At 59.9% G+C, this 57,671-nt stretch carries 50 protein-coding genes (2 of these 50 running past the window's edge); 26 read left to right on the plus strand and 24 right to left on the minus strand.

Annotated features, from left to right (window positions below):
• The 5 genes from uca to A6U86_RS14785 form a co-directional block, all read left to right on the plus strand.
• Positions 1 to 1,730 carry the final stretch of an urea carboxylase gene (gene uca / locus A6U86_RS14765; protein ID WP_068392401.1) on the plus strand. It extends 1,807 nt beyond the left edge of the window, so the window shows 1,730 of its 3,537 coding nt (coding positions 1,808–3,537); its start codon lies off the left edge, out of view; it ends in the stop codon at positions 1,728 to 1,730.
• On the plus strand, positions 1,730 to 3,541 hold the full coding sequence (atzF, locus tag A6U86_RS14770) for an allophanate hydrolase (protein WP_068392402.1): 1,812 nt from the start codon (positions 1,730 to 1,732) through the stop codon (positions 3,539 to 3,541). Before uca ends, atzF begins: the two co-directional genes overlap by 1 nt.
• Before the next feature lie 503 nt (positions 3,542 to 4,044).
• Positions 4,045 to 5,457, plus strand: a complete 1,413-nt coding sequence (locus tag A6U86_RS14775) for a cytosine permease (RefSeq protein ID WP_068393948.1) — start codon at positions 4,045 to 4,047, stop codon at positions 5,455 to 5,457.
• Between the two features lie 174 nt (positions 5,458 to 5,631).
• On the plus strand, positions 5,632 to 6,240 hold the full coding sequence (locus A6U86_RS14780) for a DUF2026 family protein (RefSeq protein WP_068392403.1): 609 nt from the start codon (positions 5,632 to 5,634) through the stop codon (positions 6,238 to 6,240).
• Positions 6,241 to 6,496: 256 nt separating this feature from the next.
• The gene (locus A6U86_RS14785) at positions 6,497 to 6,829 is read left to right on the plus strand and encodes a hypothetical protein (protein WP_141683709.1); all 333 of its coding nucleotides are present in this window, start codon (positions 6,497 to 6,499) and stop codon (positions 6,827 to 6,829) included.
• A gap of 37 nt (positions 6,830 to 6,866) precedes the next feature.
• Here A6U86_RS14785 and A6U86_RS14790 read toward each other — a convergent pair whose 3' ends face one another.
• Positions 6,867 to 7,514 (minus strand): TetR/AcrR family transcriptional regulator, encoded by a 648-nt coding sequence (locus A6U86_RS14790; RefSeq protein WP_068392406.1) that lies wholly within the window; start codon positions 7,512 to 7,514, stop codon positions 6,867 to 6,869.
• A 126-nt stretch (positions 7,515 to 7,640) separates the two neighbouring features.
• On the opposite strand from A6U86_RS14790, the gene A6U86_RS14795 reads away from it, so the two are divergent.
• Together A6U86_RS14795 and A6U86_RS14800 are read left to right on the plus strand one after the other, a co-directional pair.
• Positions 7,641 to 8,828: an HlyD family secretion protein gene (locus A6U86_RS14795; protein ID WP_068392408.1), complete on the plus strand. Its 1,188-nt coding sequence runs from the start codon at positions 7,641 to 7,643 to the stop codon at positions 8,826 to 8,828.
• Between the two features lie 27 nt (positions 8,829 to 8,855).
• Positions 8,856 to 10,439: a DHA2 family efflux MFS transporter permease subunit gene (locus A6U86_RS14800; protein ID WP_068392409.1), complete on the plus strand. Its 1,584-nt coding sequence runs from the start codon at positions 8,856 to 8,858 to the stop codon at positions 10,437 to 10,439.
• Positions 10,440 to 10,519: 80 nt separating this feature from the next.
• Here the strand turns inward: A6U86_RS14800 and A6U86_RS14805 are convergent, their stop codons facing one another.
• The 5 genes from A6U86_RS14805 to A6U86_RS14825 form a co-directional block, all read right to left on the minus strand.
• Positions 10,520 to 11,833: a hemolysin family protein gene (locus A6U86_RS14805; protein ID WP_068392410.1), complete on the minus strand. Its 1,314-nt coding sequence runs from the start codon at positions 11,831 to 11,833 to the stop codon at positions 10,520 to 10,522.
• 98 nt (positions 11,834 to 11,931) lie between these two features.
• Positions 11,932 to 12,840 carry a TIGR03571 family LLM class oxidoreductase gene (locus tag A6U86_RS14810; RefSeq protein ID WP_244509940.1) on the minus strand — a complete coding sequence of 303 codons (909 nt, stop codon included), beginning with the start codon at positions 12,838 to 12,840 and terminating at the stop codon, positions 11,932 to 11,934.
• A 184-nt stretch (positions 12,841 to 13,024) separates the two neighbouring features.
• Positions 13,025 to 13,393 carry a PsiF family protein gene (locus A6U86_RS14815; RefSeq protein WP_068392416.1) on the minus strand — a complete coding sequence of 123 codons (369 nt, stop codon included), beginning with the start codon at positions 13,391 to 13,393 and terminating at the stop codon, positions 13,025 to 13,027.
• Positions 13,394 to 13,548: 155 nt separating this feature from the next.
• Positions 13,549 to 14,382: a sugar phosphate isomerase/epimerase gene (locus tag A6U86_RS14820; RefSeq protein WP_068392417.1), complete on the minus strand. Its 834-nt coding sequence runs from the start codon at positions 14,380 to 14,382 to the stop codon at positions 13,549 to 13,551.
• 365 nt (positions 14,383 to 14,747) lie between these two features.
• Positions 14,748 to 15,782: a LacI family DNA-binding transcriptional regulator gene (locus A6U86_RS14825; protein WP_068392419.1), complete on the minus strand. Its 1,035-nt coding sequence runs from the start codon at positions 15,780 to 15,782 to the stop codon at positions 14,748 to 14,750.
• Between the two features lie 246 nt (positions 15,783 to 16,028).
• Here A6U86_RS14825 and A6U86_RS14830 point away from each other — a divergent pair, with 246 nt between their 5' ends.
• Both A6U86_RS14830 and A6U86_RS14835 read left to right on the plus strand, forming a co-directional pair.
• Entirely contained in the window at positions 16,029 to 16,982 is a 954-nt protein-coding gene (locus A6U86_RS14830) for a sugar kinase (protein ID WP_068392420.1), read from the plus strand.
• A 23-nt stretch (positions 16,983 to 17,005) separates the two neighbouring features.
• Entirely contained in the window at positions 17,006 to 18,274 is a 1,269-nt protein-coding gene (locus tag A6U86_RS14835; RefSeq protein WP_174074742.1) for a D-tagatose-bisphosphate aldolase, class II, non-catalytic subunit, read from the plus strand.
• 13 nt (positions 18,275 to 18,287) lie between these two features.
• Here A6U86_RS14835 and A6U86_RS14840 read toward each other — a convergent pair whose 3' ends face one another.
• Positions 18,288 to 18,950, minus strand: coding sequence for an HAD-IA family hydrolase (locus tag A6U86_RS14840; RefSeq protein WP_068392430.1), 663 nt, complete (start codon positions 18,948 to 18,950; stop codon positions 18,288 to 18,290).
• On the minus strand, positions 18,950 to 19,870 hold the full coding sequence (locus A6U86_RS14845) for a sugar-binding transcriptional regulator (RefSeq protein WP_174074414.1): 921 nt from the start codon (positions 19,868 to 19,870) through the stop codon (positions 18,950 to 18,952). The genes A6U86_RS14840 and A6U86_RS14845 overlap by 1 nt, the downstream gene beginning before the upstream one ends.
• A gap of 229 nt (positions 19,871 to 20,099) precedes the next feature.
• Between A6U86_RS14845 and A6U86_RS14850 the strand changes: the two genes are divergently transcribed.
• From A6U86_RS14850 to A6U86_RS14885, 8 genes are all read left to right on the plus strand, one after another.
• Positions 20,100 to 21,041, plus strand: a complete 942-nt coding sequence (locus A6U86_RS14850) for a tagatose-bisphosphate aldolase (RefSeq protein WP_068392431.1) — start codon at positions 20,100 to 20,102, stop codon at positions 21,039 to 21,041.
• Positions 21,034 to 22,446 carry an ROK family protein gene (locus tag A6U86_RS14855; RefSeq protein WP_068392432.1) on the plus strand — a complete coding sequence of 471 codons (1,413 nt, stop codon included), beginning with the start codon at positions 21,034 to 21,036 and terminating at the stop codon, positions 22,444 to 22,446. The genes A6U86_RS14850 and A6U86_RS14855 overlap by 8 nt, the downstream gene beginning before the upstream one ends.
• Positions 22,447 to 22,676: 230 nt before the next feature.
• Positions 22,677 to 23,666, plus strand: coding sequence for a substrate-binding domain-containing protein (locus A6U86_RS14860; protein WP_068392434.1), 990 nt, complete (start codon positions 22,677 to 22,679; stop codon positions 23,664 to 23,666).
• Between the two features lie 105 nt (positions 23,667 to 23,771).
• Positions 23,772 to 24,836, plus strand: a complete 1,065-nt coding sequence (locus tag A6U86_RS14865; protein ID WP_068392436.1) for a ribose ABC transporter — start codon at positions 23,772 to 23,774, stop codon at positions 24,834 to 24,836.
• Positions 24,829 to 25,575, plus strand: a complete 747-nt coding sequence (locus A6U86_RS14870) for an ATP-binding cassette domain-containing protein (protein WP_068392439.1) — start codon at positions 24,829 to 24,831, stop codon at positions 25,573 to 25,575. The genes A6U86_RS14865 and A6U86_RS14870 overlap by 8 nt, the downstream gene beginning before the upstream one ends.
• Positions 25,576 to 25,867: 292 nt before the next feature.
• A complete protein-coding gene (gene hutH / locus A6U86_RS14875; RefSeq protein WP_068392441.1) occupies positions 25,868 to 27,394 on the plus strand; it encodes a histidine ammonia-lyase in 1,527 nt (508 codons plus the stop codon).
• A gap of 123 nt (positions 27,395 to 27,517) precedes the next feature.
• On the plus strand, positions 27,518 to 28,522 hold the full coding sequence (locus A6U86_RS14880; protein WP_068392443.1) for an ornithine cyclodeaminase family protein: 1,005 nt from the start codon (positions 27,518 to 27,520) through the stop codon (positions 28,520 to 28,522).
• Between the two features lie 5 nt (positions 28,523 to 28,527).
• The gene (locus tag A6U86_RS14885; RefSeq protein WP_244509941.1) at positions 28,528 to 29,337 is read left to right on the plus strand and encodes a phosphate/phosphite/phosphonate ABC transporter substrate-binding protein; all 810 of its coding nucleotides are present in this window, start codon (positions 28,528 to 28,530) and stop codon (positions 29,335 to 29,337) included.
• A gap of 83 nt (positions 29,338 to 29,420) precedes the next feature.
• On the opposite strand, the gene A6U86_RS14890 is transcribed toward A6U86_RS14885, so the two are convergent.
• Positions 29,421 to 31,205 (minus strand): APC family permease, encoded by a 1,785-nt coding sequence (locus tag A6U86_RS14890; RefSeq protein WP_068392454.1) that lies wholly within the window; start codon positions 31,203 to 31,205, stop codon positions 29,421 to 29,423.
• A 244-nt stretch (positions 31,206 to 31,449) separates the two neighbouring features.
• Here A6U86_RS14890 and A6U86_RS14895 point away from each other — a divergent pair, with 244 nt between their 5' ends.
• Entirely contained in the window at positions 31,450 to 33,819 is a 2,370-nt protein-coding gene (locus tag A6U86_RS14895; protein ID WP_068392457.1) for a DUF1989 domain-containing protein, read from the plus strand.
• A gap of 256 nt (positions 33,820 to 34,075) precedes the next feature.
• Complete coding sequence (locus tag A6U86_RS14900; protein WP_068392459.1) at positions 34,076 to 34,399, plus strand: hypothetical protein; 324 nt, start codon at positions 34,076 to 34,078, stop codon at positions 34,397 to 34,399.
• A 173-nt stretch (positions 34,400 to 34,572) separates the two neighbouring features.
• On the opposite strand, the gene A6U86_RS36020 is transcribed toward A6U86_RS14900, so the two are convergent.
• The 14 genes from A6U86_RS36020 to A6U86_RS14970 form a co-directional block, all read right to left on the minus strand.
• The gene (locus A6U86_RS36020; protein ID WP_068392461.1) at positions 34,573 to 35,172 is read right to left on the minus strand and encodes a PAS domain-containing protein; all 600 of its coding nucleotides are present in this window, start codon (positions 35,170 to 35,172) and stop codon (positions 34,573 to 34,575) included.
• A gap of 116 nt (positions 35,173 to 35,288) precedes the next feature.
• On the minus strand, positions 35,289 to 36,626 hold the full coding sequence (locus tag A6U86_RS14910; protein ID WP_068392462.1) for an NAD(P)-binding domain-containing protein: 1,338 nt from the start codon (positions 36,624 to 36,626) through the stop codon (positions 35,289 to 35,291).
• 68 nt (positions 36,627 to 36,694) lie between these two features.
• Positions 36,695 to 37,735 (minus strand): DUF3445 domain-containing protein, encoded by a 1,041-nt coding sequence (locus A6U86_RS14915; protein ID WP_068392467.1) that lies wholly within the window; start codon positions 37,733 to 37,735, stop codon positions 36,695 to 36,697.
• Positions 37,736 to 37,764: 29 nt separating this feature from the next.
• A complete protein-coding gene (locus tag A6U86_RS14920; protein ID WP_068392469.1) occupies positions 37,765 to 38,730 on the minus strand; it encodes a PDR/VanB family oxidoreductase in 966 nt (321 codons plus the stop codon).
• Entirely contained in the window at positions 38,727 to 39,332 is a 606-nt protein-coding gene (locus A6U86_RS14925; RefSeq protein WP_068392478.1) for a dimethylamine monooxygenase subunit DmmA family protein, read from the minus strand. Before A6U86_RS14925 ends, A6U86_RS14920 begins: the two co-directional genes overlap by 4 nt.
• A 10-nt stretch (positions 39,333 to 39,342) precedes the next feature.
• Positions 39,343 to 40,476 carry an aminomethyltransferase family protein gene (locus A6U86_RS14930; protein ID WP_068392481.1) on the minus strand — a complete coding sequence of 378 codons (1,134 nt, stop codon included), beginning with the start codon at positions 40,474 to 40,476 and terminating at the stop codon, positions 39,343 to 39,345.
• A gap of 112 nt (positions 40,477 to 40,588) precedes the next feature.
• Entirely contained in the window at positions 40,589 to 41,494 is a 906-nt protein-coding gene (folD, locus tag A6U86_RS14935; RefSeq protein ID WP_068392483.1) for a bifunctional methylenetetrahydrofolate dehydrogenase/methenyltetrahydrofolate cyclohydrolase FolD, read from the minus strand.
• Positions 41,495 to 41,497: 3 nt separating this feature from the next.
• Complete coding sequence (gene purU / locus A6U86_RS14940; protein ID WP_068392487.1) at positions 41,498 to 42,382, minus strand: formyltetrahydrofolate deformylase; 885 nt, start codon at positions 42,380 to 42,382, stop codon at positions 41,498 to 41,500.
• Between the two features lie 97 nt (positions 42,383 to 42,479).
• On the minus strand, positions 42,480 to 43,787 hold the full coding sequence (gene glnT, locus A6U86_RS14945) for a type III glutamate--ammonia ligase (RefSeq protein WP_068392489.1): 1,308 nt from the start codon (positions 43,785 to 43,787) through the stop codon (positions 42,480 to 42,482).
• A gap of 88 nt (positions 43,788 to 43,875) precedes the next feature.
• Entirely contained in the window at positions 43,876 to 45,204 is a 1,329-nt protein-coding gene (locus A6U86_RS14950) for an FMN-binding glutamate synthase family protein (protein ID WP_068392493.1), read from the minus strand.
• A gap of 15 nt (positions 45,205 to 45,219) precedes the next feature.
• Complete coding sequence (locus A6U86_RS14955; RefSeq protein ID WP_068392495.1) at positions 45,220 to 45,906, minus strand: GXGXG domain-containing protein; 687 nt, start codon at positions 45,904 to 45,906, stop codon at positions 45,220 to 45,222.
• 32 nt (positions 45,907 to 45,938) lie between these two features.
• Positions 45,939 to 46,847 (minus strand): glutamine amidotransferase family protein, encoded by a 909-nt coding sequence (locus tag A6U86_RS14960; protein WP_068393951.1) that lies wholly within the window; start codon positions 46,845 to 46,847, stop codon positions 45,939 to 45,941.
• A 91-nt stretch (positions 46,848 to 46,938) separates the two neighbouring features.
• Complete coding sequence (locus A6U86_RS14965; protein ID WP_068392499.1) at positions 46,939 to 47,622, minus strand: helix-turn-helix domain-containing protein; 684 nt, start codon at positions 47,620 to 47,622, stop codon at positions 46,939 to 46,941.
• Between the two features lie 75 nt (positions 47,623 to 47,697).
• Entirely contained in the window at positions 47,698 to 48,657 is a 960-nt protein-coding gene (locus A6U86_RS14970) for a GlxA family transcriptional regulator (protein WP_068392502.1), read from the minus strand.
• A gap of 88 nt (positions 48,658 to 48,745) precedes the next feature.
• On the opposite strand from A6U86_RS14970, the gene A6U86_RS14975 reads away from it, so the two are divergent.
• From A6U86_RS14975 to A6U86_RS14990, 4 genes are read left to right on the plus strand one after another with little or no spacing between them, the layout of a single operon-like run.
• A complete protein-coding gene (locus A6U86_RS14975) occupies positions 48,746 to 49,996 on the plus strand; it encodes a sarcosine oxidase subunit beta family protein (RefSeq protein WP_068392504.1) in 1,251 nt (416 codons plus the stop codon).
• A 12-nt stretch (positions 49,997 to 50,008) separates the two neighbouring features.
• On the plus strand, positions 50,009 to 50,287 hold the full coding sequence (locus A6U86_RS14980; protein WP_068392507.1) for a sarcosine oxidase subunit delta: 279 nt from the start codon (positions 50,009 to 50,011) through the stop codon (positions 50,285 to 50,287).
• A complete protein-coding gene (locus A6U86_RS14985; RefSeq protein ID WP_068392510.1) occupies positions 50,284 to 53,217 on the plus strand; it encodes a sarcosine oxidase subunit alpha family protein in 2,934 nt (977 codons plus the stop codon). The genes A6U86_RS14980 and A6U86_RS14985 overlap by 4 nt, the downstream gene beginning before the upstream one ends.
• Positions 53,210 to 53,755 (plus strand): sarcosine oxidase subunit gamma, encoded by a 546-nt coding sequence (locus tag A6U86_RS14990; RefSeq protein WP_068392515.1) that lies wholly within the window; start codon positions 53,210 to 53,212, stop codon positions 53,753 to 53,755. The genes A6U86_RS14985 and A6U86_RS14990 overlap by 8 nt, the downstream gene beginning before the upstream one ends.
• Before the next feature lie 39 nt (positions 53,756 to 53,794).
• Here A6U86_RS14990 and A6U86_RS14995 read toward each other — a convergent pair whose 3' ends face one another.
• Positions 53,795 to 54,325: a nucleoside 2-deoxyribosyltransferase gene (locus A6U86_RS14995; RefSeq protein WP_234906403.1), complete on the minus strand. Its 531-nt coding sequence runs from the start codon at positions 54,323 to 54,325 to the stop codon at positions 53,795 to 53,797.
• Between the two features lie 278 nt (positions 54,326 to 54,603).
• Here A6U86_RS14995 and A6U86_RS15000 point away from each other — a divergent pair, with 278 nt between their 5' ends.
• From A6U86_RS15000 to pepT, 3 genes are all read left to right on the plus strand, one after another.
• Complete coding sequence (locus A6U86_RS15000; RefSeq protein WP_068392521.1) at positions 54,604 to 55,851, plus strand: adenylate/guanylate cyclase domain-containing protein; 1,248 nt, start codon at positions 54,604 to 54,606, stop codon at positions 55,849 to 55,851.
• A gap of 251 nt (positions 55,852 to 56,102) precedes the next feature.
• A complete protein-coding gene (locus A6U86_RS15005; protein WP_068392522.1) occupies positions 56,103 to 56,624 on the plus strand; it encodes a DUF992 domain-containing protein in 522 nt (173 codons plus the stop codon).
• Between the two features lie 212 nt (positions 56,625 to 56,836).
• A protein-coding gene (pepT, locus tag A6U86_RS15010) for a peptidase T (protein WP_068392523.1) crosses the window boundary here: on the plus strand, positions 56,837 to 57,671 show its 5' portion. 398 nt of this gene lie beyond the right edge of the window; only the first 835 of its 1,233 coding nucleotides appear in the window; its start codon is at positions 56,837 to 56,839; its stop codon lies beyond the right edge, outside the window.

Below are 57,671 nucleotides of genomic sequence, written 5' to 3' on the forward strand. Positions count from 1 at the left end.
GCGCTCCGCAACTGCGGGCCAAGGCGGCCGCTTCCCCAGCACCGCTGAGCCGAAGCTGGCAGGTCGGCGTTCTCTACGGTCCGCATGGCGCGCCTGATTTCTTTCTGGAAGATGATATCGAGGCGCTGTTCTCGACGGAATACGAGGTGCATTTCAACAGTGCCCGCACCGGCGTACGCCTGATCGGCCCCGCGCCCAAATGGGCGCGCAGCGATGGCGGCGAAGCCGGCCTTCATCCCTCCAATCTTCACGACAACGCCTATGCTGTGGGAGCCATCGACTTTACCGGCGACATGCCGATCATTCTTGGCCCGGATGGCCCAAGCCTTGGCGGCTTCGTCTGCCCTGCCGTCATTGCGCGCGACGAGCAATGGAAGATGGGGCAGTTCAAGCCCGGCGACAAAATCCGCTTTCATCCGGCCGCACGTGCGCAAGATCCCATTGCCGGTCCGGTGGTGCAGCGCATCGGCGATGAAGCGGGATCGGCAGTCATCGGCCAGAGCGAGAGCGGCCCGGTACCCGTCGTCTATCGACGCCAGGGCGATGACAATCTGCTGGTCGAATATGGCGTGATGACCCTCGATATTGCGCTGCGCCTGCGGGTGCACCTGCTGATGCAGGCGATCATCGAGGCCCGTTTACCCGGCATTATCGACCTGACACCCGGCATCCGATCGCTGCAGATCCATTATGACGGCACCGCGCTCACGCGAATGCGTCTGCTGGGTCTGCTGGCCGAGATCGAGGCAAGCCTGCCGGCCGCGCAGCAGGTCAAGGTCCCGAGCCGCATCGTTCATCTGCCGCTCTCCTGGAATGATCCGGACGCCGAGCTCGCAATGCGCAAATATCAGGAACTCGTGCGCCCGAACGCGCCCTGGTGCCCGTCCAATATCGAGTTCATTCGCCGCATCAACGGCTTGCCCGATGAGCAGGCCGTTCGCGACATCGTCTTCGATGCCAGCTATCTGGTGCTCGGCCTCGGGGATGTCTATCTCGGCGCGCCGGTCGCAACCCCGGTCGATCCGCGCCATCGACTGGTGACGACGAAGTACAATCCGGCCCGCACATGGACGCCGGAAAACGCCGTCGGCATCGGCGGCGCCTATATGTGCATCTATGGCATGGAGGGACCGGGCGGCTACCAGCTTTTCGGCCGCACCATCCAGGTCTGGAACAGCTGGCGGCAGACGCCGGTCTTTTCAGAGGGCAAACCGTGGCTGCTGAACTTCTTCGATCAGGTTCGTTTCTTTCCTGTCACTCATGAGGAGCTGACCGAGGCCCGTGCCGCCTTCCCGCATGGCGGCTATCCGGTTAAAATCGAGGAGACGGAATTTTCCTACGGTGCCTATGAAGCAGGGCTTGCCCGCGACGCGGCTACCATCGGCGCTTTCAAGTCCAGGCAGCAGGCGGCCTTCGAAGCGGAACGCCAGCGCTGGAAGGAACTCGGCCTCGACAGCTTCACCGTTGACGAAGGTGGCGGCCCCGGATTGGGCGGCGACATACCCGAAGGCTGCTTCGGTATCGAAAGTGCCGTGCCCGGCAATGTCTGGAAAATACTCGTCGAAGAGGGCCAGCCGGTTGCGGCCGGCGATACATTGGCCATCATCGAATCCATGAAAATGGAAATCAACGTCACAGCACACGCCGCCGGGCGCGTTCGCGATCTGCGCGCCGGCCCAGGACACAATATCAAAGCTGGCGATGTGCTCGTCATACTGGAGGAAATCTGATGCTTCCCACCATTCTCGACCTCGCTTCGCTGAAAGCTGCCTATGCGGCAGGTCTGTCGCCCCTCGACCTGGTGGAGGAGATCATCGCCAGGCGCAAGGCATCGGACGATCCGGCGATTTTCATCACCATGACACCGGACGGTGATCTGCGCGCGGCAGCCCGCGAGCTTTTGGCAAAAGCTCCGGTACCGAACAGCCTGCCGCTTTGGGGCGTTCCTTTCGCGGTGAAGGACAATATCGACGTCGCCGGACTGCCGACAACAGCCGGCTGCCCGGCCTTCGCCTACCATTCTGAAGAGGACGCAACGGTGGTCGCACGGCTGAAGGCGGCGGGTGCTGTCGTTATCGGCAAGACCAACCTCGATCAATTCGCAACCGGCCTCAACGGCACGCGCTCGCCGCATGGTGCACCGCGCTCGGTATTCGACCGCAACTATGTCTCCGGCGGCTCCAGCTCCGGTTCGGCCGTTGCCGTTGCGAGCGGATTGGCAAGCTTCTCCCTCGGCACCGACACGGCGGGCTCGGGCCGTGTGCCGGCGGCGTTCAACAATCTCGTCGGCATCAAGCCGACGCCGGGGCTGGTGCCGAACGTCGGCGTGGTGCCGGCCTGCCGCAGCGTCGATGTCGTCACCGTCTTTGCCGCGACTGTCGGGGACGGCATTGCCGTGCGTCGGATCATGGAAGGCTATGACGTCCGGGATCCATTCTCGCGGCAAGCCGTGCCGGCAAGCCTGCCATCGTCAGGCCCACGCATCGGCGTGCTCGTTGGCGCTGAACGGGAGTTCTACGGCAACAAGCAAGTCGAGGCTCTCTATGACGCCGGCATCGAGCGGGCGAAGTCGCTGGGTGCGGTTATCGTACCCTTCGACTATGCGCCTTTCAGGCAGGCGGCCGAATTGCTCTATAACGGCCCGTGGGTCGCCGAGCGGCTGGCGGCGGTGAAGGATTTTCTGGCGGCGAATGCCGGCGATTTCGACCCGACGGTGCGGACCATCATCGAAGGGGCAAAGGCCTATGACGCCGTCGCCGCCTTCGAGGGGCGCTACAGGCTTGAAGCCCTGCGGCAGAGGACGAAGGTGGAATGGGAGAAGGTGGACTTCCTGATGCTGCCGACCTCCCCCACTACCTACACCGTCGAGGAGATGCGAGCCGATCCGATCGTCAAGAATGGCCATTTCGGCCGCTATACCAATTTCGCCAATCTGCTCGACTGCGCGGCGATCGCCATACCCGCCGGCTTTGATGCCAACGGTCATCTGCCCGCCGGCGTGATGCTTGTCGGCCCCGCTTTCACCGATGAGGCATTGGCTCCCTTCGCCGACGCCATGCACCGCGCCTTGAATGCGGGCATGGGCAAGGACCGCACCGCCGCGCTGCCCGAGTCAAGCCGTGTAGCGCCGGCGGGTGACGACTTCGCGCCGATCGTTGTCGTCGGCGCGCATCTCACGGACATGCCGCTCAACCACCAACTGACCGGACCGGGCGGATATCGGGTGAAGACTTGCCGGACGGATGGTAGCTATCGTCTCTTCGCGCTTCCGGACACCACCCCACCCAAGCCGGGTCTGGTGCGTGATCCTGGTTTTGCGGGCAAGGGCGTGGAGGTCGAGGTCTGGGCCCTACCCCCTGCGGCATTCGCTCGTTTCGTCCAGAATATTCCGGCACCCCTCGGCGTGGGCAAAATCACGCTCGACGATGGAAGTAGCATTTCCGGCTTTCTCTGCGAGGTCCATGCCATCACCGGCGCGCGGGAGATTACCGAATTCGGCGGGTGGCGGAACTACGTTCACGCCGCCAATCCGACAGCCTGAGTTGAGGAGAGAGCGGCATGCGGAAATTGTTGACAAGGACGAAGCAGCTTATCTGCCAAGGGCTGATCGCCAGGACTTCCGCGATCGGCGCATGGCGATCCGCCGCGATCATCAAGCGCAAATGATGCGCGTAGCAGATCTTCGCTGATAGCCGCCTTTGGCTGACAATCGTGTTGAAGCTATTCGAGCCGGCGACACCCGTGTGTGGCCGGCTCTTGCTTTGCGACTGCTGTGTTTTATGAGCATGCACAGGAGTATTTCCGCAACCTTGAATTGTCTAGAATCGCGTTGACCTCAACCCAGCTCAACCGTGCGACAAGAAAATGTGGTAACAGTCGCGATGGTCCATATGCTGGCGCCGTTGGAACGAAACCTCTCGAAGAACATGTACAGAGCGAGCCAAGATTGAGGGCGCCTGCCCAGGCAAAATGTATATACAAAATGTCTTCTTCATTTATATAAAACGGGTTGTGAGTTTCGAATTCCCCCAGGAGGAGCGCATAATGAGTGGTGTCAAAACGAGCGATGGGCTCGCTGAACGCAGAACAATCGACAGAATACCGGAGGCCGAGCGGCATGGTTCTCCGCGGGACCAGTTTACGCTCTGGTTCGGAGCAAACCTGCAGATCACGGCGGTACTCGATGGCGCATTGGCTGTCGTCTTCGGAGCGGAGGCGATGACTGCAATCATCGGGCTGGCCATCGGCAATATCCTTGGCGGGATCGTGATGGCGCTTCACTCGGCGCAGGGTCCTCGTCTTGGGCTGCCTCAGATGATCAGCAGCCGAGCGCAGTTCGGCGTCAAAGGCGCGACCCTCCCCCTGCTTCTGGTCATCCTGATGTATCTGGGCTTTGCCGCAACGGGCACCGTCCTTGCTGGCCAAGCCCTGAATCTTCTGCTTGGCTCATCCAATCCGGCCGTCGGCATGATCGTCTTCGGGGTGCTCACCTGCGTGATCGCGCTCGTCGGCTACAAGGTCATCCATATAATGGGACGGATCGCCACGGTCATCAGCATCATCGGTTTTGCCTATCTGGCCTACCAGCTGTTTCATCAGTACGACATTCACTCGGCCTTCGGGCAAAAACCCGCAACGGTCGCGACCTTCCTGCTCGCCGTTTCGCTGTCTGCCGGATGGCAGCTTACCTATGCGCCCTATGTTGCCGATTACTCCCGCTATCTTCCGTCCTCAACGGCTGATGGCAAAGCGTTTTTCTATACGCTGTTCGGCTCGGCGCTCGCCTCGCAACTTGCCATGACGTTTGGCGTGCTTGTCGCTGCTCTCGGCGCGAAATTCCTGTCAAACCAGGTCGGTTTCCTTGGAACGCTGGCGGGCCAAGGCGCAATTCTCGTCTACCTCGTCATTGTCTGCGGAAAGCTCACGATCAATTGCCTGAACGCCTATGGCGGGTTCATGGCGATCCTCACGACCTTCACCTCGTTCAGCAATCAGACCCGTATCTCCAAGGGCGCCAGGGCGGCCTATATCATCGGTTTCGTTGTTTTGTCGGTGCTGATCGCGGTGCTGGCAAGCTCGGATTTTCTCTCGGCATTCAAGAACTTCGTCCTGATGCTGCTGGCGGTGTTCGTCCCGTGGAGCGCGATCAATCTCGTCGACTACTATCTCATCTCGAAGGAGAAGGTGGATATTCCCGCCCTCTACGATCCAAACGGCCGTTACGGTGCGTATAATTGGACTGCTCTGGGATGCTACATCCTGGGTGTGGTGGTTCAGATACCGCTTCTCAATCAGCCGCTCTATGAGGGGCCGATTGCAATCATGCTCAACGACGCCGACATTTCATGGGCCGTCGGCCTCCTCGTGACTGCGGTGGCTTATTACCTCCTGCAGCGCAACGCGAAAATCGCGCCGAGCGAAATGATCTTGGACGCTGCTGCTACAGCCCAGAAGTAATCCTCAAACGGTTGTGGCCGCCCGTCAAACATGGGCGGCCATCCTGGCCCGGAAAAACCGACTGCTACTAGCCTGTGAGACGACATGGCATGTATCCATCCGCGGTGCGTCGTTTACATCGCGGCCGCCATCACTTACGGGATGGCATAAGTCATGGGTTTAGGGTGAAGGATCATGTTGATCACGCAAAGCGACTACCATCGGATCTACCGGGTCATCAATAGCCTGCTGATCAACGAGAACGCCAATCCCGCCACGGCTTCGATGTATTTCAGCACCTTCGGCGCCTTCATTCTCGAACATCATTTCAAGGTCAAGGCAAAGCCGAAAGGCGGCCTTGCGGCCTATAATCTTGACGGAAAGCACATCCTTTTTGCGGACCAGCGCGAAGATGGCCATGTCTCCGGCGCTGGTGAAAATTTCCATTGCTGGATTGAAGCGGATGATTGGGCAATTGACTTCATGGCCCCGGCATTTTCGGAGAGTGCGCCGGGTTTGCTGATACCGTCTAAGATGTTTCAGCGTCCGCTCTCCGCAATGGCCGCGTCCATCAACGATCTCGCTCAGAGCGGCGATTTCTTCTATCATCCCGAGCCTGACGCGACGAGCCGGCGTTTCGCGGACTGGCGCAAGCATCCGATGATCGGAGATCTCGCGATTGTCGCAACGAACTGGTTTCGGAAGTCTCCGAAGAAAATACAGGCGTCGATCACCGTTCAAGATCGCGGCGGTAAAACCAACCTTGTGCCGCTCATCGGCAATTCCCTCGCTGGCGCGTGGTAGCAATAGAGCATTTTCGCTTTTCTTCGAATCTCGAAAAAGCTCTATCCTCTTGTTTTTACGCATTTCCGGACGGAAAACCGCTGTGCACTTTTCCTGGAAATGCTCTGGATCCCCAGGAACACGCCGCCTCCCCCCGGCCGATCACGTTTTCCGCGTTCGACTTTCGCGCAAGGGATCGTATGATCGGGCAAACCGCTGCTGAAAGAGAAATCTTCAATCAGTGGCGTCAGCGGGTCACGGGATGGAGGGATGGATCTTGATAGCCAGGGCGATAGTCGCGATTGCATTTCTCGCGATTTCAAGCACAGCAAATGCAGCGCAGGTTATCTGCTTCCTGGAAGTGGATGGCCAGATTTACCTTCAGGGCCGCTGTACCTACGTGCCAGACCCCAATGGCTCGTTTTCCATCGGGACCGATGACCCCGCCGGGAAGTATTTCGCCTATTTGGCGACCAGTGCTCCCAATGAGGCGACCGGTTTTTGGAATGGGACCGCGGGCGGGACGCATGCACACGAAGATCTGGGCAAGCTTCATAGAAATGGCGGATGCTGGGTCAACGACACGGCAAAGATCTGCGCCTGGCGTTGAACGGTGAAACGCACGGCTTCGCCAGACGCGCGCTCGCTCAGACCTGACAGCCCCTCAGGAAGATATCGGCGCAAATCCGGGCACGCTGGGTGATCTCCTCGATGCCCGGTGGCTTCTCCTGCCGCAGGATGGCGGCGCGCTGAGGCTCCATGATCATCATGCCGCGCAGCATGCCGGAGGCTAAATGCGGGTCCTCAAGCCTGATCAGCCCGCGCTCGACCTGCCTTGTCAGCCATTTCTCCATGACGGCATTGGAGCCGATGATAGCGGTCTGGTAAAAGTCCTTGGCGATCTCGGGAAAACGGTCTGATTCTGCAATGATGAGACGCATCATGTCGATCGTGTCCGGCGACATCGTCAGCATGCCGTAGGCCGTCAGCAACCGCTCCAGCCCTTCCCGCAGCTCCATTGTAGCGAGCGTAGATTGGTCGAGAGCCAGAAAAAACCGATTGATTCGATCGGAGATGATGCTCGAAAGCAGATCCTCCTTGGCGGGGAACAGCCGGTAAAGCGTCTTCGTCGACACCCCGGCCGCCTGTGCGATCACGTTGATGCTCGTGGCCGCATAGCCATTTTCCCGGAACTGCACATCCGCAGCCTCGATGATCAGGCCTTTCGTATCGTCGTCGCAACGGATTTGGGGGCGGCCCCTCGACCTCTTCTCAATTAATTGAATTTCGACCATTTCAATTTTCCAAATTTTTGTTGACTTCCATTTTATAGTGCATATTTTGGAAAATATCAAGTTTCCTAAATAGCAGGCCGAATTTTTTCGCATCCCAAAGCGATCGGCTCATCAGGAGAAGCAACAGTGGAAAACAAGGTTCATGTATTGAACGCCAACAAGCAGGCGCCATCAGCTGAAGCGCCGGCCCCGACCATGGATGCCGGCAAGCCGGGCATAGCGGTGGAACCGGCAGCCGTTGCGGCCGAGGAAAAGCCTGCACCGAAGCGCGGCAAGTCGTTCCTGCTCGGAGCCACCGCGCTCGTGGTCATTGCTGCCGCCGCCTATTACGGCCATAACTACTGGACGGTCGGCCGCTTTCAGGTCTCCACGGATGATGCCTATGTGCAAGCCGACAACAGCGCCATCGCGCCGAAGATTTCCGGCTACATCACCAATGTCCTCGTCAACGACAACCAGACGGTCAAGGCTGGCCAGGTGCTCGCCCGCATCGATGATCGCGATTTCAAGACGGCGCTGGACCAGGCCAAGGCCGATGTTGCTGCCGCGCAGGCCGACGTCGAAGCCAAGCAGGCCTCTCTTGAGATGCAGCAATCGCTGATCCTGGCTGCCCAGGCGACCGTCGATGTCGACAAGGCCAACGAGACTTTTGCCGAGCAGAACGACAAGCGTTATGCCAGCCTTTCGGTCAACGGCTATGCCGCCGTGCAAACGGCACAGCAGGCCGCCTCGCAGATCGCTGCCGCCCGCGCCGCAATCGACCGCGATACGGCATCGCTCGCCGCCACCACCAAGCAGGTTGACCTGCTGAAGGCGCAACTGGCGCAGGCCAGGGCAACGCTTGCCCATGACCAGGCCGTCCAGAGCCAGGCGGAACTCAACCTCTCCTACACGGCGATCGTAGCGCCACTCGACGGCGTCGTCGGCAACCGCACGCTGCGCGTCGGCCAGTATGTGCAGGCGGGCACGCAGCTGATGTCTGTCGTGCCGACATCGGCTGCCTATATCATCGCCAATTACAAGGAGACCCAGTTGACCGACGTGCATGCCGGTCAGCCTGTCGACATCGAGGTCGACATGTTCCCCGGTCGGGTCTATCACGGCCATGTCGATAGTCTCGCGCCCGCCAGCGGTCAGGAATTCGCTCTGCTGCCGCCGGATAACGCCACGGGCAATTTCACCAAGGTCGTGCAGCGCATCCCCGTGAAGATCGTTCTCGATGGCGATAGCGCCACATCAGGCGACCTGCGCCCGGGCATGTCGGTACAGCCGAGCATCGACATCAAGACGGCCGATCAGGGCCCTGGGGCCTGACCGGTGGGGGATGAGGAGTATTGAGCCATGTCCACCATCGCAGCCACCGCCGTGCCGCAGTCGAGCGCCAAGGCCAGCACCAGAGAATGGATCGCCGTACTCGCCGGCATGATCGGCGCCTTCATGGCGATCCTCAACATTCAGATCACCAATGCCTCGCTTCTCGATATTGAAGGCGGCATCGGCACGGGCGTCGACAACGGCGCCTGGATTTCGACCTCCTATCTGATCGGCGAGATCGTCGTCATTCCACTGACGGCTTTCTTCAGCAACGTCTTCTCGTTTCGTCGCTATATCCTCGTGAATTCGATCCTGTTTCCACTCTTTTCGATCGCCTGCGCCTTCGCGCATGATCTCGGAACGATGATCGTACTGCGCGGATTACAGGGCTTTGCCGGCGGCGTGCTGATCCCGATGGCTTTCACCATGATCCTTACCAAGCTGCCGAAGTCGCAGCAGCCGACCGGGCTGGCGCTCTTCGCGCTTTCGGTCACGGTCGCTCCGGCGATCGGCCCGACTATCGGTGGCTATCTTACGGAAAACTACGGCTGGCAGACGATCTTCTTCATCAACGCATTGCCGAGCGCCATCATGGCGATCGCCCTTGCGCTGACGCTCGAAAAAGGCCCGATGCGGCTTGGTCTTCTCAAGGAAGGTGACTGGGCGGGGATTGCGACGATGGCGATCGGACTTTCGGCGCTGCAGACCGTGCTTGAGGAAGGCAACAAGGACGACTGGTTCTCGTCGCCCTTCATCCTGAAGCTCAGTGCCATTGCCGTCATCTCGCTCAGCGCCTTCATCTGGATAGAGCTGACGGTCAAGAACCCGCTGGTGAAGCTGCGGCTGCTGACGCAGCGCAATTTCGGCATCGGTGTTCTCGTCAACGTCCTGGTCGGCTTCGCCCTGTTCGGCTCGGTCTATATCTTGCCGCAATATCTCGGTCAGGTGCAGCGCTACAATGCCGAGCAGATCGGCAACGTGCTTGCGTGGACAGGTCTGCCGCAGCTCATCCTCATCCCGCTGGTGCCGATGATGATGAAGCGCTTCGACGTCCGCTATATCGGGTTTCTCGGTATCGCCATCTTCGCGATCAGCTGCTTCATGAACGTGACGCTTTCAGCCGATACCGCCGGCGACCAGTTCTGGATCCCGAATATCGTGCGCGCCATTGGCCAGGCCATGGTCATCACGCCGATCACTGCCATCACGACAGCGGGCATCGCTGCCGCCGATGCCGCCGCCGCGTCGGGTCTCACCAACATGCTGCGAAATCTCGGAGGCGCTGTCGGGACTGCAACGCTCGGCACGGTGCTCACCAAACGCGAGCAGTTCCATTCCAATATCATTGGACAGTCGGTGACCCTATCCCGTGACGAGGTGCGCGAGCGGTTGACGCAGGTGACAAATTACTTCGTGTCGCATGGCGTCTCGGATCACGCCCTTGCCACCCAGAAAGCAACGGTTGCTCTCGGCAACATCATCAAGCGGCAGGCGCTGATCATGGGCTTTAGCGATACCTTTGCCGTGATCGGCATTCTGCTGGCAACAGCGGCGGTCGCCGTCCTCTTCGCGCGCAAGCCCGCACCTGGTGGCGGAGCCGGCGCTCACTAGGCCGACTTGGCCAAGTTAACCGGGTTGAAGGGCGCAGATGGTGAAAACTCGGGGCAAGACCAGAGGTCTTGCCCCATTTATCAGTCCGGATTCCGTGCGCGAACGCTGCTTGCTTCATCCGCTGTCACCAGCAGCTTGTCGATCCTGCGCCCGTCGAGGTCGACGACCTCGAACTGCCAGCCGTTTTTGGAAAAGCATTCCCCCACTTCCGGAAGGTGACGCAATTCCTGGAGGACGAAGCCTGCGACGGTCTGATAGTCGCGATCGTCCTCGACAGGGAAGCTCATGAAATCAGAGAATTCGTCGATGGGCATCCAGCCGGAGACGAGATAGCTGCCATCGTGTCGCCGAACGATCGCCTGTTCGCCAGCGGAATCGGGTTCGTCCTGAACGGCTCCCAGGATCGCATCCAGAATATCGCCTGATGTTATGACGCCTTCGAAGTGGCCATATTCATCATAGACGAGAACCATGTGCGACAGAGATTTGCGCAATGCCTTGACGACATCCAGCGCGCTCGACAGATCGGAAACGATCGGCACCTGTTTCGCCAGCGCCAGAATATCGACTTCGCGGCCCGACGCTACTGCATCGAAGAAATCCCTCGTCACCAGCACGCCGACAATCTCGTCAGAACTGTCCTTGCGCAGCGGTAAACGTGCTTTTTCACTGCGGCGTAGCTGGTCGCGGACTTCTTCGAAGCTGTCTTCTATATCGATGACTTCCACATCGCGGCGCGGGGTCATCAGCGCCCTGGCATTTCGATCGGCCAGACGCATGACGCCTGAAATCATGGCGGACTCTTCGTTTGCAATAACGCCCGCACTCTGGGCCTCCGCCAGGATCGTCTTGATCTCCTCGTCGCTGACGCCATCGGCCGTTTTCCCGGATTGGCCTAGCGCACGAAGCACAAATCGTCCCGAGAAATCCAGAAGCCAGACCAGCGGCGCCGCCACGCGGGAGAGAAACACCATGGCGGGAGCAACCTTGCTCGCCACGGCTTCCGGCGCGCGCAGAGCGACCTGCTTCGGTACCAGCTCGCCGATGATCAACGAGAGATAGGTGATGGCGACGACGACCGAGCCGACGCCGATGGCGTCAGCGGCTGCAATGGACAAGCCCTTGGTGGCGAGCCAGCCCGATAATCTTGCGCCAAGCGTTGCTCCGGAAAAGGCGCCCGAGAGAACGCCGACGAGCGTGATGCCGATCTGCACTGTCGAGAGGAAGCGGCCCGGTTCTTCGGCGAGCCGGATTGCCATTGCGGCCCCTCGGCTTCCCTGATCGGAGAGAACCTTCAGGCGCGCGGGTCGTGACGACACGATCGCCAGTTCCGACATGGCAAGAACGCCGTTGAGAATGGTGAGAACGATGACGATTGAAATTTCGAGAAGCAAAGCCGGCCCTTTTTGTGTTGAGCACAAAGATAGGTTGCAAGAACAGTAAAAGCCAGCTTCTCCCCGTGATTTCCGCCGATGTCTCCTCAGGTCCCGCCTTATTCGACCGCCGGTATTACGTCGTGAGCAATCTCCTCCATCACGTCGCGGGTTGGCCTGCCCGCCGACATAAGGTTGAAGGCGACGTGATGGATGCCAGCTTCGCGCATTGCCGATAGCGCACCGATCAGGCCTCGCCTGCCCGTCCTTCCGCCGAGATTTATTTCTTCATACGGCGCGTCTGGATTGTCGAGCAAATCCAAAACCATGGATTGGCCGAAGCCCCGGAACTCCGTGGTCACTTTCGTTTGCGCATTGTGCCAAAGCGCCAGACGGTCCTTTTGAACGGAGAGTGGGCGGTAATAGGTCATCCAGGCCGACGCATGTCGGGCGATCCACTCGAGCGATTGCGATGAAGAGCCGACAGCTATCATCGGAATGCTGGGCTGTCGCAGTGCCGGCCTTATGGCGAACTCGGTTCGCGCATCACCGCTGTCGTCGATGATCTTCTGATCCGGGGCAAGTGCGGCGGCAAGACGTTCCCACTCCGCCTGAAAGAGCGCCTTCCGGTTCTCGACATCTCGTCCGAAGACCTCATATTCCGTCGGCCTGTCGCCGGAACCCAGACCCAGCACGAACCGCCCTTTCGACAGCGCCGTTACCGAAAGCGCCGCCTTGGCTATATGGAGAGGATGCCTCAGGGGAAGAACGATCGCGCCTGTCGCCAGGGCGATATTGGACGTGGATGCGGCCAGCGCCCCGAGGAAAACCCACGGATCGGCATGGCCGATCGGGTCGGGATAGCTCTCGCTGTTTAGGGGAACGTCCCTCACCCACAACGCATCGAAACCCAGCTCGTCGGCATGTCTGGTGATGCTCAACTGAGCATCAAAATCCACGTCGGCATGGGTTCTTGTTTGCGCCGGCAGGACTATGCCGAATGAAAGTCGATCTGGATGGAAAAACACGTCGCGTCCCGGAACATATTGCCTTGGCAAGGAGATAAGGACGATTGCGCCCGGGAAAAAGGGCTGGTCTGCGGCTTGTGGGTGGTCATGCCATTCACACCGAGTGAGCATAGCCCGCGCTCAATGGAGGCGGGCTATATTGCCTGAAGGATGATAACCCCTTCAGGCCGCTTGTTTCACCGGGTCAACCCGCCGCGATGCACTGTTTGACGAAGGCATGAAGCGCCTTCTTCTCCAGGCCCTTGGCTGTTCCCTGATCATGGCAGGTCTGCCGTTTTGCGAGGACGGGATATTTCTGCTGCAGGCAGGTTTTGACAGAGTCTTTGCGTGCCTGGCCTTTCAGTCCCTGCCCGGTCGCGTCCTGCTGGCAGGCTTGCCGCGCAGTCTTGATGTCGGCTTTCGATGGCATTGCCGCAGATGGCGCGGAGGCTGAAGGAGTGGTGGCAGCGGCCGGTGTCGTCGTCGAAGGTGCTGCCGCTTGCGCGAAGACAGCGGTGGTCGAACACAGGGTCAATAGGGCGGCTGCAGCCACACTCAGAAGCTTACTGGTCATTGGCATATCCTCTTGCCTGAAAGGCTCTTCATGTTCGTGCCATCGGGCGTTTTCGATGCTCGACGGTCTACTTGAACGGTCGGCTTGAGCTTATCCGTCGTTTGGGAGGCCAATAAATTTTGTAGGGTCACCCATCGCCTGGGGTCGCTGGATTGTCAGCCTGCGGCTCTGTCCCAAAGATCACGTACTTCCTGCCGTAACAGCAGGGACTCTTCCCAGCGATCCGTGGAATCTTCGCCATCCCTCCCGGTGATCGCATAGGGCTTCGGCCCCAGCTCGCAAGTGAAAGCGAGAGTGGCATCTGCGCCGGCGCGCTTTCGCCAGCTCTTGAATCCATACTCCCACCACTCCAGAAAGAGATCGAGCCAGGGGCGATGATGCGGGAAGGAAATTTCGATCTGGACCTGCTCACGCGAGGCAACCCGGCCGTGGAAGGCCCATGAACTATCGAGTATCCGGTGCATGAGCGCATGATTTTCGTCGGATACCGGCCAGGCGAATTCACGCCCGACGAGAAAATGCGAGATGTCGCCGAGCAGCCTCAGATCCGGCAGGCGATCGAGCAGGTCGAGCGTGAAGAATAGATCGGTTGTCATGCGGTCCCGATGCGTCTCGATCAACACATCGATGCCTGCCTCCTCCGCCAGGGCTTGCCAGCCTTCTAGCAAGGGAATGCAGTCCTCCAGGCGGCGCGGCCTCACATCAGGCTGAAGGCAGATGTGGTGGACATTGTATTCAGCGGCGATTTCCAGCACGGGCTTAAGATCGTCGACGGTCTTGGGAAAACACTGCCCTTCCGCCTTTAGACCATGATGCTTGAGCAAGACTGCGACCCGTCGAACAGCGTCGCGATCATGCCAATGCGTGCTGACGCCATCGAAGCCGGCCGCTGCGATTTTTTTGACATTCTCCTCGAGCGTGAGCTCCGGATATCTCGCGCTGCGCCGCTCCATGGCCCAGAGCGATTGAAAGATGAGCATATTTTGCATAGTGCCTCCCGTACCGCTGCGAAGGTCTCACCATGAATTCCGTGCTATTGCCAGCGGATATGCCGACGACTTGTGTGCACCGGGCTATTTCATTGCAAGGCGGATGTATTCATGCAGGCTGCGCCGCAGATGTGAGGGTTTTTCATCAAAATCACCCCACAGGCAATGCTCTGAGCCGTCTCTTGTCAAAGGCGTATCGCGCTCCATATGCCTTATTTGGTTCTCCCCCCGCCGCCGGCCTTAACTGGTTGTTGATGGCGGGAAATGCCGGAGCCTGCGGGCCCTCCTTCCGCAGGCTCCGGCGTTACCATTTCCAAAGCCACCAAAGAGCCTCTGATCTTTTCGGATCTTCGCCTGGAGAAGTGTCAGGCCGATTGCCGCATGACCAGCGTGCCATGCGGGCGAATGATGGAGGCGATCGTTCTGTCCGATGTATCAACGTCACCCAATAGTGACATCAGCGCCTCGACACTCCTAGCCGTCATGGCGCCGAAATCCTGGGCCATCGTTGTCAATGGCGGGCACGCGTAGCGGCTGAGCGGATGGTCGTCATGTGCGGCGATCCGCAGATCATCGCCACTCTTGCGACCGACCTTCAGCCCATGCGCGAAAGCAGCCGCCATGACACCGAAGGCTAGGCGATCGTTGGCGCAAAGGATCGTCTGGCGCGGCAGAGTATTCGTCTTCAGCATATCGTCCATCTGCTCGTAGCCGACACGCTCGAATTCCCACGTATAGGGCGATATTGTCTTGATCACCAAAGGTTCGTGACCCGAAGCTTCCATGGTGGCGACATAACTCGCCAGTCTTTCCGGCGAGTTGTGATTGACATGCGGTCCATCGAGATAGGCGGGTGCCTCGCCGGACCGGCAGAGATATTCGACCATCGTCGCGACGCTCTGGCTGTTATCGTTGCCGATGAAGGGCGTATTCCCCTCGATATAAGTGTCGAAGCACACGACCGGCACATTCTGAGCCAGCCGCCCGAACGCCTTTGGATCGGATATCTGCCCCAATGGCGCGACAAGCGCGCCGGCGACTTTGAGGGAGAGAATGGTATTGATCGCGTCCGCCTCGAGTTCAGGCAGGCCATGCGAGGAAAACACGATCGGCCAGTAGCCCTCGTTGCGCAGCCGCAGCTCCAGGCGATTGACAATTTCCGCGTAGAATGGATCCGTCAGGGTTGGAACGAGGATGCCGATATTACGCGTGCGCTTGCGATTGAGATTCCGGGCATAAATGTTCGGCTGATAATCCGAGGAGCGCAGGGCTGCCTCGATCAATGAGCGAGTCGCCGGCTTTACGCTTGTGGGGTCATCGAAATACTTCGAAAGCGTCGGTCGGGAAACGCCGCAGGACCTGGCAAAATCCTCCATTGTTTTGTGCGTCATTTTTTCCATCGAAACCGACCATTCTCGCTGCGCAATTATCTGCCATCTGCCTTATGCGAATTCGTGAGAAGAAGTGCAAGCGATGACAAAATTCCCGTAAAAATTTTCCGAGTTTTATGACACTTAAAATATTACGTGCGATAACTTATTAGTTGACGTGAAAAAGAGCAATCCATAGAACGAAGCTGATTGCAGCGAGCTCGCCGATTGAGCGGTAAGCTGCCAGGTTCAATTCGAGGAGTAAGCTCAACCGCCATGAAGAAGCTCGTCAGCGCCGGAGAGATCGTCGTCGAAATCATGGCGGATCGCGTCGATCAAAGCCTTGCGGAACCCGGACTGTTGCACGGCCCCTTCCCGTCCGGAGCGCCGGCGATTTTCATCGCGCAGGCCGCTCGCCTTGGGCAGCTGGCTGGCCTCATCAGTGCTGTGGGTGATGACGATTTCGGCCATCTCAACATTAATCGATTGCGGGATTGGGGCGCGGATGTCTCGGCCATTGCCGTGCACAAGGAGCAGGCAACGGGCTCCGCCTTCGTTTCATATCGTGCCGACGGAAGCCGCCATTTCGTCTTCAATATAAAGAACAGCGCGGCCGGGTCGATCGAGATGGATCAACGGGCCGCCACACTTCTGGATGGCGCCGATCATTTTCACGTCATGGGTTCCTCGCTGTTTTCCGAGCGGGCCACATCCGTCATTCTTGCGGCTATCGAGAAGGTCAAGCGCAAGGGCGGTACGATCTCCTTCGATCCCAACATCCGCAAGGAGATGATCGACCTGCCTGGCATGCGGGAGGCGCTGACCAAAGTCCTGACGCTGACGGATATTTTCCTGCCGAGCGGCGAGGAGCTATTCATCTTCACCGAGGCTACCGATGAGGCCGTGGCCGTAGCTGAAATGCTCGGGCGAGGCATGTCCGCCGTGATCGTCAAGAAAGGCGCCGCAGGTGCTGCCTACTACGACAGGCACGGCCAGACGACGGTCGGCGGCTTTCCTGTGATGGAGGTTGATCCAACCGGCGCAGGTGATTGTTTTGGCGCGGGATTTGTTTCTCTTTGGCTTCGTGGAGAGCGGCCGGACGATGCGCTTCGGATTGCCTGTGCATGCGGCGCTCTAGCCGTCACACGCAAGGGGCCGATGGAAGGGATTGCGGCACTTGCCGAAGTGCAGGCGTTTCTTGCTCGTGCTCCGCAAGAGGTGGCATCGTGAGCGCGGCGCAACGCCTTGCCGCCATGCCGCAGAACAGGGCCAGAGGATTGCCATCCGGCATCACCTCCGTGTGTTCGGCGCATCCGCTTGTTATCGAGGCAGCGTTGAGGCATGGCAAAGCCAGGGATGCCGATGTGCTCATCGAGGCAACCTGCAATCAGGTCAATCAGGATGGCGGCTACACCGGAATGACGCCCGCCGATTTCCGGCGTTTCGTCGAAGCGATTGCCACGAAGGTTGGCTTCCATCGAGATAGGCTCATTCTGGGTGGCGACCATCTCGGCCCGAACCCTTGGAAACATCTGCCTGCCGACGAGGCAATGTCAAAGGCGAAAGTGATGATCGATGCTTTCGCCGCCGCCGGCTTTGCCAAGCTGCATCTCGATACCAGCATGGCCTGCTCGGACGACCCGCTGGCCCTCTTGGATGTAACTATTGCAGCCAGGGCGGCGCAATTGGCCGAGGTGTCGGAGGTCAGAATTCGCCAGTCGGGGCTGCCTGCTCCAAGCTACATCATCGGCACTGAAGTTCCCGTTCCCGGCGGTGCAGTCGAAGCGCTCGATCACATGCATGTCACGACGCCGGATGACGCGCGCGCGACGGTGGATCTGCATCGCCAGGCCTTTGCACGCCTCGATCTGCAGGCGGCATTCGATCGCGCAATCGGTGTCGTCGTCCAGCCAGGCGTCGAATTCGGCAATGCCGACGTTATCGGCTATAGGCGACCAGCGGCCGCCAGCCTGGCTGCGTCCTTGAAAGACATGCCGCAATTCGTGTTTGAGGCGCATTCCACGGACTATCAGAGCGGCGAAGCGCTTCGGGATCTCGTCAGCGATGGCTTTGCGATCCTGAAGGTCGGCCCATGGCTGACTTTCGCCCTCCGCGAAACCCTCTACGGCTTGAGCAGCATTGCTGAAGTGCTCGCACAGGGCGCCATGGAGGAGGCCCTACCTGCCGCCATGGAACGCATCATGCTCGCCTCACCAGCGCACTGGCAGAAATATTATCCCGGTGATGCCAACGAGCAGTTCATTCAGCGGCATTATTCTTTCAGCGACCGCATTCGCTATTATTGGGCGTTGCCTGACGCGCAAGCTGCCGTCGATAAGCTGCTGTCTGCTCTGGACGGACATACAATCCCTCGTCCGCTGATCAGCCAATATCTCGGTCATCTGGAGCCGGCGGTTGCCGATGGATCGGTGATTCCTGAGGCTCTTGCCCTGCTTATCGCCAGCGTTTCCCGCGTGCTCGACATTTATGCGAATGCTATCGATTCCGCGGTACGAGCATAAAGTCCACTACGTCTCAGTCCATCTTTTTGGATAGACGAAGAGCGCCGTTTGGGCTGACATCGAGCGCCAGATGGTCATAGTTTTCGATGCTCAGATGCGGCGTCGATAGCGGGACACTATGTGTTGCGCTGACGACGAGCACGGAAGCGCCCGATGCATCGCCTGCCTCGATACCGGCAGGCGCGTCTTCAAAAACAAGACATTCCTCAATGGGTTGTCCCAATATGCTCGCAGCCAACACGAAGCAGTCCGGTGCGGGTTTACCGTTCTGCACGTCTTCACCGGCAATGAGGACCGGCGGCCAGGGAAGCCCGGCAGCCTCAAGGCGAACTCTGGCCAGCTCCCGTGGGGCAGATGTGACGATCGCCCAACGATCCCTGGGCAACCGCTCCAGGAAGTCGACAGCGCCGGCAATGGCTTCGACACCAGCGACATCGTCGATCTCGGCCTGAGTGAGAAGCCTTACCTCTTCGGCCGGATCGATCCCCGACAGGTCGAGCCGGGTAATGGTTTCTATCGCCTTTCTGCCGTGAACGGTGGCAAGCAGGCTTGCTGCATCGATACCCTGTCGCTCCGCCCATGCCGTCCAGACCCGTTCGGCAACAGCGATCGAATTCAGCACTGTTCCATCCATGTCGAACAGGAAGGCGCCGAAGGAGCGTCCGTTGAAGAGCATCAGGGTTGATCCTTCGTTTTCTGGCTGGATGATAGCCGGTCAAGAATCGCCTGGGCGGTGTTGGCGTCGGTGACCAGTGCGTTGATCATTCCTGACCGCGCCGCGCCGATGATGCCGGCCGCCTTGCCGGGGGTGGCCGCAACGGCGATGCAGAGAGGCACCTTCCGCAATTGGTCCGGCGAAGCCGCGATCATCCCCTCCTCGCCATCCCAATGCAGGATTTCGCCGGCTTCGGTGACATAGTGGCGAAGCACATCGCCAGCCGCGTGGCTCAGTGCCTTTTCGCCCGGGAGCGCCGCCTCGGATGGATTTGCTGCATGCGTCAGGCCGACGCCGACGATCGCTGCGTCGAGCCTGTCCCAGAGTGAGGTCACCTGCTGTACTGTCGGATCCGCAAGGAATGCATCCCTGAGTTCGGTCGACGAGATGTAGGGGGCGTGCAGAAAATGCGGCGTGCCGTTCATTTGGGCAGCTGCCTGACGCACGAATTCATTGATCTGAAAGTGCAGCGCGGCCTGCGGCATGCCGCCATTGAGAGCGACGGTGACGATGCCTGGCAGTTGCGGCAGACCTGCTAGCGTCACCTCACGAACCGCCCTTCCCCAGCCGATGCCGAGCGCTGAGCCCGAATGCAGGCCAGCCTGTTGCAGTAGCGAGCCGACCGGCGCGGCAAGCGCGCTCAACACATTGGACGACGGCGTATCGATCACCGCGGCCGCGCGCAGTTTCAACCCATCGATCAGCGCAGCGCTCAGATCCTCCGACGGGAAATGATCGATCACCTCGATCCTGACGATCCCGACGGAACGGGCCCGCTGCAGCAACCGCGAGACCGTGGCCGTCGAGAGGCCCAGCTTCTTCGCAATGTCGACCTGCGACATGTCGGACTGGTAGTGCAGCTTGGCGACCGTGTGCAGCAAAGCACGATTTGCCGCGGCCTCCTGCGACTGAGACGAATTCAGGTTGAAATTCCTTTCTGCAATGTGTTACACCTATCTCACTTGAGGAGTTATCGCTCAAAACAGCCGGTTTCGCAATGTCCATGCGGCGGCGACTGCGCACCCTCAATACCAGAGATTTGCCCTCTCCTGGGAGTGGGGAAGGCAAGCCTGCATCATCGCCGCTTCGCGCGGCCGGAGGAAGGTTCATATGACAAAGTTGACGACAGCGGAAATGCGCGGCTACCAGCAGATTTGCGGCAGCGATGGTGCCATGATGGTGATTGCCTGCGACCAGCGCGGCGGCATGCGCAGTCTGCTGGCCAAGGAGCCGGCCGAACAGGCGGCGATCTCCGACAAGGTGTTGGGAGATACCAAGGCCGACATCGCCCGTTTTCTGGCAAGCAAGGCATCCTGCGTATTGGTCGACCCGATCTGCGCGGTGCCGGCACTCGTCGACGATCGCGTTCTCCAGCGTGATACCGCGCTGCTGATCGGCCTCGATGCTTCCGGCTGGGATACGTCTCCCGAGGGCTATCGTCTGTCGAAGCTGGTTCCGGGCATTTCCGCCCGTCGCGTGCGTCAGTTGGGCGCGACCGGCGGCAAGATCATGGTCTATCTCCGTTCCGATCGCGAAGAAGCGAATGCTCATAATATCGAGCTTATGCGGACATGCATCGAAGACTTCGCCCGCGAGGACCTGCTGCTCGTCGTCGAGTTCCTGACCTACAAGTTCGACGATGAGGATGAGGCCGAATACAAGGCAAAGATTCCATCTCTGATCGTCGGCGGCAGCAGGATTTGCCTGGATTGCAACGCCAAGGTTCTGAAAATTCCCTATCCAGGTTCATCTGAGGCCTGTGCGGAGGTAACGCGACTGGCTGGCGATGTGCCTTGGGCGGTTCTGTCCGCCGGCGTCGACCACGCCACGTTCCTCTCGCAAGTCGAAGACGCCATGCGTAATGGCGCATCGGGGGTCATTGCCGGGCGTTCCCTTTGGAAGGACTGCATTTCCCTTGATCGCAGCGTAACGAAAGATCGACTGGAGACCGTCGCCGTGCCCAGGCTTCGCGAGATCCAGGCAGTCATTGCCACGTATTTCAAGGGCGCTGACTTGCAGAGCGCTCAAGCCGGAAAGCGCGCCAATGGCTGATGTCGCCATCGGCGTGGACATTGGCGGCACGAATATTCGCGCTGCTCTCGTCTCCGGTCGCGGCGAGATCCTCACGAAACTATCGGAGCGAACACCGGCCGATCCCCAGCAGGTACTCGACCGCGTGATCTCCATGTCACGCCAGCTCGATCGACCGGATGTTCGGGGCATCGGTGTCGGAATCCCAGGCCGGGTCGATATTGCGAGCCGTCAGATCCTGTCCGGCGGCATCGTCAATCTTGCCGGGCTTAACTTTGTGGATCGGCTTGAAGCGGCACTCGGCAAGAGCGTTGTCATCGAGAACGACTGCAGCATGGCGCTGATCGCCGAGATGCGGATCGGTGGCGCCAAGGGCTATAAGAACGTTGCCATGCTGACGATCGGAACAGGCATCGGCGGCGCCGTCGCCCATGCCGGCAGCATCTATCACGGCCACAGGGCTGCCGGGCAGCTCGGCCATATCTGCGTGTCACAGGATGGGCCGCCATGCGCTTGCGGCAGGCGCGGCTGCGTTGAAACCTTCAGCTCGGGAACTGCGTTGCGCCGCCATATTGCCGAAGCCGGTTTGACGGCGGCGACGATCGGCGATGTTTTCGAGATGGTAGCCAGCGGAAACGAAGCAGCTCGACGCGTGCTGCATCAATGGGCGGTGCCCCTGCGAGCGGCTCTCGACAATATCGCGGCGACGATGGACCCAGAAGTCATCTTGCTCGGAGGCGGCCTCGGCTGTGACGCAGCGCGCGCACTTGCCGACCTTCCGGCGGTCGCACCTTGGTTTTGCCCGGCCATCCTGCCGGCGAAGCTCGCCGACGATGCCGGGGTCATTGGCGCAGGCCTTGCAAATTTCGGCGATGCATCGGAGCCGGCCGGAAAACATGTGGTGCTGGTCAATGGCGTGCCGGCCTCGGGAAAAAGCCGGCTTGCCAAGGCGCTGTCGGAACGCACCGGCTGGCCGATCCTTTCGCTCGATGGCATCAAAAATCCGTTCCTGCAGCATATTGGCCCCGTCGAGCGCGATTTCAATCGAACCTTGGGCAAGGCGAGCTATCAGGCCATCTGGTCCATCATCGCCGACGCCCCGGCCGGCTCGACCTTTATCGTCGATGCCTGGTTCGGCTTTCAGCCGAAGGCACAGCTCGAATCCTATCTTCGCGACACAGGGATCGGGAGTGTTGCCGAGCTCTGGTGCAAGGTACCCGGGAGCGTCGCCGGAGAACGTTATGCCGGCCGTCTCAAGGATCGGTTGCCCGGCCATCCCGGCGCCGAATATGTGCCGGAATTGGTTGCACTTGCCGATCGGGCCGAGCCCATGGGGTGCGGCGCGGTGATGACTATCGACCAGACGAAGGAGCCCGACATGGAAGCCATACTTGCCTGGGTTTCGCGAGTGTTGGATCGTCGGTGACAAAACGACTGCCCTGACGAGCGCAATGAGCTCGGACTAATCCTGCATCGCCGAGCGACACAATGTCTCCCGGCGGCTCACGATGTCGTGCTCAATCGAGAGTTGTCCAATAATATCAAATGGATACTTGAAATTCATTGCGGAAAAAAATTACTTGACGTGCGCAACTATCCCACTAATGATCGCTTTACCGGACAGGGGAGGTTCGGCTTCAAGAGGAGGAAAAAATTATGGAGCGCCGCTCATTTCTAAAGGCTTCGGCCGTGGCATCGCTTGCGACTGGCGTCGCGGCAGTTGCCGGCACCGTTAAAGCAGCAGACAAGAAGTTTACCATTGCCCTCATTCCGGGGCTGACCACCGATGCTTTCTACATCACCATGCGCAAGGGTGCCGAAGCCGCCGCCAAGGCAGTTGGCGCGACGCTCGTGTTTCAGGGCGGCCCCGACTTCAACCCGGTCACGCAGGTGCCGGTGCTTGATGCGGTGATTGCCAAGAAACCTGATTTCATTCTAATCGCACCCACAGACAAGGATCAGCTGATCCAGCCTCTGAAAAAGGCTGCCGACGCGGGCATCCCGATCATCACCGTCGATACGTTCATCGGCACCGGCGTCTACCAGACCGGCAATGGCGATGCGGATTTCCCGCTGGCTTACATCGCTTCCGATAATCTGCTCGGCGGTGCGATCGCTGCGCGCGCGCTTGCAAAGGCTGTCGGTGAAAAGGGCAAGGTCTACGTCTCCAACGTGAAGCCCGGCGTCTCCACAACGGACCAGCGCGAGCAGGGCTTCAAGGAAGAGATGAAGAAGTATCCGAACATCACCGTTCTAGATACGCAATACAATGACGACGATGCCAACAAGGCCGCGTCTCAGCTTCAGGCCGTCTATGCCCGCAACTCGGATCTCGATGGTGTCTTCGGCGCCAACCTGTTCTCCGCTCTTGGCGCTGCCAACGGCGTGCAGCAGGCCGGCCAGACGGGCAAGATCCGTGTGGTCGCCTTCGATGCACCGACATCGATCATCGACAACATCAACTCCGGCCTTGTCGATCTGGCGATTGCACAGCATCCGGCGGAAATCGGCTATTTCGGCGTGATGGCGGCCTATGCGCATCTGACCGGGAATTCGATCCCGACCGCGATCGGCACCGGCTTCACTGTTATCGACAAGTCGAATGTCGGTGACAAGAAAGTCGCGAAGTTCATCTACTCCGATTAATCGGATGCAGCCTGTGCCTCGCTGATGAGCGAGGCACACTTCCAACGATGATAGAGCTAACGGCGCCGCATTCGTTGCGCCATCAGGCTCCAGTTTGGACGGATCATGACAATTGACAATCTAGAGGTCCGCAAGGCGGATCAACATGTGGCGCCTCAGGCGGACCACGGCGATCAGGCAAAGACCATCCTTGGCCGTATCGCGCAATTGCGCGCCTGGCTTTTCCTTGCCGCGCTGATCGTAACTTTCGAGATCTGGGCGCAGATCGATTTCGGCGGCACATTTGTCGGCTCGAGCTTCAACTGGCAATCCGTTGCAATCTTCGCGGTGGCGCCGTTGCTGTTGGCGGTCGGGCAAACCTTCGTCATCATCTCAGGTGGCATCGATCTGTCGACCGGCTTCATCATGGGGCTTGCGGCCGTTGTCGCCGCGCATGTCGCCAGTATTTCCGGTCTCTACATGCCTCTTCCAATCGCGATGGTGCTCGGCATCCTCGTTGCCATGCTGGCTGCTGCCGTGCCGGGATTCATCAATGGTCTTTTGATCTCCCGCCTCAAGGTTCCGCCGTTCATCGGGACGCTCGGCATGTTCGGCGTTGCCCGCGGAACGGCCTTCCTGCTTGCCGGCGGAACGACGGTGCCGGTCAAGAATTCCTATTTCGCCGAGCTTGGCAACGGACGCTTCTTTGGGGTGCCTTATCTCGTCATCGTCACGCTCGTCTTCGTATTGATCATGCACTATCTCCTGAGCCAGACGCGTTTCGGCCAGCACAATTACGCGATCGGCGCCAATGCGCAGGCTGCACGCCGCGCCGGCATCAATATCAAGTCCCATCTGTTGCGGCTCTATATGTTGTCTGCCGTTTGCGCCGGTCTTGGCGGTGCGCTCTATGCGGCCCGCTTTACCGCCGGTGCGGCGCAGGCGGGCGAACCGCTGCTGCTCGATAGCGTGGCCGCCGTTGTCATCGGCGGAGCGAGCCTGTTCGGCGGCTCAGGAACGATCATCGGCACTGTCGCCGGAGCGCTTGTCATCGCCGTCATTCAATATGGCCTCGTCTTCATGAACGTCGAGCCGTTCTGGCAGTTCATCGCCGTCGGCGTCGTCATCATCATTTCGGTGCTCATCGACCAGGCGCAGCGCCGGTTCAGCGGAGCGAAACAGGATGAATAGCGCAACTCCCCTCCTCGAAGTCCGCAATCTTTCGCGTTATTTCGGTGCCGTGCGTGCGCTGGACGATTGCTCGCTTGTGGTCCGCCCCGGCGAAGTCGTCGCCCTCGCCGGTGACAACGGCGCCGGCAAAACCACGATGATCAAGGCGATTTCCGGTGTCTATCCGCCGACATCGGGCGAAATCCTGATCGAAGGCAAGCCCGTCACCTTTTCTTCGCCACAGGATGCGCGCGAAAAGGGAATAGAGACGATCTATCAGGACCTGGCTCTCGCCGACAATCTGACCATCGGTGCCAATATCTTCCTGGGCCGCGAGCCGATGAAGAAGCTGTTTGGCTTTCTGCCGGTTCTCGATCGCAAGGCGATGGCGGAAGCCGCGCGCAAGACGATGGCGGAGCTCGACTTCCATGTGAAGAGGCTCGACGCTCCGGTCAGCAACTTTTCGGGCGGCCAGCGTCAGGCCGTCGCCATCGGCCGTGCCGTCTATTGGAATGCCCGCATCCTGGTCATGGATGAACCGACGGCGGCGCTCGGCGTACCCGAGCAACGCAAGGTCGTGGCCCTGATCAAGTCGTTGAAGGCGCAGGGCCGCGGCGTCATCTTCATCTCGCACAATCTCCAGGATATTTTCGCAGTGTCGGATCGCATCGTCGTCCTGCGGCGCGGCATTGTGGCCGGCGAACGAAACATCGCCGACACCAACCACGAGGAAGTGGTCAAACTCATGATTGGTGGCTAACACCGCCGGCGATCCAAGGTCCTTTGAAACCAAAGCGGCGATAGCAGATCTGGCTGTCGCCGCTTTTCTTGCGTTTAGGTCCAGAGATGGGCAACGCGGCTCGCATGGCCTTTTCTCAACTCCGGCGATTTCGTCGTAATGAGATAGCAGTGTTCTTCAATCGATATGACTGTTGCAGCCCCTGTGCCGTGATATGCGTGATGCCTACCTATTCTGGCGGCAGAGATCGGCTGGAAGAGCGCAGCGGCGAAGATTGCGGCAAAGCGATCGCGTGTCTTGGAGGCAAGCAGGAATGAGCAAGGCGGGCAACATTGTATCCTTCACTGGAGCAGCCCCAACGGTGAGCGATATCGCCGCGATCGCCCGGCGCCACGCCCGGATCGAGATTTCACCGGAAGTCGAAGGAAAGATCGTCGCCGCCCGCGCTGTCGTGGAACGCTACCTGGCCGATGACAAGCCAGTCTATGGTTTGACGACTGCGCTGGGTGCCGGCGTCGACACCAGGCTTGGTTCGGACGATCTCGTCGCGTTCCAGATGCGTGTGCCACAGGCGCGCGCGGTCGGCGTCGGTGCAGCGCTGCCGCGCGACGTTGTGCGGGCGATGATGGCGGCGCGTGTCGCCGCCATGGCAGCTGGCGGTTCCGGCGTGTCGCTGCCGGTATTCTCAGGTTTGGTGGCGGCGCTCAATGCCGGCTTTCATCCTGTCGTACCGTCACTCGGGTCGATCGGCGCCGCCGATCTTGCACCGCTTGCGCATATGGGGCGGGCTTTGCTGGGGGATGGCGAGGCCGAAGTGGGCGGCACTGTAACGGCGGCGGCAGACGCGCTTGAAAAGGCAGGTTTGAAGCCGCTACCGATCGGGCCAAAGGACGGCCACGTTCTTGTGGTCGCAAACAGCCTGTCGGTCGGCAAGGCCTGTCTTTGCCTGGAAGATGCCGAGCGGCTCTTCGACTGGTCGCTCGCGGCAATCGCGCTGAATTTCGAGGCCTTCCGCGCCAACGTATCCGCTTTTGACGACCGCGCATTGGCGGCAAGACCGGCCTTCGGCCAGCGCGAGGCCGCAAGCAGGCTCCGCGATCTGCTTTCCGGAAGCTCGCTGCTGGCCGAGGGAGCAGCCCGGCGATTGCAGGACCCGCTGAGTTACCGTTGCACGCCGCAGGTCTGGGGCGCCCTTCACCACGCGATAGCCGAGGCGCGGGCGATAACGGAGATCGAAATCGCCAGCTCCGGCGACAATCCCGTCGTGCTCGCCGATGAAGGCCTCATTCTCTCGCACGGCAATTTCGACATGACGGCATTCGTGCTTGCCTGGGAACGCCTCGGCCAGGCGCTGGCGCATTGCGCGGCGGCGACCGCCTATCGCACCATGAAGATCATGTCGGCCGCCATGTCCGAACTGCCGCGGTTTCTCACGCCACTTGGCCAGAGCCGAAGTGGCTTTGCGACGGTGCAAAAAACCGTCTCGGCACTCGAAGCCGAGATACGACATTTCGCGGTGCCGATATCGCTTGCGCCCATTCCCGTTGCCGATGGTGTCGAGGATCAGGCATCGATGGCACCGAGCGTTCTGACGAAGACGGAGGCGATCATCGAGCGGCTACGTTATCTCGTTGCCATCGAGCTCGCAGCGTCGGCGCAGGCCGTCGAGCTTCGCGGCGTACAGGGCGAACTTGGCACGGGCACCGGGCAAGCCTATCGGTGGGTTCGCGCTCTCGTGCCGCCGCTCGAGGAGGACCGTGCGCAGGGGGTGGACTTCCAGAGACTGTCTGAATTCATAGGGAACACTTCCTGGAGCAGCGAGTCCGACCATCATTCATGACGAGATCGGGGACGGCTGGGCCGAAAGCCCATCGCCGTATTCGACCGAAACTTTCCGGCAGGCCGCATGTGGCCTGCACCCAACGAGAAACCGGCGTAGCCGGGACAGGCCTGGAGAATGGCAATGCAGGAAATCTGGATCGACTATCTGAACGCCCTTGATGCGAAGGCATTGGCACTTTCCAACGATGAAATTCTCGATGCGGTGACCAAGGCGCTCGATGCCCAGGGGCGCGGCGAGACGGTGATTGAGCCTCGCGTCCATCTTGTGCCCGAAAGCTCGGACAAGGGTCATTTCAATGTGTTGCGTGGCTATGTGAAACCATTGGATTATGCTGGCGTCAAGGTGGTCGGCGATTTCGTCGACAATTACAAGCAGGGCCTGCCCTCGGAACTGGCCGTGCTCAACCTGTTTGATCCCCACACCGGCGTACCGAAGGCAATTGTCGACGCGACTGCCATCACGGACATGCGCACCGGCGCCGTCACCGCCATCGGCGCCCGCCATCTTGCCCGCAAGGACAGCAAGATACTCGGCCATATCGGCGCGCGCGGCACATCCTATTGGAACGTCCGCCTGCTCGACCACATCTTCGATTTCGACGAAATCCGCGTACATTCGCGCCGCCCGGAAAGCCGCGATGCCTTCGCCGCACGGCTTGAGAAGGACCTCGGCAAGAAGATCATCGTCACCGACAATTGGGAAGACTGCCTCAAGGGTGCGGATATCATGATCGAGGCCAGCCGTCTGCCGGAGCCGACGCCGCTGTTCAAGACCGCCTGGGTCAAGAAAGGTGCCTTCGTCGTTCCCTATGGCACGATGAGCGCACTCGAATTCGACCTGACCGACATCATGGACAAGGTCGTGGTTGACGATTGGGGTCAATGCGGTCCCGGCCGTCCGTTCGGCGCTTTGCGCCGCCATGTCGACGAAGGCAAGGTGACGGCCGAAACACTGCACGCCGAGATCGGCCAGATTGTCTGCGGCGCCAGGCCCGGCCGCGAAAGCGACGACGAGACCATCCTCTTCTGGCATCGCGGGCTCAGCACCACGGACGTCGCGTTGGGCGCTGCCATGGTGGAGAAGGCCAGGCGGATGAATATCGGCCAACGCCTTCGTTTCGCGTGACCGCCATGACGACGCCCGCCATCGCCTGCTCACGAATGTACAATCTCAGCCCGAAAATATCGGGGCATTGGGATCGCCTCTTTCATTGGCTTTCCGGCCAATCGGGTGTGGATCTCGAGGTCATTCCCCATGCGGCGCCTGCGCCGCTGTCGGAGCTGTGGGCACGGCCGGACATGGGCGCGGTCTTCATGTGCGGCTTTCCGTTTTCTGGGTTGGCAGCCGATGAGCGTCCGGTGCCGTTGGCTGCACCCGTATCCCTAGCGGACTGGGCAAGCGGACAGCCAGTCTATGCAAGCCATATCGTTGCTGCGCGCGACAGGCCACTTGCTGAGGCTGATCTTTCGATGGTGCGCTGGGGCTGGACCGTGCGGGACTCACAGTCTGGCTACAATGCCCCCCGGGAGTTCGTTGCCGAGCTTGCGAACGGTTCCTCGGTGCACAAGACTGTCGGTCCGCTCCTCAATCCGCGCGGCGTGGTCGAGGCGATCCGTACGGGTGCGATCGATGTCGGCGCTATCGACGCCTATGCCTTTCAGCTGATGGAGATGCACGAGCCGGAGATAATCGCGCCGCTGCGTGTGGTCGGAACGACAAGGCCCGCACCCTTCCCGCTCCTCGTTGCGGCCAGAGGGCAGCCTGCCGAAATGATCACGGCGCTGAAGGGCGCTCTTTTGACCATGCATCAGGATCCTAGCGGACGCGATATCCTCGGTTCGCTTGGCCTGGCGGCCTTTGCCGAGCCAGATCTGGCTGCTTATGATCAACTTCCGGCCAGAGCGCAGGCTGTTGATCATGCTCTTGGAGGGGCATGGTAAGCCCGCCTCTTCCGCACGTCATAAAAACAATCCCCGCCCGGCAGCGCCGTGGCGGGGATTGTCATTTCAGATGCCCGGCTTCTTCAGGCCGGCAATTGGAAGGCCCAGTTGCCGATCAGCACGATGGCGAGGCCACCCAGAATGGCAACATAGGGCAGAATTCCGGCTTTCTTCACGCCGAGGTCCTGACCGACAAGGCCGAGATCATCCATGGCGCCTGCCGGGAACTTGCCGCCGTCGCGGACATAATGCCTGTAGGCGAAGACGGGCAGGATCAATGCAGCGAAGGCAAAACCGATCCAGAGCGCATTCGCATAGCCCCAGACCTTGGCACCGGCACCGAGGAAAAGCGCATTGACGAAGGCGAGGATGGTGTTGAGGCCGATGAGCCAGGTGGGCGCTTTCCAGGGGCGCTCGACATGACCGGAATCCATGCGGTGGATCCATCCCGAATTGAGGTTCAGGAAGTTGAAGATGATGTATCCGACATTGGAAACGGCGAGTACGAAGAAATAGCCGCTGGTGTCCGAAGCGATTGCGAGCAGGCAGAGGTTGAAGGCGAAGTCCGTCCACATCGCCCTGGTGGGCGCGCCATTCTCGTTCACATGGTCGAGATATTTCGGCAGCCAGCCGTCTTTCGAGCCCTGGTAGAGCGTGCGCGAAGAACCGGCCATGGCGGTCATGATCGCAAGGAATAGCGCCATGATCATCAGTATGACGAGCAGCTGCGTGACAATACGGCCGGCGCCGATCAGGCCACCGAGCGCTTCGCCAACGCCGGTGCCGTCGACGATGCCGGGCGCCAGCATGCCGGCATGGCCGAGTACGCCCTGGAACGCGAAGGGCACGAGGAAGAAGAAGACGCAGCAGGCAAGGCCGGAATAGAAGATTGCCTTGAACGTATCCGTCTTCGGGTTCTTGAGCTCACGGGTATAGCACACTGCGGTTTCGAAGCCGTAGGTCGACCATGCCGCGATATAGAGGCCGCCGAGGAAGAGCGTCCAGCCACCATTGCTCCAGGTGCCGTCCGTTCCGGCATAGGCCGCGGTGGGCGGTACCAGGCCGGTAACGTTGGAGGCGATGATCTGGCCGCTGACGATCGGATAGAGACCGATGATGAGCAGTGGCACGAGAACGATGATCGCCAGCCACTTCTGCACGCTCGCCGTCTCGGAGATACCGCGATGCTGGATCGCGAAGATGATCAGCATCAGGATACCGCCGATGAAGAAGGTGGCATTGATATTGGCGGTAGCGAGGAAGGGAATGTTGAAGCTGATGACCGACCAGTTGCGGATAGCGGGCGTTAGTGCTGCCACGCCATCGGCACTGAGCAATGCCGTCACGGCATCTTGCGGCGATGTGCCGGCGTGAGCTGCGATATATTCGGCAACCCGGGGGCTATCGGCCGCAATGGACGTTGCATGCGCGCTGATCCAGCTGAGCACGGCCTGCGAATCCGCGGCGGGAATCGGGTAGAAGGCATTAAGGATATAGCCGGCGGCGATGGCGCAGCCGAGCGATAGCACCGGCGACCAGGCAAACCAGTTGCACCAGACCGAAAGCGGCGCGATGAACTTCGAATAGCGTAACCAGGCGGTCGCACCGTAAACCGAGGCGCCGCCCGACTTGTTGGCAAACATGCCGGCGATTTCAGCGTAGGTGAACGACTGTAGAAACCCCATGATCATCGAGATGATCCAGACGACGAAGGCGAGCTTGCCTGTCGTACCGGCGATACCGCCGATGGAGAAGAGAACAAGCGGCGGCACGCCCGCAGCCACCCAGAACGCGCCCTTCCAATCAAGCGCGCGTATAAGCTTACCTTCCGTGCCGGCGGAAACGCCGGCCTCCACAACATCTGTCATCAGTGAAATTCCCCATCTTTGTTCCGGACGTATCTCTCGTACGTCTCCCTGAACGTGCCTCCCATGGCATTCCAGGCTTGCTGGAGGTTTTCGCGAGCCGCGTCTATGCGCGGATTTCCAGTGGCAAGCCCTTTATGCATAGTGAAGATATTTTCTTTTTAGTCAACATCACTTTACTTTCCCACGGCATTTTGTCAGCATGAATCCGGTGCCTTGACGCACCCCGTTTTCCCGAGAGGGCCATATGCGAGAACTCCATCCGTCGATCGCCGGAGTGCGGCCTGCTTCGGCGAGTATTGTCCGTTATCCGGGCATCCCTGCATTGCCGCACGATACGGAACGCTATCGCTGCAAGGGCGGCGGAACGCTCGTTTTGCGTGTCGAGGCGGGTGACAAGGTCATGCTCACCGACAGCGAAGGCGGCCAGGTTTGCGAACTCTCTTTTCTCGATGAGAAAGGTCGGTTTCAATCCGCCGGATTGGGGACCGCCTTCACCAGTGCCGCGGAAGGACTGAAGTCCATTCTGTCCTCCGATGAGGAGAGCGCGTCGCGTGTGCGCACCGCGCTGCAGCGACGCGGCGCCGATCTCGCCTCGGCCGGCGCGCTCAGAATCTTCGGCGAAACTTCATCGCCCGGCAGCGCGGCTGAATTCACAATCGCTCTCAAGGGCCTGTTGATCGTCTGCGCTCCGGGCGCGGCCATGTCGCCGGAAGCACAGGATACGGCGACACCGATAGAAGTCCGGATACGGCGCACCGCGATCATCCGCGACTATGCTTCCGCCCTGCCCGAACCGCTAGCCGACCCCATCGAGGATATCCGCATCAAGGCGGCCACGGCGTCAGCCTATTTCGTGCGTGCCGGCGAATTCATCCAGATCATCGATGTCTATGGTCGGCAATGCACCGACTTCCAGGCCTTCTCTGCCCGCAAGGTGGACAAGGGGCTTGATCTTGCGCTTGATTCCACCGTCACGCGCACCCTGCTCAGCCGCAGCTATCCCACCCCTGGCCTGCCTTCCAAAGCCTTCGATCGGGATTTCGAGCCGCTGGTGGAAATCGTCCAGGACACGGTCGGCCGCCACGATGCTTTCGCCACGGCCTGCAATTCGCGCTATTACGACGATATGGGCTATCCGGGCCATGTGAATTGCACGGACAATTTCAATGCGGCGCTCGCACCCTACGGCGTCCCCGCGCGCAAGGGCTGGGAAGCGCTGAACTACTTCTACAACACCAATATCGACCACAATAATCAGCTCTATCTCGACGAACCCTGGTCGCGGCCGGGGGACTATGTGCTGATGCGGGCGCTGACCGACCTTGTCTGCGTCTCCTCATCCTGTCCCGACGATATCGACGCAGCCAATGGCTGGGACCCGACCGACATTCACGTCCGCACCTTTTCCGGCAAAGAGAAATTCACAAGAGCGGTAGCCTATCGCATGACCCCTGACGCTGACGCCGAACTCACGCGGGAAACCGCATTCCACCCCCGCCTCTCCGCATTGACGCGGGATTACACCGAATATCGCGGCTTCTGGCTGCCGAACCGCTTCTCTTCGGAGGGACCGGTGGAGGAATATTGGGCCTGCCGCGAAAGGGCCGTGGTCATCGACCTCTCGCCGCTGCGCAAATTCGAGGTGACGGGACCGGATGCGGAAGAACTGCTGCAATATTGCCTGACCCGCGATGTCCGCAAGCTGTCGACCGGCCAGGTCGTCTATTCCGCCATGTGCTACGAAAATGGCGGCATGATCGACGATGGGACGCTCTTCCGCCTCGGCGACAAGAATTTCCGCTGGATCGGCGGCGATGACTACAGCGGTATCTGGTTGCGCGAGCAGGCGGAGAAGAAAGGCTTCAAGGCCTGGGTCCGCTCCTCCACGGACCAGATGCACAATATCGCGCTGCAGGGTCCGAAAAGCCGCGACATCCTGAAGGAGATCATCTGGACGGCGCCGCGCCAGCCGACGATCGGCGAGCTCGAATGGTTCCGTTTCGCAGTGGGCCGCATCGGCCATTTCGAAGGTGCTCCGGTCGTTGTCTCACGCACCGGCTATACAGGCGAACTCGGCTATGAAATCTTCTGCCATCCGAAGGATGCCGCAACTGTCTTTGATGCCGTCTGGAAAGCCGGCGAGCCCTATGGCTTGAAACCCATGGGTCTGGAAGCGCTCGACATGGTGCGCATCGAGGCGGGCCTGATCTTCGCCCATCATGAATTCACCGACCAGACCGATCCTTTCGAGGCCGGTATCGGCTTCACCGTGCCGTTGAAGTCCAAACAGGATGATTTTATTGGCCGTGAAGCGCTGATCCGGCGAAAGGAAAACCCGCGTCATCTGATGGTTGGGCTCGATATCGAGGCCAATGAAGCGGTGGGCCATGGCGACTGTATCCATATCGGCCGCGCCCAGGTCGGCGTGATCACCAGCGCGACCCGTTCGCCGATCCTCGGCAAGACGATCGCGCTTGCCCGCGTCGATGTCCTGCATGCCGGTGTCGGCACCAACGTTGAGATCGGCAAGCTAGACGGCCATCAGAAGCGCCTGCCGGCCGTAATCGTGCCGCTGTCTCACTACGATCCGCAGAAGACGCGACCGCGCTCCTAAAGTCTTCCGGCGCACACCCACCCCACGCGTTGTCGTTCCGTTCATTGACGGCGGCGGACGATGACCGATTCTCAGCGCAAATGAGTTTGTCGCGCGGCATGCCGCGGTTCTCGAACACCGATATTCCGTTCTGTCTGTGATGTTCCGCACATATCGTTGAGGCGGCGACCTCCATTATGTGGCTGTCTCAAGCGAGGAGGACACTCACACCCTTCGCGCAGGACATGGATAGGATATTCAACAGGAGGAGCTGAAAATGGCAGTCGTCAACATACCACCAGATGGGCAGATCTATGCGCTGGGAAGAGTGCCCGGAACTTTGCACGTCTATAATCGTGGTCCAAATGCTTCGACGTACAATCTGACGATAATCAACGTCAACAATTGGCAGAATGTCCATCTTCAAACGGGACACACAAATTCCTACGCCGCCAATGGCAATGCAACCTACATTCAGAACCTGAATGGCAGTGGAACGCTGCAGTGCCTGTGGGTCGCGTTGGCGGACGAACTTACTCCCGAGCAGGCGGGTCTGGAGCAGGCGAAGAGCATGCCAGGTGTTTCAGGTCATCATAAGTAGCGTCTGACCACGTCGACTGGGCGTGGCCGTGATTTTCGAACCATGAGCCACCTCCGCCCGTCCTCCTTGAAGGTCATCGCAAAGCAACCCGGCTCTGCCGGGGAGCTGCGACCAGACTCCTTCACTCATGCATTATTGCAAGTTGAGTTGCACCGAAATTGCGGATGGACCGCCTAATCCGCTTTCCGCTGCGCATTGGAGATCGCTCGTGCCGCCTCTTCGGAAGAGTTGGCAAGCGTGCGCATCTCCGCCGCCAGTACCGCGAAGCCCGAGCCAGCCGTTCCGGCTCTCGCCGCCTCGATACCGGCATTGACCGCGAGCAATTTCAGATAACGCAGCGACTGCAGGATTTCGTTGGTCTTGGAGGCCGTGACCCGCATGCCCGAGGTCTGTTCGTCGATGCGCTGGTAGAGCGACTCGATGTTGATGATGCTACCCTCAAGATAGAGCAGTTCTCCTGTCTCGTCCCATACGCCGCCGCCCGTCTCCGTCACCCAGACGAGGTGGCCGTCGCGATGGCGGATGCGATATTCCATCGTCCAGTCGGTGCGGCCTTCAAGCGCCCTGCCGACAACTTCGTCCATGAGTGGAACATCCTCCTCGAACATGATCGACGTGAAGGTGCGCGTGCGATTGCCGACGATCTCATCGACAGGATAACCGAAGATGCGTTCGACGCCGTCGGTCATCTCTAGCATCGTATAATTCTCGTCAGCACGACAACGATAGAGAAAGCCGCTCATGCGGCTCAGTACGCTGCTTTGAAAATCCATGAAGGCGGTATCCGAAGAAAAAGTTGCTGATCAAATTGCTTCGTCTCAACTCAAACAGGCCAGCAGGGGCTGGCTTCAGCCTCCCCTGCCGGCTTACGCAAAAATTTGCTCCCGTATCAGTTGCGCAGATATTCCTCCATCGAGTCATCAAGCGCTTCCACCCATGGCGTATGATGTTTCGGCGACATGTTGCCGGTCATCAGAGAGCGATAGGCATGGTCACGGAAGCCCATGATGTTTTCGGCCTTGTGGTGTTCCCACTCCATGAACGTCTTGTTCGTGCCTTCGATATCGAAGCTCGGATAGTCGGTCTCGGCGAGCAGTTCCTTCACATAGTCGCCCTGGTACCAGATCATCTGCTCGGCATCCTCAAGCGTTTCCTCGCGGGCGCGCCACTTGTCGAAGTTTGCCTGCAACTCCTCTTCCGGCGGCAGCTTGATGCGGCCCATCATGACGTCGCGTGCCCACCAGGCCTGAACGTCGAACATGTTGAAGGTGTAGAACTGATCCTGCATGCCGATGTAGAAGAGCTGCGGATTGCTGTCGAAGACAACACCCTTGTAGAGATGATCGGCCCAAAGGCGGTTTGCGGTCTTCAGCCGAAGCTCGTCCGGCAGGAATGGGAAATGATGCTGGTAGCCGGTGCAGAGGATCAGCGCATCGACCTCCTTGGATGAGCCGTCGAGGAAGTGCGCGGTCTTGTTTTCCAGCCGGGTGAGCAGCGGCCGCTCTTCGAAATTCGATGGCCATTTAAAGCCCATTGGCTTGGAGCGATAGCTTGTCGTCACCGATTTCGCGCCGTATTTCCAGCATTGCGAACCGATATCTTCGGCCGAATAGCTGCGGCCGACGAGCAAGACATCCTTACCCTTGAATTCCAGTGCGTCGCGGAAATCATGGGCGTGCAGGACGCGGCCATTAAAGGTTTTTACCCCTTCGAAATAGGGAACGTTCGGCGTCGAGAAGTGGCCGCTCGCGATCACGACATAATCGAACTCCTCATCATACATACGGTCCTGGGCGCGGTCATGCGCCGTCACGGTGAATTTCTTCGTTTCCTCGTCGAACCGCACCATGCGCACCGGCGTGCTGAAACGAACCCACTTGCGCACATCAGCCTTGTCGACACGACCCTTGATATAATCCCACAGCACGGCGCGTGGCGGATAGGATGCGATCGGTTTGCCAAAATGCTCCTCGAATGAATAGTCAGCAAATTCAAGGCATTCTTTCGGTCCGTTCGACCAGAGGTATCGATACATGCTGCCGTGGACAGGCTCGCCATATTCGTCGAGGCCGGTGCGCCAGGTGTAGTTCCAAAGCCCGCCCCAATCGGACTGCTTCTCGTAGCAGACCACTTCCGGAATCTCGGCACCCTTTTGCGCTGCCGATTGGAAGGCCCGCAACTGAGCCAGTCCCGAGGGCCCGGCACCGATAACGGCAACTCTTGTCATGAAGCATTCCCCTTCTCGATTGTATCGAAGTTCTTATCGTATGCGGTCGTCTTGGCGCGTCGCCTGCGTCAATCCGGGAAGGTGCCGGCGCTGGTCGGCGCGCCGTCGTCATAGGCCGAAAGCCAGTCGATGGTGGTCTGGCGGAAACGCGTCAGGCCCTTATAGTCAATGAGCTCCGGCGGCAGGGTGCGCAGCACGCGCGGAAAGCGGCGCGCCCATTTCGACACGGTCACCAGCTCGTCCATGTTCATCAGATAGCAGCGGATAACGAAGAGGATGGCGTTCGAGCGCGGCAGACGCCACAGGCTCTGCAATTCCACGCGCAGGTGCACCTTTTCGCCGACATTGTCAGGCGTCACCGTGGTGCGGTCCGGACCCCATTTCGGATAGTTTTCAGGGCTGGTGTCGAGACGTGGATTGATCGTCATCGTCCAATTGAAACGGCGTGTCGGCTTACCCTGCTGCAGGTTTAAAAGGAACTTCAACGCACGGTCGAAGACGCCGATCTGGTGTGCGAGCGGCACCGGGCCGTGCCATTCCATGAAATTCATGCCGATGTCGAAGTCGAGCGACCAATCGGCCTGGGTCGTCACCATGCCGGCATCCATCCAGAGATTGCCGTCGCGCTGGTCGACGATGCAGAAATCGCCCTGCGCCTGCCGGGTGATGTATTCGAAGGGCTCGTAAGGCAGCGTCGATGCGTCGCCGAAGGTAAAGGTGTCGTCGATCCCGAGCGGCCGGTTGATCCAGCGCCATTGATCGCCGTTCCTGGTGAGCGTGAAGTGCTCGGGATAGCCGGCTGCCTGCTCTTCCATCAGCAGTTCCAGCGTATCCCATTGCGCGGACATCATGTGCGGCAGCGCCTGATAGCGCAGCGGATCTTCCTTCAATACCAGCGCCCGGTCGCGCATCTCGGCGACATAATGCTCGTCGACGTCGATCAGGCTTTCGTAGACGGTGTTCTTCTGCCCCTTCACATGCGGTTCCATATTGACGGAATACATGTATTCGTCGCGATCGAAGGGAAACGGAAAGCGCCGGATGTTTTCCGGACTGTTGCGATAGCTGAAATCGTCCCGGAACGTTTCGTGCTTGAAAGCGATTGCCATGTCCGTTCTCCTGGGTATCGGCGGGATGCCTAAAGGTCGAGATGCAGCGCGCTTCCCTCGAAACGGGAAACGCAGATCATCACCTTTCGGCCGGAAGCCTTTTCTTCGTCGGTCAGATAGACGTCATTGTGCAGAAGCTTGCCGTCGCAGGCGGCAACGCTAGTCTCGCATTGTCCGCAGGCGCCACCGCGACAGAGGAATGGCGCGTCGACGCCGGCGGCTTCGATCGCCTCCAGCATGCTTTCGTGATGGCCGACATGAACGGTCTTGCCGGAGCGTGTCAGCTCGATCGAAAAAGGCTTGCCCGGCTGCGAGGACAGGAAGCGTTCGGAATGCAGGTTTTGTTCCGGCCAGCCGGCCTCGATGCCCGTTTTCAGCACACCGTCGATCATGCCCGACGGGCCGCAGACATAGAGATGCGTGCCGAGCGGCTGGCTTTCGAGCAGACGTGCCACAGGGATGAAATTGCGGTCGGAATCGCAATAGATCTTCACCCGTTGCGAGCCATATTGCTCGACAAGCTCGCGGCAATAGGCGCCCCGGTCCAGCGAGCGAACGGCATAATGCAGCTCGAAATTGGCACCTTCGCGGGAAAATTGCTGCATCATCGCGATGAAAGGCGTGATGCCGATGCCGCCGGCGATCAGCAGGTGCTTGCGGCCACGCCAATCCGGCTGGAACAGATTGACGGGATAGCTGACCTTGAGTTCGTCACCTTCGCTTACCTTCTCATGCATGAAGGCGGAGCCGCCGCGTGAATCCTCTACGCGCAGCACGCTGATCTCATAGGCCGAACAATCATGCGGCGGCGACATCAGCGAATAGGCATTGCGGCGCATATGCCCTTCATCGTTCATCGAAACGATGACATGCGCGCCGCCGGAGAAATATGGCATGGGTTTGCCGTCGAGACGTTCGAAGCGAAACCGCTTGATGCGCTCGGCGATGGGAGTGACCTTCGCAACGCGGACCGGGATTTCCGTACCACCGCTCATAGGAACAACTCCTCTGGATCAGGCGCGCTGCCGGGCTCTTCCGCATCGATATTGACGCCCTGGAAGGCGCCGAGGCGGCGCGAATAGTGATCGCGCACCAGAAGCGGAAGCCCGCAATGGCTGCAGCTGAACGGACTGTGGGTGACATCCTCGGTGATGCCCTTGCAATGAACGCATTGAACGCGGCGCGCCAGCGAGCCGCGATGCTCCGAGATGATCGAGGCATGATCCATGCCGTAATCGAGCGCCACCATCATCGCCTGGCCGATGAAGCCTTCGGTGCCGGAAATATAGAGGCGCGTGCCCATATGCGCCGTCGACAACGACCCTTTCAGACGAAAGAGCAGCGTTGCAATGGTCGGCGCGGTGAAGAACATGTCGGCGCCGAGCCCGCGCAGGGTCTCGTCATGGCCTTTACCCTGAGAGCCGCGCGCAACGTAAAGAATTTCGCTGCGCGACAAGATCGTTTCGTCAAGCGTAGGCCTGTTATCGAGAAGGGCGTTGGCGCCCTCCCCTTCGAGAACGAAGAGGTGCCGGCGGGCATGCGGCTGGATTGCGAGACCACGGTAAACCGGTCGGCTCTTGATGCCTTCGACAAGCATGAGCGCCTCCTTAGCCGATGGCCGTCCTCTTCTTCTTTTCCGGATCGTCGAAAGGCAGCGTATGCGCGATGGCGCTTGCCTTCAAGCTCTTGCCACGCACTTCAAGCTTTGTGCCCTGTACCGCCTTGTCGACGTCGAGACGAGCGATTGCCATCGATTTCTTTGTCAGCGCAGAATAGCAGGGGCAGGTGATGACACCGACCTTCTTGCCATCGGCAAAGACTTCGTCGCCGAGATCGGCCGGGCCGTCGGCATCGATCAGCATGCCGAAAATCTTGAAGCGCTCCTTGCCCTTGAGGCGGGCATGTTCCTCGGCGCCTCTGAAGCCGGTCTTGCCGGGGCTGACGGTAAAGTCGAGGCCGAGTTCCCAGAGGCTGTCGCCGGGTGGCTGATCGGCGAAAGGATACATCTGCGAGTTATCATAGGGGTAGAAGAGCAGATAGCTTTCGACGCGCAGCATGTCGAGGACGCTGAAGCAGCAGGGAATGATCCCCATCTCCTTGCCCTCAGCGACGATACGATCCCAGACCATCGGGGCATCCTGGCCGCGTACGAAGATTTCATAGCCGCGCTCACCGGTATAGCCGGTGCGCGAGATCATCACAGGGGCGCCGAATAGCGTCGTCTGCATGTGATGGAAATATTTGAGATCGCGGATCCCAGGCACGTATTTGGCGAGATAATCGACGGCGACCGGGCCTTGCAATGAGAGGTCGTGTAGATCGTCGTCGAATAGGACGGCACAGTTGCGGCCGGCTGCCTGCTTGACGAGTTCCTCGTGGCCAGAGCCAGAACCATGCACCAGCATCCAGGAATTCGGGCCGGTACGGTAGACGATGCAGTCGTCGGTGAAGTAGCCGCGATCATTCAGCATCGCGGCGTAGACCGAGCGGCCGGGATAGATCTTCGACATGTCACGGGTGGTGATATGGTCGAGCACGGCGATGGCGTGCGGGCCGACCAGATGCACCTTCTTGAGGCCGGAAACGTCCATCAGCCCGGCCTTGGTACGGATCGCGACATGTTCGTCCGACATGTCCTTCTCGTAGGTCCAGGCGGTTCCCATGCCGCTCCAGTCTTCGAGTTTTGATCCGAGAGCACGGTGCCGGTCCGCCAAGGCGGAGAAACGCCATGATAATGCCATTTCGTTCCCTCATTTTCTTCTATGGAATAATTATTTCCTGACTATAGTCGTCTTTCATGCCTTGGCAAGCCGATCCGAGTGGTTTTTTGTCATCGCCCGGACGGCATTTTGTTCAAAACTTCGGCGGCTTCCGACCGGCAGTGCGATGAGCTGCAATGACGGTATTGGCCATCAGCATGGCGATCGTCATCGGCCCGACACCGCCCGGAACCGGCGTGATGGCAGCGGCGACATCGGAGGCCTCCGCATAGGCGACATCGCCCACCAGCCGGCTCTTGCCCTCGCCCCGCTCCGGTGCAGCAATGCGGTTGATGCCGACATCGATGACCGTCGCGCCAGGCTTGATCCAGTCGGCCTTGACCATCTCCGGACGACCCACAGCCGCCACTAAGATGTCTGCGCCGCGCGAGACCGAGGCCAGATCCTTCGTCCGCGAATGCGCGGTCGTGACCGTCGCATTGGCATTGAGCAGCAATTGCGCCATCGGCTTGCCGAACAGGTTGGAACGGCCGATGACCACGGCATTGAGACCCGACAGGTCGTCGCCATGGATACGGCGCACCAGAAGCATGGCGCCGGCCGGCGTGCAGGAGATCAGCCCGGTCTCGAGATCGCCGGTTGCCAGCTTGCCGGCATTGACCACATGCAGGCCATCGACATCCTTGTGCGGCCGGATCGACTGGATGATCGGATCGGAATCGAGATGTTTCGGCAGCGGCAGCTGCACCAGAATGCCGTGGATGGACGGATCTTCGTTCAGCGATGCCACAAGCTGTGCCAGCGTTTCCTGCGTCGTTTCCGCCGGCAGCGTGTGCTGCACCGACTTGAAGCCGCATTCCTTGGCCATCTTGCTCTTGGAGTTCACATAGGCATGGCTGGCCGGATCGTCGCCGACGATGACGACCGCAAGCCCGGTCTTCACGCCGGTCTCCGCCTCAAGCCCTGCCGCCGCCACCTTCACAGCCTCGATCACCGAAGCCGCTGCAACCTTGCCGTCGATCACTGTCGCGCGAGCCATGGCTCAGCCCATCCGCTCGGACGCGTAGGAGCCGGGGCTTGCCGGGAAGACGACGGTGCGGTTGCCGTTGATGAAATTGCGGTGATGGATATGCGCATGGATGGCGCGCGCCAGCACCTGGCTCTCGACGTCACGGCCGATCGAGACGTAATCCTCAGCCGATTGCGCATGCGTGATGCGCGCCGTGTCCTGCTCGATGATCGGACCTTCGTCGAGATCGGCGGTGACATAATGCGCCGTCGCCCCGATCAGCTTCACGCCGCGCTCATAGGCCTGCTTGTAGGGGTTGGCGCCCTTGAAGGATGGCAGAAAGGAATGGTGGATGTTGATGATGCGGCCCGACATCTTCTGGCACATCGAATCCGACAGGATCTGCATGTAGCGGGCAAGCACGATCAGCTCGGTGCCGGTCTGCTCGACCACGTCCATGATCCGAGCTTCCGCCTCCGGCTTGTTGGCCTTGGTTACCGGAATATGGTGGAACGGGATGTCGTGATTGACGACGACCTTCTGATAGTCGAAATGATTGGAGATGACGCCGACGATGTCTATCGGCAGCGCGCCGATCTTCCAGCGGTAGAGAAGGTCGTTCAGGCAATGGCCGAAGCGCGAGACCATCAGCAGCACCTTCATGCGCTTCTTGGCATCGTGGAACTCTGAAGCCATGTCGAACTTGGTGGCGATCGGCTTGAAGCCTTCGACCAGCGCTGGTTCACCGATGCCCTCCTCGGAGATGAAGGAGACGCGCATGAAGAACATGCCGGTATCGAGATCGTCGAACTGGCTGGAATCGACGATGTTGCAGCCCTGGTCGGCCAGATAGTTCGATATCGCCGCCACGATCCCGCGTGTCGACTTGCACGCAACTGTCAGTACATAGCTCTTCATGATGATCTTCCTCCGCCGTCTTAGGCCAAAGCTGCGCCGCGCCGGAGCATGAAACTCCGGCACACGCGCTTATCCGGGCAATCGTCCGCTACCGCACTCAGATATCGAGCGTGCTGTCGCGCTCCCACTGCGTGAAGTGCGAGCAGTAGGCGTTCCATTCCTGATGCTTGAGCTTCAGGTAGGCGGCGGAGAATTCCGAGCCGATGGCCTCCTTCAGGCCCTCGTCCTCGTCATAGGCCCGCAGCGCATCGAGCAGGTTGAGCGGCAGGCGCGGTGCATTCTTCACCAGATGCCCTTGCGCATACATGTCGATATCGTGATGCGGACCGGGATCGGCCTTGTTGCGCAAGCCGTCGAGGCCGGCAGCGATGATGATCGCCTGGAGCAGATAGGGATTGACCGCACCGTCAGGCAAGCGCAACTCGAAGCGGCCAGGGCCCGGCACGCGCACCATGTGAGTGCGGTTGTTGCCGGTCCAGGTTACCGTGTTCGGCGACCAGGTGGCGCCCGACGTCGTGCGCGGCGCATTGATGCGCTTGTAGGAATTCACCGTCGGATTGGTGATCGCCGCCAGCGATGAAGCGTGCTTCATGATGCCGCCGAGGAAGTGCCTGCCTTCGGCCGAAAGACCGAATTCGGCTTCCCTGTCAGCAAAGACATTGGTCCTGCCGTCATTGCTCCAGACGGAGATATGGCAATGGCAGCCATTGCCCGTCAGACCCTTGAAGGGTTTCGGCATGAAGGTCGCGCGCAAGCCATGCTTCTCGGCAATGGACTTGACCATGAACTTGAAGAAGGAATGCTTGTCTGCCGTCTGAAGAGCGTCGTCAAACTCCCAGTTCATTTCGAACTGGCCATTCGCGTCCTCGTGGTCGTTCTGGTAGGCGCCCCAGCCGAGTTCAAGCATGTAATCACAGATCTCGGCGATGACATCGTAGCGGCGCATCACGGCCTGCTGATCGTAGCAGGGCTTTTCGGCCGTGTCGTATTCATCCGAAATCTTGCCGCCATCGGCGGTAATCAGGAAAAACTCGGCTTCTACGCCGGTCTTGACCCGCTTGCCTTCCGCTTCGGCCTGTTTGACCAGCTTCTTCAGCACGTTGCGAGGCGCCTGGGCGACGATCTCGCCATCCATCATCAAATCGGCGGCAACCCAGGCAACCTCTTTCTTCCATGGGAGCTGGATGACAGAGGATGGGTCCGGCACGGCAAAGAGGTCGGGATGGGCAGGCGTCATGTCGAGCCAGGTGGCAAAACCGGCAAAGCCCGCGCCATCCTCCTGCATTCCGGCAATCGCCTGGGCCGGCACCAGCTTGGCGCGCTGACCGGAAAAAAGATCGGTGTAGCTGATCATGAAATATTTGATGCCTTTGTCTTTCGCAAAAGCAGCAAGATCCAGTGTCATTCTCGTTCCCCTTTGGATTTCTTCGAGACACTTCGATGTATGCATGCAGCCGCCGGGCTCTTCGGCCCGATCGGAAAAAGTCAGATGATTAGTAGCCTCCCTTGCCCGGATACCAGTTGGTGCCGGCAAGCGGGATCTGTGCCATGGCTGCGGCCTCCATCGTCAGCGCGCACAGGTCCTCCGGTTCGAGATTATGCAGATGATTCTTGCCGCAAGCACGCGCAATCGTCTGTGCTTCGAGCGTCATCACCTTGAGATAGTTGGCGAGGCGTCGACCGGCTGCAACCGGGTCGAGCCGCGCGGCAAGTTCCGGGTCCTGCGTCGTAATGCCGGCAGGGTCCTTGCCCTCGTGCCAGTCATCATAGGCGCCGGCCGTCGTGCCGAGCTTTTGATACTCTTCCTCCCAGCGCGGATCGTTGTCGCCGAGCGCAACAAGCGCCGCCGTGCCGATGGCAACGGCATCGGCACCCAGCGCCAGCGCCTTAGCAACGTCAGCGCCGGAGCGAATGCCGCCGGAGATGATTAGCTGCACCTTTCGGTGCATGCCCAGATCTTGCAGCGCCTGAACGGCGGGACGGATGCAGGCGAGAGTCGGCATGCCGACATTTTCGATGAAGACGTCCTGGGTCGCGGCCGTGCCGCCCTGCATGCCGTCGAGCACGACAACGTCCGCGCCGGCTTTTACCGCGAGGGCCGTATCGTAATAGGGACGCGCGCCGCCGACTTTGACGTAGATCGGCTTTTCCCAGTCGGTGATTTCGCGCAGTTCCATGATCTTGATTTCAAGATCGTCCGGCCCAGTCCAGTCCGGATGGCGGCAGGCCGAGCGCTGGTCGATGCCTTTCGGCAGGTTGCGCATGTGGGCGACGCGATCGGAAATCTTCTGGCCGAGCAGCATGCCGCCGCCGCCCGGTTTGGCACCCTGCCCCACGACGACTTCGATCGCATCCGCGCGACGCAGATCCTTCGGGTTCATGCCATAGCGCGAGGGGAGATACTGATAGACCAGGGTCTGCGAATGGCCGCGCTCCTCGTCGGTCATGCCGCCATCACCGGTGGTGGTGGACGTGCCCGCAATCGTGGCACCGCGGCCGAGCGCTTCCTTGGCATTACCCGACAGGGCGCCGAAGCTCATGCCGGCGATGGTGATCGGGGTCTTGAGCGTGATGGGCTTCTTGGCAAAGCGGCTGCCGAGAACGACTGTTGTGTCGCACTTCTCGCGATAGCCTTCGAGCGGATAGCGCGAGATCGACGCGCCGAGGAAGAGAAGATCGTCGAAATGCGGCACCTTGCGCTTGGTACCGGCGCCACGGATATCGTAGATCCCCGTTGCTGCCGCCCGGCGGATTTCCGCCAGCGTATGATTGTCGAAGGTTGCGGATTTGCGGGGCGGCGTCAGCGGGTTGTGATAGCTCATGATGTCCCTTTCGCCTCAGTACGCGTCGGCATTGTCGATATTGAAATTGTAGAGCTTACGCGCCGATCCGTAACGCTTGAACTCTTCCGGCCTGACATCCTTGACGCCAGCCTTTTCGAGAAGTTCGGAGAGCTTGGCGATATGCTCCGGGCGCATCTCCTTCTCGATGCAATCCGAACCCAGGCTCTGCACCGAGCCGCGAACGAAGAGCTTTGCCTCATAAAGGCTGTCGCCCAAGGCATCGCCGGCATCGCCAAGCACGACCAGATGACCTGATTGCCCCATGAAGGCGGACATGTGGCCGATATTGCCGTGCACGACGATATCGATGCCCTTCATCGAGATGCCGCAACGCGAAGCGGCATTTCCCTTGATGACCAGAAGGCCGCCCTGCCCTGTTGCTCCGGCATACTGGCTGGCATCGCCCTCGATGACGACGGTGCCCGACATCATGTTTTCCGCGACACCCGGTCCTGCCGAACCATGCACGGTGACCGTGCCGCCGTCGTTCATGCCAGCACAATAATAGCCGACCGATCCTCTGATATCGACGGTGACTGGTGTGTCGATGCCGACGGCAACGGCATGATGGCCGCGCGGATTGACCACTTCGAAGGCGTTATCATTGGCGCCGGCCGAGAGGCTGTGAAGTATGCTGTTAAATTCGCGCAGCGAAGTAACGGATAGATCGAAAACTGGCATGAAAGAACTTTCTCGATAGCACCAGGACTGAACTAGGCGGCCTTTTCGTGATCCCAGAAATAGACGGTGGCCGGCTCCGGCTCCCAGATGCGGGCATCTTCGATACCCGGCAGGCTGACAAGCGCGCGGTACTCGGAGCCGAAGGCGACATATTGATCGGTTTCGGCCATGACGGCCGGTTTGCAGGCGATGGGATCGCGAACGACGCCGAAGCCTGACTTCGTGCCGACGACGAAGGTGAAGAAGCCATCGAGATCGCTGAGCGCGCCGGTCAAAGCTTCACCGAGGTCCTTGCCCTTGGCCATTTCGGCCGTCAGATAGGCGGCAGCGACTTCTGAGTCATTCTGAGTTTCGAAGGTCATGCCTTCCCGCACGAGCTCACGGCGGAGATTATTGTGGTTCGACAGGGAGCCGTTATGGACCAAGCATTGATCGGAGCCGGTCGAGAATGGGTGGGCGCCAAGCGTGGTGACGGCCGATTCTGTTGCCATGCGGGTGTGGCCGATGCCATGCGTTCCGGACATGGAGGTGACGCCGAAACGCGAGATGACGTCCTTCGGAAGGCCCGTTTCCTTGTAGATCTCGATAGCATCACCGCTGCTCATGACACGGATGTCGGGCCGCAGTGACGTAATCGCCGTCCTGCCCTCATCCAGCTTGTCGCTGGCGAGCGTGATGACGGCATGCGTGCTTTTGACCTCGACCGAAATCGGCGCATCCAGCGCGCGTCTCAAATCGTGTTCAAGACCGTCAAAGTCCTTTTTGGGATTGGCTGACTGGACAGTGATCTTGGCATTTTTGCCATCAGCGCCACCGTAAATCGCGATGCCGGCGCTGTCTGGACCGCGGTCCGTCATCGTGACAAGCATGGACGAAAGAAGCGCGCCGAGCTTTGGCTCAAGGCTTTTGTCTTTCAGGAAGAGACCCACAATTCCGCACATGATCAGACCCTCCATTTCGCGTCTGCAAAATGGCTATCAGGTCCGTTTTTAAATTTCAACTGGAAAGAATAATTTTTTCTTTTAAGGCAAGTCAGTCGATCTTGCCGCGTTGTGGGTAACTGATGATCGAGAGGTATTTTGCCGGCAGTTTTACCAGCACTTCCGGGCCGTGCGGCGCATCCGCATCGAAGAACAGGCTGTCGCCGGGTTGCATGGGGAAAAGCTGATCGCCATGGCGATAGACCACTTCGCCTTCGATCATATAGAGAAACTCCATCCCCTCGTGCTGAAAGGTCGGGAAGACGTCGGAATCGACCGTCAGCGAGATGAGATAGGGTTCGACGATGACGCCGCTGGAATTGTTGTCGATATGGCCGAGCAGATTATATTGATGGCCGGCGCGCGTGCCACGCCGTTCGAGCTCCACACCCTGGCCAGCCTTGACGAAAACGGCGTTGCGCGGCTCTTCATAGCGGCGGAAGAACGCCGTGAGCGGCACGCCAAGCGCGCGGGAGAGCGATTGCAGTGTTGTCAGGGACGGCGAGATATTGCCGTTTTCGATCTTCGAGAGCATCCCGAGTGAAATTCCGGTCGCCGCCGCAAGGTCCGTCACCGTGATGCCGAGCTTCTTGCGATAGGCGCGCACCTCGTGGCCGATCGCCATTTCGAGATTGTTTTCCTTCGGCTCGCGCACTGCGTGCGGATCCTGGGAGAAAGCCGGTCGTCCGCCATGCGGATGCTCTTCGATCGATGTCTTCCCCGGCTTGCTCTTCATTCATAAATCCTTACGGCCATTTATTGTCATGGCCATTCTATCCTCACGGTGAAATTTTCTCAACTGCGACGAAAATTACGCTCTTCGCGTTTCGCTGGGCGCCATACCGTAAAGGTTGCGAAAGGCGCGGGAGAAATGCGCGCCACTGGAAAAGCCGGTGGCAACAGCGATTTCGGAAATCGACAGCGGGCTCTGTTCGAGGAGCCGCCGGGCATGCTGCAGCCGGATGCGGCGATATTGGTCGAGGAATGTCGAACCGAGATGCGCGGCGAACAACCGGTCGAGATGGCGCGGCGTAACGCCGGCGATCCGCGCCATGGCGGTGCGATCGAGCGGCATCTCGATCGTCTCCTCCATCTTCTCCAGCACGCTCAGCAGGCCGGGATGGTGGACGCCGTAGCGCTCGGCAAGCGAGCCGCGTTGCGGGGCGGTCGGTTCGCCGACTTCCGTGTGCAGATACCAGTCGCTGACGCGGCGAGCGAAATCCGGTCCCATCCGCTCGGAGATCAGCGCATGCATCATATCGAGCGGCGCGATGCCGCCGCCGCAGGTGATGCGGTTACCGTCGACGACGAAACGGGCCTGGCGTGGCGAAAGGGCTGGAAACGACTCGAGGAGTGCCGGCGCATGTTCCCAATGGATGGTGAAATCACGGTCGGCCAAAAGACCGGCGGCGGCAAGTAGATAGGGGCCACCTGAAATGCCGCCGATGCGCACCCCCTCGCGCGCCAATTGCCTGAGGCAGGCCAGCACCGCCGGATAGTGCCAGTCGCGTGGCGATCCGCCTGCGCACACGAACACCGTGCCAAGGCCGGAACCTCGCCCCGGAAGCGGGGCTGCCGGAACGGGTACACCGCCGGAGGATAAGGCGGATGCACCATCCGGCGAGAAGGTCGACAGTCGGTTGATCTCGCGCCCGGCCAGCAGATTGGCGGCGCGCAGCGGCTCGCTCGCCGAAGCATAGGACATCAGCGCGAATCCCGGGATCAGGATGAAACCGATATGCTGGAGGTTTTTCGCATCGATCGAAGACATGTCCCTTTTCTATCGAAATATGTCCTGAATAGGCAAGTCGACATTTCCTGCTCTGTCATCATCAACGCAATTCCACCTGGATCAATCCATGCGCTATTCCGCTCTTTCCATTCTCCTCAACGGTCTCCGCGGCAATGCCGGCTGGGCTCCCGCCTGGCGTCAGCCCGAGCCGAAGCCGCATTACGACGTCATCATCGTTGGCGGCGGCGGCCATGGATTGGCGACGGCGTATTATCTTGCGAAGACCTTCGGCATCACCAACGTTGCCGTTCTGGAAAAGGGCTATCTCGGCTCCGGCAATATCGGCCGCAACACGACGATCATCCGGTCCAACTACCTCCTGCCCGGCAACAACCCGTTCTACGAGCTTTCGATGAAGCTCTGGGAGGGGCTGGAGCAGGACTTTAATTTCAACGCCATGGTCTCGCAGCGCGGCGTGATCAATCTCTTTCATTCGGATGCACAGCGGGACGCCTATACGAGGCGCGGCAACGCCATGCGTTTGCATGGCGTTGATGCCGAATTTCTCGACCGGGAAATGGTTCGCCAGAAGCTGCCCTTCCTCGATTTTGATAATGCCCGCTTTCCCATCATGGGCGGCCTGTTGCAGCCGCGTGGCGGCACGGTCCGCCACGATGCCGTTGCCTGGGGCTATGCGCGCGGCGCCGACAGCCGCGGCGTCGATATCATCACTGGCTGCGAAGTCACAGGCATTCGCAGCGAGAATGGCCGGGTGACCGGCGTCGAGACGACGAAGGGCTTCATCGGCTGCGGCAAGCTGGCACTTGCGGCAGCCGGGAACTCCACCGTTGTCGCCGACATGGCCGGGCTACGTTTGCCGATCGAGAGCCATGTGCTGCAGGCTTTTGTCTCCGAGGGCTTGAAGCCTTTCATTGATTGCGTCGTTACATTCGGTGCCGGGCATTTCTACGTTTCGCAGTCGGACAAGGGCGGCCTCGTCTTCGGCGGCGATATCGACGGCTATAATTCCTATGCGCAGCGCGGCAATCTCGCGACGGTCGAGCATGTCGCCGAAGCAGGTGTCGCCTTGATCCCGTCGCTGACCCGCGTGCGCTACCTGCGCAGCTGGGGCGGCGTCATGGATATGAGCATGGACGGTTCGCCCATCATCGATCGCACCCATATCGACAATCTCTATCTGAACGCCGGCTGGTGCTATGGCGGCTTCAAGGCTACGCCCGCTTCCGGCTACTGCTACGCCCATCTGATCGCTCGCAACGAGCCGCACGAAACGGCCACGCAACTGCGCCTCGATCGCTTCCGGCGCGGTTATCAGATCGATGAAAAAGGCGTCGGCGCACAGCCGAACCTGCATTGAGGACGTAACGACATGGCAAGCCTGATTTCCTGCCCTCACTGCGGTCTTCGCCCGAAAGAGGAATTCACCATCAAGGGCGACGCGAACCTTGTTCGTCCCGCGCCAGATGCCGGTTGCGACGTCTGGTATGATTATGTCTATCTGCGCGACAATCCGAGGGGTCGACACAAGGAATATTGGCACCATTCCTCAGGCTGCCGGCGCTGGCTGATCGTCGAGCGCGATACGGTCACCCACAAGGTCCATGGTGTGAGCGACGCAGCGCTTGCCAAGCTCGGAGGCCAGGGATGACCAGCTCTCGCCTTTCTTCCGGTGGCCGGATCGATCGTTCCAAGACCCTTAGCTTCAGTTTCGATGGTCGCGACCTTCAGGGCCACCCTGGCGATACGCTAGCCTCTGCCCTGCTCGCAAACGGTATCCAACTCGTCGGCCGCAGTTTCAAATATCATCGGCCGCGCGGCATCCTGACGGCGGGAGCCGCCGAGCCCAACGCTCTTGTCACGACTGGCGTAGGCGGGCGAACGGAAGCCAACAGTCGCGCCACGATGATCGAGCTTTATAACGGGCTGATCGCGCGCAGCCAGAACCGCTGGCCTTCGCTCGGCTTCGACGTCGGCGCCGTGAACAGCCTGCTCTCCCCCTTCCTCAGCGCCGGCTTCTACTACAAGACCTTCATGTGGCCGGCCGGCTTCTGGGAGAAAGTCTACGAACCGATCATCCGCAAGGCTGCCGGTCTCGGCAAGGCTTCCTACGAACCCGATCCCGACTCCTATGAAAAATGCTGGGCGCATTGCGATCTGTTCGTCATCGGCGCAGGGCCGGCAGGGCTTGCCGCCGCATTGACGGCGGGGCGTGCCGGCGCACGAGTCCTGCTTGCGGATGAGGGCTTTGCCTTTGGTGGCGGTCTGCTTGCAGAACGCGAGTCGCCACTCGGTGATATTCTGACGGAACTTGAAAGCCTGCCGAACGTCCAGTGCCTGCCGCGCACGACTGTTATCGGCTGGTACGATGACAACGTCTTCGGCGCGGTGGAGCGCGTGCAGAAACATGTCGCGACACCCGACACGCGGAGGCCGGTGGAGCGACTTTGGCGCATCATCGCAAGGCAAGCCATTCTCGCTGCTGGTGCAGAAGAGCGGCCGCTCGTCTTCGGTGGCAACGATATTCCGGGCGTCATGATGGCGGGCGCCATGCGCAGCTATCTGAACCGTCAGGCCGTTGCCCCCGGCAAGCGGACCGTTGTGTTCACCACCAACCAATCCGGTTATCAGACAGCGGCCGATCTCGAAGCCGCCGGCGTCGAGGTTGCCGCCATCATCGATAGCCGCTCCGGCGGAAACGATGCATGGGCGGGTAAGGCCCGAGTGTTGACAGGTGCTAGCATCGTCGATGCGCATGGCGGCAAGCAGCTGCACGGCGTGAGCATCGCGAGTGCTTCTGGCACGCAGAAGATCGAGGCCGATGCGCTTGCCATATCGGGCGGCTGGAGCCCGATCATTCATCTCGCCTGCCATCGCGGAGGAAAGCCCGTCTGGTCTGACAGGCATGCAGCCTTCCTTGCGCCGGAAAGGCAGGAGGGGCTGTTTGTCGCGGGCTCTGCAGCCGGTCTTGCCTCGACAGAGGCGTGCCTTGGTGATGGTGCGAGTAAGGCAGTGGAAGCGCTCCAGGAGATAGGATTCGCCAAGGCAGAGCCGGCCTTTGCTTCCGGCGACGATACCCAGTCATCCGCCTCGCCGCTCTGGTCCGTCAAGGGAGGCAAGGGCAAGGCCTTTGTCGATTACCAGAACGACGTCCATCTGAAGGATCTCGGTCTTGCCGTGCGCGAAGGCTACGGTCATGTCGAGCTTGCCAAGCGCTACACGACGAACGGCATGGCGACCGATCAGGGCAAGCTCTCCAATATCAACGCCATCGGCATTCTCGCCGAGGCGCGCGGCGTCTCGCCCGCCGAGGTCGGCACCACGACATTCCGGCCCTTCTACACGCCGGTTTCCTTCGGGGCCCTCACCGGTTCGTCGCGCGGCAAGCATTTCCAGCCAGCCCGCAAATCGCCTCTTCATGGCTGGGCAAAGAAGAATGGCGCGGTCTTCGTCGAGACCGGGCTCTGGTATCGCTCCTCCTGGTTCCCACGCGAGGGCGAAAAGACATGGCGCGAAAGCGTCGATCGGGAAGTTCTCAACATCCGCAGGAATGCCGGCATCTGCGATGTCTCGACGCTCGGCAAGATCGAGATCTTCGGCAAGGACGCGGCGACCTTCCTCGACCGCATCTACTGCAACGGTTTTGCCAAGCTTCCGGTCGGCAGGGCGCGTTATGGCATCATGCTGCGGGAAGACGGCATGATCTATGACGATGGCACCACCAGCCGCTTGAGCGAAGATCATTTCTTCATGACCACGACGACGGCGCTGGCCGCCGGGGTGCTGACACACCTCGAATTCTGCGCCCAGACGCTTTGGCCCGAGCTCGAGGTCTACTTTGCCTCATCGACCGATCAATGGGCACAGATGGCGGTCGCGGGGCCGAAATCCCGCGCCATCCTTGCCGAGATGGTCGATGACGACATTTCGGACGCGGCTTTCCCTTTCATGAGCGCACGCGCGGTCACGCTGTTCGGCGGGAAGCTCGAGGGCAGACTGTTTCGCATCTCGTTTTCGGGTGAACTTGCCTATGAGCTCGGCGTACCCGCCGCATACGGTGAACCCGTCGCCGATGCGATCATGCACGCAGGACAGAAGCATGGAATTTGCCCCTATGGCGCCGAAGCGCTCGGCGTCATGCGCATCGAGAAGGGCCATGTCACTCATGCCGAGATCAACGGCACGGTGACGCCGGGCGATCTCGGCTTTGCCCGCATGGTCTCCTCAACAAAGGCTGATTTCATCGGCAAGGCGATGCTTGCGCGCGAGGGCCTTCAGGCCGCCAATCGCCCTCGCCTCGTCGGCGTCAAGCCGCTGGATCCGGCAACAAGCTTCCGCACTGGCGCCCATATTCTGGCGGAGGGCGCGGCAGCGACGCTCGAAAACGATCAGGGTTATGTGACCTCCAGCGCCTTCTCACCGAGCCTCGGCCATACGATCGGCCTCGCACTGGTCAAGAACGGACCCGAGCGGATTGGCGAGAAGGTCTTGATCTGGAACGGACTGCGTAATGAATTCACCGAAGGGCAGCTCTGCAGCCCCGTCTTCATCGATCCCGAAAACGAGAAGCTCCATGCCTGATCTCCTCGAAAGAAAACCCCTACTCGCTGGCAAGGCCGCTCTGCATGGGCCGAGCATCCGGCTCGAAGCTTTGCCGGAGGGGCATATGCTGCATGTGATGGGAGCGCTCACGGCCGACGGGCTTGAGGCGCATCTTTCCGCAGTGGGCATCAAGGAAAGTTCCGTACGGCCGGCCGGATACCGGCAATGGTTCGTCGCCGGCAAAGACGTGCTTCCCAATGCGATTGTAAACCAGCTTTCCAGCGCCCTCGCCGGCCGCGCCTTCGTCTCCGATCAGAGCCATGGCCGCATCCGGATCGGCGTTTCAGGCCCCCTTGCCACCGAATTGCTGAACAGGGGCACAGCCGTCGATCTTCACGCCTCGGCTTTTCCTGAGGGACACGCGGCGATGACCCTCTTCGGCCATATCTCAATACAGCTGGCACGTACCGGCGCCGAAGACTTCGAGTTGACGGTGCTGCGCAGCTTCGCGGAATCTCTCTATGAGGAGCTTGAGGCGCTGGCGCTTTCGCTGGGTGCCGAGCGCCTTGCATCCTGAGCCTATCAGGATCCGGGGCAAATCGGCCAAAGGCTCGATTCAGGCTCGAGCGGTCGTCTTCAGCAGTCTTTGGGCGGCCAGATTCAGGCACTCTTCAAACGCTGTCAGGTCGAGGAACAATTGATCCGGCGCCACCTTGCGAGTGATTATGGTGCCGTTGCGCGCCGCGATGCTTCCGTCGAGCATCAGGTTGTCGATCATGTCGAAATTTTCCAGCGACAATCCATCCGGTCCGCGGTGGCGTCCGTCAGGACCGAGATGCACCTCGCCGCCATGGAGATGGCTCACTCGCTCGAAATGGTTTTCCGCGCAATTGGAGAAAGCAAAGGCGGGGCAGCCGCGGGCACACATGAAGCCAAGCTCGAAGACCGTGCCGACATCGGCGGATATGCCGCGAAACGGTGTCAGATTGGCAATGATCAGATCGGCGCTCGACATCAGGCTTTCGTTGATGGCGCTGATGGCGAGGCCGTGCTGGTATCTCGTTTCCGTTTCCGGGATGGTCAGATCGCCGGGTGACACGGGAGTGAAACCGTAGCTGCGCGCCAGGGCAATCTTGCGGTCCAGCATTTCCCTCGCATTGGGAAGGAAAACCTCCGGACCTGCCAAATATGCTCTCAATGCTTTTTGCCTTTCCGACAGACCGTTGCAGCGCGGAAGCTGCGGAACCATATGAGGCATATGACCGATTCAGCGTTTTCGCGCCATAGTCGAGCGCACGGCTGACAAAATTGCGAAATCGGGGCAAGTGCCGTTCCCGGTAAATCACAAGGGGCGTATGTTCATACCTTGAACCGGGGCGTTAAGACAGCCGATGGCAGGCGAAGAAATTTTGTGGGGTAAAGGAAATGCAATCTTCCATTGAAGCAGCGACCAGCTCGGAAATTAACGATCAAGGCTGCTGGCCGACAAAGCAGAACAAGATTCTCGATTGGCTGATGAATGATGTTCGCGACCAGCGTTTCATAGACAATATCCTCGTCGAACTGTGCGAAAAGCTCGTGGCCGCAGGGATTCCGGTGGCGCGATCGACCATGCATTTCAGGACGCTGCATCCGCAATGGCTTGGTGCGCGGATCCTCTGGCGTCCGGGCATGAAGGAAGGCGACATTGCTACATTCAGCTATGGCGTCGAGAAGACGCCGCAGTTTTTGGCAAGCCCCATCAACGAAATCTTCAACGGCGCAACCGAGGTCCGGAAAAATCTCGAGGTTCCGGATGGCGATCAGTTCGCCTATCCGCTGTATAGGGAGCTGCATGCCGAAGGATTGACCGACTACATCGCCTGGCCGATCTACCACACGCTCGGCAAGCGCCACATTGTCACCTTCTCCTCCGATGCGCCTGGCGGCTTTACCGAAGCGCACATCACCGTCCTGAAGGATTTGCTCCCGGCCCTGACGATGGTGACCGAAATCAGGTTGAAGAACATCATGGCGCGCACGCTATTGCGCACCTATGTCGGTCCGCATGCCAGCGAGCAGATCCTTGCCGGCGCAACGACGCGCGGCAGCGGCGCTACGGTCGGCGCGGCCATCCTGATCTGCGATCTTCGCGATTTTACCACCATCTCGGACATGTGGCCGCGCGACGATGTCATCGAATTGCTCAACGGCTACTTCGATGCAATGGTGGATCCTATCGAAAAGCATGGCGGCGAAATCCTGAAATTCATGGGCGACGGCTTGCTCGCCATCTTCCCGCTAAGCGACCCAAATGCCTGCCATAATCTCCTCCTTTCGATCAGCGAGGCACAGACGGCGGTTACCGCGCTCAACGAGGAGAACCGCAAGAACGGTCGCGAGGTGCTTCGGTATGGGGTCGGCGTCCATGTCGGCGACGTGATGTACGGCAATATCGGTTCTCGCACCCGCCTGGACTTCACCGTCATCGGTCCGGCCGTGAACATCGCTTCGCGCCTGGAAACCCTGACCAAGGAAGTGAAACGGCCGGTGCTCCTGTCCAAGGCCTTCGTCGAAATGGCCGGCTGCCAGCGCGATATGGAAAGCCTCGGCGCCTTCCCGCTCAAGGGACTTGGCGAACCGGTCGACGTCTTTGCCTTCACGGCCAAAGAGAAGCTGCTGCAGGAAGCGTGACCGAAGAAGCGCGGGGAATCGTCTGTTTCGCGCGGCCGATTTGACGCGGCGCGATTCAGTCGGTTGCAAAACGTGAAAGGCAAGGGGCTGCCACTGCTGCGGCCGCTCCCTATATTGTTTGAGGGATCATGACGATAGCCGCCTTATTTTTGGGATCGTTCTGCGATTACAAGCGTTAGGTAGTGGTTGATTCTATCGGCTCGACCCGAGGGTGCCCGCCACCCATAAATACTCTGACAAGGAGAAAACAGATGAGAAAAATTCTGACACTGGCGTTTTCGGCCGCATCGTTGATTATCGCCGGCACGGCAGTGGCACGCGCGGCGGACCTGCAGACCTACCGCGAGGACGACACGGATCAGCGCAATGGCGTCAAGATCGGCTACCTCGATTGCGAAATCGGTGGCGGTGTCGGCTATGTCCTCGGCTCGGCCAAGGAAGTGGATTGCACCTTCCATTCGACGGTCGGACGCGCACGCGTTGATCATTACACCGGCGCGATCAGGAAGATGGGTGTCGATCTCGGCTTTACGACTCGCAGCCGGCTTGTTTGGCTCGTCTTCGCACCGACAGCCGGCTATCATCGCGGCTCTCTGAGCGGCCTTTATCAGGGCGCAACCGTTGAAGCGACCGTGGGTGCCGGCGTCGGCACGAACATCCTCGTCGGCGGCACGGCTGGTTCCATCCAGCTTCAGACCGTGAGCGTGACGGGTCAGCTTGGCCTCAACGTCGCAGCGACCGGCACCTCGGTAACGCTGACCGCGACCGAGTAAGCTTTTACAGCCCGGATGAACATCAGGCCGCCCCGTTACAAGACGGGGCGGCCTTTTCATTTGGCCGGCGTCGCTGTTTCGCAATGGCCGCCAGCGGATATCTGATCGTCCCCAGGATCGTCGATTTTCTTTTACAATAATGGATTCACGCCTGCGTCTTCGGCGGCTATAGCTGTCAGCGCAAGGCCAAAACCATACCGGAGCCAAATCCTATGACCGATACCGTCACCGATCGTTTCCTTCGCTACGTCGTCGTGGACACGCAGTCCGATGCGTCTTCGCCCACGCAGCCGTCCACGGAGAAGCAGAAGAACCTCGGGCGGATTCTGGTCGAAGAATTGTTGGCGATCGGCTTGAAGGATGCGCATCTGGACGAGCACGGTTATGTCTACGCGACCATTCCGTCCAATGTCGACAAGCCGGTTCCGGTGATCTGCTTCTGCTCTCATATGGATACCGCGCCAGATTTCACGGGCACGAACGTCAAGCCGCAGGTCCTGCGAAACTATGGCGGCGGCGACATCCGGCTTTCAGGCGATCCGCAACAGATTATCCGCGTCGATGAGCACCCTGCCCTGCGCGATCAGCTCGGCAACGACATCATCACCTCGGACGGCACGACGCTGCTGGGTGCCGATGACAAGGCGGGCCTCGCCGAAATCGTGACGGCTGCTCAATATCTCGTAGACAACCCCGACATCCGCCACGGCACGATCAAACTCCTGTTCACGACCGATGAGGAAATCGGCCGCGGTGTCGACAAGGTCGATCTGAAGAAGCTTGGCGCGGAATTTGCCTATACCGTGGATGGCGAGACTGCCGGGCATATCGAGGACGAGACTTTTTCGGCGGACGGCGTCGAAATTGTGATCCAGGGTGTGGCAATCCATCCAGGCTTTGCCTTGGGAAAGATGGAAAACGCCATCAAGATTGCCGGTGCGATCATCGACAGGCTGCCGAAGGACCTGGCTCCCGAAACGACGGCTGGCCGAGATGGCTTCATTCACCCGACTGGTGTCAGCGGTTCGATGGAAAAGGCCTCGCTCG

The sequence above is a fragment of the Rhizobium sp. AC27/96 genome (assembly GCF_001692325.1).
In the GTDB taxonomy this organism is placed as follows: Bacteria; Pseudomonadota; Alphaproteobacteria; order Rhizobiales; family Rhizobiaceae; genus Rhizobium.

Excerpts from the sequence above, each read along its gene's own strand:
- A6U86_RS15000 (WP_068392521.1), top strand. The coding sequence starts at position 54,604 with ATGCAATCTTCCATTGAAGCAGCGACCAGCTCGGAAATTAACGATCAA.
- A6U86_RS14910 (WP_068392462.1), bottom strand. The coding sequence starts at position 36,626 with ATGACAAGAGTTGCCGTTATCGGTGCCGGGCCCTCGGGACTGGCTCAG.
- glnT (WP_068392489.1), bottom strand. The coding sequence starts at position 43,787 with ATGACACTGGATCTTGCTGCTTTTGCGAAAGACAAAGGCATCAAATAT.
- A6U86_RS14850 (WP_068392431.1), top strand. The coding sequence starts at position 20,100 with ATGACAAAGTTGACGACAGCGGAAATGCGCGGCTACCAGCAGATTTGC.
- folD (WP_068392483.1), bottom strand. The coding sequence starts at position 41,494 with ATGGCTCGCGCGACAGTGATCGACGGCAAGGTTGCAGCGGCTTCGGTG.
- A6U86_RS14870 (WP_068392439.1), top strand. The coding sequence starts at position 24,829 with ATGAATAGCGCAACTCCCCTCCTCGAAGTCCGCAATCTTTCGCGTTAT.
- A6U86_RS14840 (WP_068392430.1), bottom strand. The coding sequence starts at position 18,950 with ATGCTCTTCAACGGACGCTCCTTCGGCGCCTTCCTGTTCGACATGGAT.
- A6U86_RS14820 (WP_068392417.1), bottom strand. The coding sequence starts at position 14,382 with ATGCAAAATATGCTCATCTTTCAATCGCTCTGGGCCATGGAGCGGCGC.
- A6U86_RS14815 (WP_068392416.1), bottom strand. The coding sequence starts at position 13,393 with ATGACCAGTAAGCTTCTGAGTGTGGCTGCAGCCGCCCTATTGACCCTG.
- A6U86_RS14980 (WP_068392507.1), top strand. The coding sequence starts at position 50,009 with ATGGCAAGCCTGATTTCCTGCCCTCACTGCGGTCTTCGCCCGAAAGAG.
- A6U86_RS14930 (WP_068392481.1), bottom strand. The coding sequence starts at position 40,476 with ATGGCATTATCATGGCGTTTCTCCGCCTTGGCGGACCGGCACCGTGCT.
- A6U86_RS14960 (WP_068393951.1), bottom strand. The coding sequence starts at position 46,847 with ATGTGCGGAATTGTGGGTCTCTTCCTGAAAGACAAAAGCCTTGAGCCA.
- A6U86_RS15005 (WP_068392522.1), top strand. The coding sequence starts at position 56,103 with ATGAGAAAAATTCTGACACTGGCGTTTTCGGCCGCATCGTTGATTATC.
- A6U86_RS14995 (WP_234906403.1), bottom strand. The coding sequence starts at position 54,325 with ATGCTGGACCGCAAGATTGCCCTGGCGCGCAGCTACGGTTTCACTCCC.
- A6U86_RS14955 (WP_068392495.1), bottom strand. The coding sequence starts at position 45,906 with ATGCCAGTTTTCGATCTATCCGTTACTTCGCTGCGCGAATTTAACAGC.
- A6U86_RS14915 (WP_068392467.1), bottom strand. The coding sequence starts at position 37,735 with ATGGCAATCGCTTTCAAGCACGAAACGTTCCGGGACGATTTCAGCTAT.
- A6U86_RS14950 (WP_068392493.1), bottom strand. The coding sequence starts at position 45,204 with ATGAGCTATCACAACCCGCTGACGCCGCCCCGCAAATCCGCAACCTTC.
- A6U86_RS14990 (WP_068392515.1), top strand. The coding sequence starts at position 53,210 with ATGCCTGATCTCCTCGAAAGAAAACCCCTACTCGCTGGCAAGGCCGCT.
- A6U86_RS14855 (WP_068392432.1), top strand. The coding sequence starts at position 21,034 with ATGGCTGATGTCGCCATCGGCGTGGACATTGGCGGCACGAATATTCGC.
- A6U86_RS14975 (WP_068392504.1), top strand. The coding sequence starts at position 48,746 with ATGCGCTATTCCGCTCTTTCCATTCTCCTCAACGGTCTCCGCGGCAAT.
- A6U86_RS14780 (WP_068392403.1), top strand. The coding sequence starts at position 5,632 with ATGTTGATCACGCAAAGCGACTACCATCGGATCTACCGGGTCATCAAT.
- A6U86_RS14825 (WP_068392419.1), bottom strand. The coding sequence starts at position 15,782 with ATGGAAAAAATGACGCACAAAACAATGGAGGATTTTGCCAGGTCCTGC.
- A6U86_RS14985 (WP_068392510.1), top strand. The coding sequence starts at position 50,284 with ATGACCAGCTCTCGCCTTTCTTCCGGTGGCCGGATCGATCGTTCCAAG.
- A6U86_RS14775 (WP_068393948.1), top strand. The coding sequence starts at position 4,045 with ATGAGTGGTGTCAAAACGAGCGATGGGCTCGCTGAACGCAGAACAATC.
- A6U86_RS36020 (WP_068392461.1), bottom strand. The coding sequence starts at position 35,172 with ATGGATTTTCAAAGCAGCGTACTGAGCCGCATGAGCGGCTTTCTCTAT.
- A6U86_RS14890 (WP_068392454.1), bottom strand. The coding sequence starts at position 31,205 with ATGACAGATGTTGTGGAGGCCGGCGTTTCCGCCGGCACGGAAGGTAAG.
- A6U86_RS14790 (WP_068392406.1), bottom strand. The coding sequence starts at position 7,514 with ATGGTCGAAATTCAATTAATTGAGAAGAGGTCGAGGGGCCGCCCCCAA.
- A6U86_RS14865 (WP_068392436.1), top strand. The coding sequence starts at position 23,772 with ATGACAATTGACAATCTAGAGGTCCGCAAGGCGGATCAACATGTGGCG.
- hutH (WP_068392441.1), top strand. The coding sequence starts at position 25,868 with ATGAGCAAGGCGGGCAACATTGTATCCTTCACTGGAGCAGCCCCAACG.
- A6U86_RS14860 (WP_068392434.1), top strand. The coding sequence starts at position 22,677 with ATGGAGCGCCGCTCATTTCTAAAGGCTTCGGCCGTGGCATCGCTTGCG.
- A6U86_RS14835 (WP_174074742.1), top strand. The coding sequence starts at position 17,006 with ATGCCGCAGAACAGGGCCAGAGGATTGCCATCCGGCATCACCTCCGTG.
- A6U86_RS14900 (WP_068392459.1), top strand. The coding sequence starts at position 34,076 with ATGGCAGTCGTCAACATACCACCAGATGGGCAGATCTATGCGCTGGGA.
- A6U86_RS14880 (WP_068392443.1), top strand. The coding sequence starts at position 27,518 with ATGCAGGAAATCTGGATCGACTATCTGAACGCCCTTGATGCGAAGGCA.
- A6U86_RS14895 (WP_068392457.1), top strand. The coding sequence starts at position 31,450 with ATGCGAGAACTCCATCCGTCGATCGCCGGAGTGCGGCCTGCTTCGGCG.
- A6U86_RS14920 (WP_068392469.1), bottom strand. The coding sequence starts at position 38,730 with ATGAGCGGTGGTACGGAAATCCCGGTCCGCGTTGCGAAGGTCACTCCC.
- A6U86_RS14885 (WP_244509941.1), top strand. The coding sequence starts at position 28,528 with ATGACGACGCCCGCCATCGCCTGCTCACGAATGTACAATCTCAGCCCG.
- A6U86_RS14970 (WP_068392502.1), bottom strand. The coding sequence starts at position 48,657 with ATGTCTTCGATCGATGCGAAAAACCTCCAGCATATCGGTTTCATCCTG.
- A6U86_RS14965 (WP_068392499.1), bottom strand. The coding sequence starts at position 47,622 with ATGAAGAGCAAGCCGGGGAAGACATCGATCGAAGAGCATCCGCATGGC.
- A6U86_RS14800 (WP_068392409.1), top strand. The coding sequence starts at position 8,856 with ATGTCCACCATCGCAGCCACCGCCGTGCCGCAGTCGAGCGCCAAGGCC.
- A6U86_RS14830 (WP_068392420.1), top strand. The coding sequence starts at position 16,029 with ATGAAGAAGCTCGTCAGCGCCGGAGAGATCGTCGTCGAAATCATGGCG.
- atzF (WP_068392402.1), top strand. The coding sequence starts at position 1,730 with ATGCTTCCCACCATTCTCGACCTCGCTTCGCTGAAAGCTGCCTATGCG.
- purU (WP_068392487.1), bottom strand. The coding sequence starts at position 42,382 with ATGAAGAGCTATGTACTGACAGTTGCGTGCAAGTCGACACGCGGGATC.
- A6U86_RS14925 (WP_068392478.1), bottom strand. The coding sequence starts at position 39,332 with ATGCTTGTCGAAGGCATCAAGAGCCGACCGGTTTACCGTGGTCTCGCA.